Here is a 57114-nt window from a genome sequence, read left to right on the forward strand (position 1 = left end):
CGCACTCACCGCGACGCGTGCGCTCGAACTCTTCGACGCCCAGCTCGCCAGCCGCCACCTCGACCTCGTGGCGCGGCGGTTGCGCGCCGAGGGACGTGGCTTCTACACGATCGGTTCCGCCGGGCACGAGGGCAACGCGGCGGTCTCCGCCGCACTGAGGATCACGGATCCTGCTCTGCTGCACTACCGTTCGGGCGGATTCTTCGTCGAACGCGCGAACCGCGCGGCTGGCCGCGACCCGGTGCGCGACGTTCTTCTCGGCGTGGTCGCCGCCGCGCAGGACCCGGCGTCCGGCGGACGGCACAAGGTGTTCGGCAGGCACGACCTCGCGGTGATTCCGCAGACCTCCACCATCGCCTCGCACCTGCCCCGCGCGGTCGGGGTGGCCTTCGCGATCGAACGGGCCCGCCGGGTCGGCGCCCCGTCGGGCTGGCCGGACGACGCGGTCGTGGTGTGCAGCTTCGGGGACGCGTCGGCGAACCATTCGACAGCTGTCGGCGCGATCAACGCGGCAACGAACCTGGCCTACCGCCGGCTGCCGCTCCCGGTGCTGTTCGTGTGCGAGGACAACGGCATCGGCATCAGCGTCCCCACCGCCCCGGGCTGGATCGGCGCCGCCTACTCCGGCAGGGTGGGCCTGGAGTACTTCACCGCCGACGGATGCGATCTCGTCGACGCCCACGACACCGCAACGCGGGCAGTCGAGTTCGTGCGCAGGCAGCGGCGCCCCGCGTTCCTGCACCTGCGCACCGTCCGGCTGATGGGGCACGCCGGGTCGGACGTCGAGTCCGCGTACCGTTCACGCACCGACCTCGCCGCCGACCTGGAGCGGGACCCGCTCGTCGGGAGTGCCCGCTTGCTGGTGTCTGCGGGCGTCCTGACTCCCGACGACGTCCTCGCCCGGTACCGGGCGGTCGGTGCGCGGATCGACGACGAAGCCCGCGCCGTGCTCGCCGAGTTACCGCTGGCCACTCGAGCCGAGGTGATGCGTCCTCTGGCGGGGCCGTCCTCGGTCGTCGTCGCCGGGCACGTGCGGCACGTGGCCGAGAAGTACTCGCTCGCACACGATCCCGACGAACCACTGACGGTGGCGCGGGCCGTCAACGCCGCGCTCGCGGAGGCACTCGACACCGACCCGACGACCCTCGTGTTCGGTGAGGACGTCGGCCGCAAGGGCGGTGTGTACGGCGTGACTCGTGGCCTGGCCGATCGATTCGGCACGGCGCGGGTGTTCGACACCCTTCTCGACGAACAGGCGATCCTCGGTCTCGCCGCCGGCGCCGGACTCTCCGGGCTGCTGCCGATCCCGGAGATCCAGTACCTCGCCTACCTGCACAACGCGGAGGATCAGATTCGCGGCGAGGCAGCGACGTTGGGGTTCTTCTCCGCGGGCCAGTACCGGAACCCGATGGTGGTGCGGATCGCCGGGTACGGCTACCAGGAGGGGTTCGGTGGACACTTCCACAACGACGACGCCGTCGCCGTCCTCCGGGACGTCCCGGGGATCGTGGTCGCCTCCCCGGCGCTGCCCGACGACGCAGCCGCGATGCTGCGCACCTGCGTCGCCGCTGCCCGGACCTCGGGGACGGTGTGTGTTTTCCTCGAGCCGATCGCCCGCTACCACACGCGAGACCTGCACGAGCCCGGAGACGGACGGTGGCTTGCTCCGTATCCTGCTGCAGGCGAGCATGTTCCGATCGGCCGCGGACGGGTCCACCGTGACGGCCACGACCTGACGATCGTCACCTTCGGGAACGGCCTGTACCTGAGCCTGCGGGCGGCGAAGACACTGATGGAGAGAGGGATCCACGTCCGCGTCCTCGATCTGCGGTGGCTGGCCCCGCTCCCGGTCGACGACCTGCTGCGTGAGGCGAACGCCACCGGGCGGGTGCTGGTCGCAGACGAGACCCGCGCCTCGGGTGGGGTGTCCGAGGGAGTGCTCGCGGCGCTGGTCGACGCCGGCTTCACCGGCCCGATGGCCCGCGTCACCAGTGCCGACAGCTACGTCCCGCTCGGGGACGCGGCCAGACTCGTTCTCCTGTCCCAGAGAGAGATCGAGCACGCCGCTGTCGCCCTGGTCGGGCGGTGACCCGGGACGAACCGAATCACGGTGCGACGTTCGTCGAGTTGCCCGCACACGCGACAGGGTGGCGCATCAGCGATGCGCCACCCTGCGCGCTTCGCGGCGGGAACGCGCACGAGGAGAGCCCGTGAATCCTCCTGCTAGACGTGGAATGAGTGGAACTTGAGGTAGCTGCCGGCGTCGATGCGGTGCTGGGTGCCGGTGACGTAGCGAGATTCGTCGGAGGCGAGGTAGACGACGGCGTTGCTGATGTCGACCGGGTCGACCCACGGGATCGGCATCGCCTGCTGGGTGTGGAAGGCGTCGCGGGCGTCCTCGAGGGTGGGCTTCTCGAGATCGGGACGGAAGATCTGGTACATCGCATCGCTCTGGAGCATGGCGGTGTCGACGTTGGTCGGATGGATGACGTTGGCGCGGATCATGCGGGGCGCGAGGACACGGGCCAGTTCGTGCATGTACTGGGAGATCAGGATCTTGGCGACGGTGTAGCCGGCGCCGCCCGGATCGGCACCGGGGTTCTCGACCTGCTCGTTGGGCATCATCGCTGCTGCGGAGCCGGTGGCGATGATGGAGGCGCCGGCCTTCAGGTGCGGGATGGCGGCGTGGATCGCGTTCTGGGCGCCCATCAGGTTGACGCCGATGACGTCGAGCCAGCCCTGCATCTCGGAATCGCCGAGCATGGGGCAGATGCCTGCGTTGGCGACGACGATGTCGAGTCGACCGAACGCTTCGAGCCCCTGCGCGAGTGCGTCGTCGAGCTGCGGCTTCTCACGGACGTCCGCCTCGACGGCGACGATGCGCCTGCCGTGGGACTCGACGAGCCGCGCGGTCTCCTTGAGGTCCTCGGGTCGCGCGAGTGCATAGGTGTTCGAAGCGATGTCGCGACACAGGTCGACCGCGATGATGTCGGCGCCCTCCTCCGCGAGGCGCACCGCGTGGCTGCGTCCCTGGCCGCGGGCCGCGCCGGTGACGAATGCGACCTTGCCTTCAACTCTTCCCATGGTGGTTCCCTTCTCGGATTGCGTTGGTGCTCGGATTGTCTGGGTGTGCTACTGCTGTGCGGGGCGGGCGATGGTCTTCACTTCGAGTAGGTCTTCGAGGCCCTCGACGCCCCACTCGCGGCCGATGCCGCTCTGCTTGTAGCCGCCGAAGGGGGCGGTCTGGTGGTTCCACATCTGGTCGTTGATCTGAATCGAGCTGGCGCGCATGCCGTTGGCGACGCGGGTGGCGTGGTCGAGGTCGGCGCTCCAGACGCCGCCTGCGAGGCCGTAGATGGTGTTGTTGGAGATGGCGACGGCCTCGTCGTCGGTGTCGTACGGCAGGATGCTCAGGAGCGGGCCGAAGATCTCCTCTTGCGGGACGGGGGACAGGGAGTCGATGTCGGTGACAACGGTGGGCTCGACCCAGTAGCCCTTGTCGAAGCGGTCGCTCGCCTTTCCGCCGAGGACGACCCGGCCGTCGCGTGCGGCGATGTCGTAGTAGCGCAGAACAGAGTCGTACTGGCGCTTGTTCGCCAGGGGGCCCATGTAGTTGTTGATGTCGGTAGGGTCGCCCCACGGGATCTGGCCCATGGTGCCGACGGCGACGGCGACGGCCTCGTCCAGCCGGGTACGGGGGACGAGCAGGCGCGAGTAGATGCCGCAGCCCTGCCCGGCGTGGCTCATGGTGGTGCCCGCGATGAACGGGATCGCGGTGAGGAAGTCGGCGTCGTCGAGGAGGATCGCCGACGACTTGCCGCCGAGTTCGAGGGTGAGACGTTTGACGGTCGGTGCGGCGGCGGCCATGATGCGGCGCCCGGTGGCTGTCGATCCGGTGAAGGTCACCGCGTCGACGGCGGGATGCGTGGTGAGCAGGCCGGCCACGTCGTTGTCGTCGGTGGAGACGATGTTGACCACACCGGCGGGAATGTCGGTGTGTTCGAGGATGAGTCGGCCGACCTCGAGGGTGCTCCACGGGGTGTCGGGCGCCGGCTTGAGGACGACGGTGTTGCCTGCGGCGAGGGCGGGAGCGAGTTTGCCGAGCGCGAGGAAAAGGGGGTAGTTCCACGGGGTGATCGCGGCGACGACGCCGACCGCTTCGCGGCGGACGACGCGGTGCGCGCCTTCGTCTCCTGCGATCGGAGTGATGATCCGTTCGAACTCGTAGGTGTCGAGCAGGTTGATGAAGTGGCTCATCATCTCGATGCAGCCGTCGACGGCGACGTCGTGGGTCAGGGCCACCGGCATGCCGCCCTCGGCGACCACGATGGGACGCAGTTCCTCGGCGTGCTTTCGGAGGGCGGACTGCAGCTGGTCCAGGCACCTTCGGCGCAACTCGATGTCGGTGGACCACGCGGTTGTGTCGAACGCGCGGCGTGCGGCGAGGATCGCCCGTTCCGCGTCCGCCGCCCCGGCCCTCGGCGCCGTACCGATGACCTCCTCGTTCGCCGGGTTGACGTTGTCGTACACCTGCCCGTCCGCCGCGGCGACCAGATCACCGTCGATCAGCATGCGGTACTCGGAATTGCTCATGTGGACCACTCTCTTGTGATGCCGTTGCGGCGTTGTCGTTGCTGAGGGAGCATCGGCCGACGTCAGGCCGTCGAATCCCGGAGAAGGTAAGCGAGGACGGTACTTTCGAACTCGTCCTTGCGTTCGATCATCGCCCAGTGCCCGCAGTGGGGGAACACGTGCAGCTCGCACCTCGGGATCAGTCGCATGGGAAGGAGCGAACTGTCGAGGGGCGTGACCCGATCGTCACGCCCGAACGTCACGAGGGTGGGTGCCTGAATCTTCGTGAGCGTGGTGACCATGGTTGCCACCGTGGCGCCGTCGCGGTTGCGCATCGCCTCCAGCGTCCCGGCGTTGAACAGCTTCCGGACGTCTTCGAGTGCCGCGGGTTCGGATGCTGTCCGCCAACGGCTTTCGACGAACTCGTCGGTCAGGATCGCGGTGTCGTGCACCATCGACTCCATCCACGCCACGAGCCGGTCCCGCGTCGGATCCTCGACGAACTGGACGAGGAGCTTGATTCCCTCCGGCGGTGACGGGTTGTACAGGGACATCCCTATTCCGCCGATGGTGACCAGCCGGGAGACGCGATCGGGGTGGTGTGCGGCGAGGTTCGCAGCGACGTTGCCGCCCATGGAGTTTCCCACCACCGGCACCGAGCCGAGGCCCAGTCCGTCGAGGAAGTCGACCACCGCGGGCAGGGCGGCGAGCATCGGATTCTGCTCGCACGAGTAGCTCTTGCCGAAACCGGGGAAGTCCAGGACGAGAGTGCGGAAGTGCTGGGCGAAGACGGGCAGGTTGCCCTGGTAGTTGCTCCACCCGCTGACACCGGGCCCCGACCCGTGGAGGAGGAGAAGCGGCGGACCGTCGCCCGCCTCGTGGTAGTGGAGGTCGCCCTTCGGTGTGGTCAGGGACCGGCTGGTGCCGTCGTGGGTGAGGCTCTGCACCGTGGCGGTCACCGGGCGACCCCTTCCCTGGCGACCCAGCCGTGGTCGTGCCAATAGGTCTCCAGTTCGGTGACCGGCCTCGGCCACGTCTCGATGTACGTGACCCCCTCGTCGCCCGCCGTCATGGTGTACGCGGTGCCTGCGCGACTGACGAAGACCTGGCCGGCACCCACCGTCACGGTCTCCGGCTCGTCGCCGTCGTAGGTCTCGATGTGGTACTCGCCGGCGAGCACGAAGAGCATCTCGTCGACGTTGTGGTGATGACGTGGGACGGTGAATCCGGGAGTCACGCGGAGTGGGTTCCGGTTGAAGCGCGGCATGTCGATCGGCTTGGTCGTGACGAACATGTTGCCCTCGAAGGTCGCACGGAAGTCGACCGGCGCGTCCGCGAGCAGTCCACCGTCGACCCAGAAGTAGCTGGGACTGGACTGCTGATCGAGATTCATTGGCACCCAGTCGAAATCATCGAGCAGGTCCCCGAATATGAGCGTCATTGCGCCAGTGTAGGGACGCTTTTCGGGGTGTGTCGCACGCCGATTCCGGTCGGTGGGATGGGCGACGCTCGCGCCAGACCCCATCCCGTTGGGTGGAAACGGGACGAGGACGATCGTGCGCCGCCATCGCACAATCGAATGGTGGCAACCGAATTCATAGAGCTACTGTCCGAGGACGGCTGGCGGGACCTGACCGTCGACCAGTCGTTCCCCGCCTACCTGTGGGCCGAGGGCGGTCTCCTGGCCGACGCGCCGGTCGACATGGCGAAGACATTCGACGGGAACATGTGGGTTGCGGCGAAGGTCGACAGCGCGTTCAACCTGAACGGCTTGCGCTGTGCGCCCGGCTTCTCCGTGCCCCGGCATCACCACAACCTGGACGAGCTGATCGTCGTGTTCGCGGGTGAGTTCCACGTGTCGTGGGGCCCGAACGGCGAGGACGGCAGCCGGACGGTGGGTCCGGGCGAGTTCTGGATCAGCAAGGCGGGCACGCCGTATCTGATGACGGCAGGCCCCGACGGGGTCACGTACATCGAGACGTGGCCCGAGCCCATGGCGACGCTCGAAACGTACTGGCACGACGCCGGGTGGGTTCCGCGCTGACGGAGCCGCTCCGGTGCGGGCCGGGGCTGTCAGGCGTGGCCCGGGTGTTGCCGGGACGAGATCGCGTTGGTGATCGCGCTCGCCGTGGTCAGGACCGCGGTCGCCGCCGCGTCTCCGCGCATCCGGCCTGCGATCGCTGTCACCGACACCGCCGCGACCACGTTCTGCCCCTGGAGGATCGGGGCCGCCACGCACACCACGTCGGCGCGGTACTCGGATCGGTCGATCGCGATTCCGGACGAGCGGATCCTGTGGAGTTCGACGAGGAGTGTTCCTCGATCGGTGATGGTGTTGCCCGTCCTCCTGGGCATGGGTGCACTCAACACCGACTGTTCGAGGTGGTCGTCGGAGGCCGCCATCGCCTTTCCGAGGGCGGTGCAGTAGGCGGGGGTGCGTTCGCCACGCCGGACACCGTGGTGCAGCGGGCCGGCGGCGACTCGCTCGAGATGGACGACCTCGGCGCCGTCCGGCACCGAGAGCTGGACGTGCAGTCCGGTTCTCGTCGCGAGCGAGCGGAGATGAGGGCTCGCGGTGTCCTGGAGGGTGTCGGTGTCGAGGGCGAGACTTCCGAGTTCGAACATGCGCATGCCGATCCGGTATCCGCCGGGTGCGCGGCTGATCCAGCCGACCTGGCACAACTGGTCGGCGAGTCGGTGGAGCGTCGACTTGGGCAGCCCGGTGCACTCGCTGAGGTCACCGAGGCTCAGCACCTGCCGACTGCCGCTGAAGGCGTCCATGATGGAGGCGACGCGTCCGAGGACCGTGCGTTCGGATCCGGTACGCCGATCGGGTGAGGTGGCTGCCGACCCGTCGCACCCCTCGGCGAGGGTCATCGGTGGGGTGACGCACGCAACGGCTGTGTCGACGCTCATCTCAGGTTTCACCACCTCAGAATGGGTGCACTGTTTGTACGATCATCGCGGGAAACTACCAGGTGAAGCTTCCTGGTTCGCGAACTGAGTGCACTGATTTGTCTGAGTAGTGAGAATCACACCAGACGAGAGATGTGTCAAGGGGTGCCGGTCCGGAAGCTCACCAGCCGGTCCGGTCGCGGAGATGCTTCCTCATGCGAAACACGGCCAGGTCCTCGTCTCCGTCAATGACGGCATCGAGGATCGCGTCCAGCTGCTGCTGCGTGGCCGGATCGGGGGTGACGCACCGAGCGCCGGGACCAGGGTCGTCACCGTGTTCTTCCCAGAGCGCTGTCAGCAGGGAGCGCAGCAGGATCAGGACCGGGTCGTTGCCGAGCCGACCGATCCGATCGCGCAGGCACGTGCTGCAACGGCACTGCCTCCGGTTGCCGATCGGATTGTTCCCGGCGAAGTCCTCACGGCGAATTCGTGTGGAGCACATTGCCGCAGTGAGGCACCCCAGTTCGACGCCCTCCCGCACCACGCGGAGGTGGTCGGCAGTTACCCCGCGATAACCCATGTAGAGAGCGACCGTGTGAAGGCTGGACGCCGGGTCGGGGGCGAGCACGACGAGACCGCCCCGCGGGCCCCTCCGCATGTGGGCCACGTTGTAGTGCTCGAGGATGCGCACGGACTCACGGAAGATCGACCGGCTCACCCCGTAGCGGGCGACGAAGTCCGCTTCCGAGCCCAGGACCTCGCCGACCCGGCGACCCTCCGCGATGATGTCGTCGTGGATCCTCCCGGCCACGGACTCCGCCAGCTTCTTCTCGCGTGGCCGCTCGTCCGGATCCGGGTCCATCGGCCTCGTCACCGCGTGTCCACCCGGGAGGGGGTCGACGAGGCGGGTCAGCCGGTCCGCGATGCCCTCGATGTGCGTGGTCATCAGGGCCTGAGCCCGGCTCTCGTCGCCTGCCACCACGGCATCGGCGATCTGCACGTGCCGGGAGGCGGTCTCGCGACAGTCCTCGATGTCCCGTTCGGAGGCTCCGCGTGCCCGAGCCGAGTACGCGACCGTCGTACGCGTCAGGATGTCGACGTACAGCTCCAGCGCCGGGTTGCCGGACAGCCGGCCCAGGGTGACGTGGAAGTGTTCCGGGCGGCGATCCGCCTCGGCGGACGCGGTTGATCTGAGCTCTCGTATCCCGCTCTCGGTCAACGAGTCGGAGACCGCGGTGATCACCAACCTCTCGAAGATCGACCGGGCGCCCATCACCTGTGCGACGGTCGCTCCCACATACTCCAGGTAGATGACCAGTCCCCGTACCGCCGGTCTGGGGTCGGGGGTGCGGACGACGAGTCCGCCGCCGGGCCCCTGCCGCATCTGCGCCAGGCGGGAATGCTCCAGCAGGCGTACGGCTTCACGCAGCGTGGATCGGGAAACGCCGTACCGGGTGCGCAGATCCGTCTCGGAGCCGAGCACCTCACCCACGGGCCACCGCCGCGCGATGATCTCGCGTTCGAGGTGGCGGGCGACCTGGACGGCGAGCTTCTCGGATGCCACGGCTGTCGCGGCGGGGGAGTTCATGGTCGTCGAGCTCCTGCTTCTTCCGGTTCGAGCATGGGTGATCACGCATCGATGCACAACCCGGATCCCGAACGTACCCCGCCGCGTGGAAGCCCCGGAGCAGACTCTGCCCCCGACGGCACGGCCGTCGGGGGCAGAGCGCCGGTCACTGCGGCGGCGGACTGAAGCGGTGGCCCCAGAGGGCGCCCTCGGTGATCGCGTACGTGGGCACCTCGTCGGTGACCCGGAGTCCGTCCCAGCCGAACTCGAATGCATAGTTGTCCGGCGACCAGACGTAGAACGAGACCATCTGATCGTTGGTGTGCTTGCCGAGCGTGTGCATCATCGGCAGTTCCATCGCGTACGCACGATCGAGCGCGATCCCGACGTCGTCCAGCGTCTTCGCCTCGACCATGATGTGTACGGTGCGGCCCGGACCGGGCTTCGGCGCGATCCCGAAGCTGTGGTGTCGTGGGTTGCAGCCCATGAAGTAGGTCGGTCCCGCCGTGTTCCGCTCGACGAACCCGAGGATCCGGCTGTAGAAGTCGAAGGACTTCTCGACGTCCTCGGCCGTCACGATCACGTGGCCCAGACCCATGTCGCCGGTGACGAACTCGGACACCAGCGGGGTGTTGACGGGGACGTGATCGAGGATCGGACCGTAGAAGAGCTCGATCGGGTTCCCGCCCGGGTCGGCGAAGCGGACGAACCCGCTCACTCGTCTCTCGGCGCACTCGTCCGCGGATCCGGTGGCCACCTCGATGCCCTCCGCCGTGATCGCGTGGACGAGTTCGTCGAGGACCCGGCGGTTCATCACCTCGAATCCGATCGCAGTGCAGGAGGACTCGTCCGCAGGGGCGACCACCAGGCGTGCGGGGTGGTCGTCCATCCGGAAGTACAGGGAAGCGGGGTCCGCGCCGTCGACGCGCATGAAGCCGACGAACTCGTCGCCGAACCGCTTCCATGCGTCGATGTCGGACGTGGCCAGTCTGATGTAGCCGAGGGAATGCACCCCCATGGTCAACTCCAATCGGTACGGTCCGTGCGGCGCCGCGACCGGCTCGCTGCGCTGCCGCAACCCACGGTCAGTCGGTCCAGATGTAGCGGTCGGCGACCCGGTGGTGATTCCAGATCGTCATTTCCTGCTCTTCGCTCAGCCGGTGGCCGTCGAAGCTCGGCGAGTGCATGCCGACGGTGACTTCCTTCATGTTCGCGAAGTCCTGGGAGAAGACCTGCCCCATGTCCGCGTCGCGGTAGTCGTCGAAGTACTGCGGCTCGAACGCGCGCTTCTCGTCGTACTCGGCGATCGGAACCTGGTCGAGGCTGAACACCTCGAAGAGGGCCTTGTTCGGGTCGTTGTCGAGCGGGCGTGAGCGGTACCAGAACACTGACCCCTGTCCGGGCAGGATGATGCTGTTGGGGAAGACGTTCCACGCACTGCCGGCTTCGGTCCACTGTTCGGGGGAGATCACCGGCCAGTCGTAGCCCTCGGCGAGGGAGAGCTCACGGTAGAGCTGCAGGAAGTACTTCCCCGCGGTCATCCCGTCGGGAACCTCCGCGGTCTTCAGCGCCTCGGCGGCCCGCCAGCTGCGTTCGTTCTCCAGGCCGCGCATGTCCTCGTGGAGGTACTGCACGGCGTTCGCGACCGTCAGGCGTTCGTCCGACTTACCGTCGTTGCTTCGCTTCGACGGGTCCTTCCCGGCGGCCTTGTCGGCCGTCGACTTGGGTCCGAGCGCCGAGTAGTGGGCGTGCCGCTCGTAGACCGTCGTGGGGGCCCAGGGGCGCAGGTCGAGTTCGCGCAGCGACGCGATCTTGTCGTTGGTGCGATCGAGGCGGAACAGCTGCGGGTGGGTGCCCGCCACGTGGTACGCCTCCAGGAACGCGTCGAGCGCCGTCTTCCAGTTGCACGGAACGACGACTCCCTTGCCCCACCTGTACCGAAAGTTCTCGAGCTGGAAGGGTTCGAAGATGCGGGGGATCGGATCGAGGTACTCGAGAAGCGGTTTGGCCTCGGGGTCGAGGTTCACGAAGACGAAGCCGGCCCACTGCTCGACGCGCACACGGACGAGTCCGAGATCGTCATCAGAGCGGGGCACGAACTCCTCACGGTCGAGCACCAGCCGGATGGATCCGTCGAGATTCCAGCGCCACCCGTGGAAGGGACAGATGAGTGAGCCGACCCGCCCTCGGCCGCGGGCCAAGCGCGTGCCCCGATGCCTGCAGGCATTGTGGTAGGCCCGGATCTCGGTCTTGGACTCGCGCACCAACAGGATCGAGAACCGACCGATCTCGTACTCGACGAAGCAGCCGACGTCCCGCAGCTCCTCGACGCGGCACGCGATCTGCCACGTCTTCATGAACATCCGGTTCAGTTCCAGATCGAGGAACTCCGGATCCAGGAAGCGCGCCTTCGGAATGAAAGCGCGCTCCAGGCGGTACTTCTCGGGTACCTTCTCCGGCGGGACGTCGCCCTCGAACCAGATGGGCCGGTTCATCCGGAGCTCGTCCACTGCTGTCATCGCATCCACACTCCTGTATCCGGGGTTCGATCGTGCGCGTGCACTGAAGGTCAGTTCGCGTCCGGGCCGGCGATCGGGGCGCCGTCGGATCTCCGCGCGACGTGGATGCAGTTGCCCGGACATCCGTCCGCGGCGTCGATGACGTCGAGGCGGAGGCTCTCCGGGACGTTCGCGGAGGCACCCTCTTCGGTCAGCAACGGGCCGTCGGGATCGCTCTTGACGTGGGCGACCCCGGCGTCGTCGAACTCGAAGATGTCGGGTGCGTACTGGACGCACAGTCCGTCGCCGGTGCACAGGTGGTGCTCGATCCACACCCGGACTTCGTCACTCATGCGATAGGCCTTCCTCACGTCACTCGCCGCATCGAGCAGGCGCGTCGGTCGCGGCACCTCGCGACGGCGGCGAATCGACCATCCGGTCGTCGTGAAAACGACTCTCCGCCAGTGATTTCGCTATGTCCAACCGGCATTCCACCAAACGGAATCGCTGCTGCCGCCGGTCGCGGGCCGCGGCCTAGGGTGGGTTGCGGCGCCGACGACCGGCCGCGTGGACGGCTGCCCGGCGTTCTCGTTCGAAGTGTCCTTCCGGCGGTGCATCCAGCACGTCCGCCTCGTCGATTCACAACCCCAGGAGGTCGGCTCATGGCCGAGACAGTCACCACGGACATCCTCGTCGTCGGCGCGGGTCCCGTCGGGCTCTTCGGCGCGTACACGGCAGGTTTCCGTGGCCTGTCGACGGTCCTCGTCGATGCACTTCCGCAGTGCGGTGGACAGATCTCCGCGCTGTACCCGGAGAAGGAGATCCGGGACATCGCCGCGGTGCCCGGCGCGCTCGGCCGGGAGGTGGTCGCCGCTCTCAAGGCGCAGGCCGACGCGTTCGACCCCACGTACCTCCTGGGGCGAGAGGCCACGGACCTCGCCTACTCCGCGGACGGCCGTCCGGTCGTCACGCTCTCGGACGGCACTGTCGTGGTTGCGGGCGCGGTGGTTGTCACGGCGGGAATCGGAACCTTCACGCCGCGCACACTCCCGGCGGGGGAGGAGTTCCTCGACCGCGGCCTGAGCTACTTCGTGCCGGACCCCCAGGAACACGCCGGCCGTGACGTTCTCGTCGTCGGCGGCGGTGACAGTGCCGTCGACTGGGCGCTCACGCTGCGGACGATCGCCCGGTCGGTCACGGTCGTGCATCGGCGCAGTGCCTTTCGTGCCCACGCGGCGAGTGTGCGGGAGCTGCACGAGAGCGGCATCGAGATCATCACCGACGCGCAGGTCGAGACGTTGCACGGGAACGGAGTGGTGCAGGAGGCCCGGATCCGTGTCGACGGACGGGACGAGCCCCGGGTCCTGCCGGTCGACTCCGTGGTGGCGGCACTGGGCTTCATCAGCAATCTCGGTCCGTTGACGAAGTGGGGTATGGAGCTCGATCGCCGCACCATCGTCGTCGACAGCCGGATGCGGACGACGGCGGACCGGGTCTACGCGGCCGGTGACATCACCTCCTACCCCGGAAAGGTTCGTCTCATGTCGGTCGGCTTCGGCGAAGTGGCCACCGCCGTGAACAACGCGGCCGTCGCTCTGAATCCCGAACTCTCGCTCTTCCCAGGGCATTCCACCGACGCCGCCTGACCCCGGCAACACCGATGCCCCGAGGTCCTGTCCTCGGGGCATCGGTCGGCGGCCGCGCGAGTTGTCGCCCCACCGCGACCCTCGCGCGCCGCCGGCTCAGACCTCCTGGCCCGCCATGTCGAGTGCCGCGAGGTAGGAGAAGACCATCGACGACCCGACCGGTCCACCGGCACCGGGATAGATCCGACCGGTCATGGGCGCCATGGTGTTCCCCGACGCGTAGAGGCCGGGGATGACGGAGCCGTCCTCCCGTAGGACGCGGGAGTGGTCGTCGGTGCGGAGGCCGCCCTTCGTCCCGAGGTCGGACAGGACGATCTTGGCGGCGTAGAAGGGTGGCTTGCCGATCACGCCGAGGCACGGGTTGGGCCCGTCCTCGTGGGGGCCGCACATTCGGACGATCATCTGATCCCACGGGGCCTCGCCGCGACCGAAGTCCTCGTCCTTGCCGGCCAGCGCGTACTCGTTGAACTGCGCGACGCTGGCGGTCAGGGTCTCGGCCGGAACCCCGATCAGGTCGGCCAGGTCCTCGAGGGTGTCCGCCTTGTGCAGCGCGCCCGCCGCGAGGAACCGGTCGACGTCGAACCAACCCGGTGCCTGCGGGGCCACCGGCGGTGAGGTGAACGCGCGTTCGTTGTCGAACTGTCGCTGATCGAACACCCAGTGGACGGGGATGTGGGAGACGGTCGAGCTCCGATGTGCGCGAAGGATCTCGTGGCCGGACCTGTCGTACGGCAGGCGTTCGTTCATGAAGCGTTCCCCGGCGTCGTTCACCCAGATCCCGCTCCACACGGAGGTGTAGAACACCGGCCGCTCGTCCGGGATCACCAGTGCCGGCGCGAACCACGCCTCGTCGAGGAGGTCCGTCGCGGCACCGATCTCCATTCCCGCGACCAGGGCGTCGCCGGTGTTGCCGGGTGCGCCCTGGGACCATTCGTCGGTCACCTCCGGCTGATACCGCCCGCGCAGTTCTGCGTTGCGCTCGTAGCCGCCCGCCGCGAGCAGGACGCCGGCGCGGGCGCGGAGAGTGACGGTCTCACTGCCGGTTTCGGCCTCCACGCCGACGACCCGGTCACCGTCGACGACGAGGCGCGTCAGCCCGGTGTCCGTGCGGATCTCGCCGTTCCCGGTGTCGAGGAACGCCAGGAGCAGGCGAGCGATCAACGCCTGACCGCCGGTCATGACGTCGCCGGGATGCGCACCGGACCGTTCGGCCCACTGCGGCCGCCGGACCATCGGTTCGAGATCGCCGAGCGCCGAACGGTCGAGCGGTTCCGGGAAGACTGTGCGCCCGCCCGCGAGACTGCCGGGGGCGTTCTCGAAGTAGTCGGGCACGCCCTGCCAGAAGAACTGCCCGAGCCACGAATGGCTCTCGAGTTCGTCGATCATCGGCGCGCCTGCCTCGAGGAAGCGCTCACGCAGGGCCGCCGGTGCGTCGTCGCCGATGACCGCGTCGAGGTACGGCCGCGCCTGATCCGGCCCGGCATCGACGCCGGCGCGTCGCTCGGCAGCGTTGCCGGGCAGCCACAGTCCCGAGCCCGAGTACGCGGTCGTACCACCGATGAACTCGGTCTTCTCGATGACGAGAGTGCGGAGCCCTCGTGCCGCCGCGGCCAGCGCGCCGACCAGTCCGGCGCCCGACCCGACCACGATCACGTCGTACGTGTCGTCGGCCTCGTTCTTGTCCACATTCATCCCTTTCGTCGGTCACGGGGCCTCCGGCGACGATCAGTCGATCGCGTCGGAGGCGGCTTCCAGGTTCGAGAACATGCGTTCGGAGCCCTCGTCGAGTTCCATCACCTCCACGAAGTGCCCGAGCTCGGCGGACAGGTCGAGGTAGCCGAATCGCATACCTCCGCTGGCGCCGTACTGCGCCCAGGTGCGACCGCTGCGCTGGACCAGCGCGTCCACCTCGTCGAAGTCGCCCACCCGGAACCCCAGGTGGTGGAACGTGGCCGGGACGTCCGGGCGCAGCCGACTGCGGTAGAGCTCCACCGATCCGCTCACCGGACGGATGATCTCGATGTTGGTGGGGCCGGCGTTGACGAGTGCCACGTCGATCACCCACTCCGCTGCGAGCGAACCGTCGACGACGACATGCGACCCGTCGAGTCGCGGGCCGCCGGCGAGCGGGTCTGCGACGCCGGGCCCGGTTGTCGGGCGACCGAGGGACGACCGATAGTGCTTGACGCACTGGACGGTTCCGAGTGTCGACTCCAGGAAGTCCACGGCTGCGTCGAGATCCTCTGTCACATATCCCAGTTGCATGAAGTTGCGCATCAGGTCGCTCAACGACTTCACGATGAATCCTCGTCCTCTGCGGTGGGTACGACGGTGGACGGCGCAGCGACACTCGGTCGCCGGCTCCACGACGGTCCCACTGTCGTCCCGCCGAACCCGTCGGGTCCAACGCTCATGCCACCTGGCGGAATGGGATTCGGATCCGAGCGTCCCGAGTGTTGACCGGCGCGGTGGTTCCGTTCACGATGGGGGAGTGAACGCCCTGAACGCGGTACCGCGCGGGAAGCCCGATGCGGTGTCGGCCGCGACCGCCTCGGGGATCGTGCTCTCCGACCTCGCCGCGCGGTCGAGCCGGGAGGCGTTCAGTCGCTCCGACACCGAGCGTGTGGTCCACGTCCTGACCACGATGCGGCGCGCGCTGCTCCAGCTGGAGGGGATCGTTCCGGTGGACGCCGAACTCCTGGAACGGAATTCGACCGCGGGTCTGGTGATCGAGCGGGTGCTCGCGAACCTGATGGACATGGTGTTCGACGTCAACTGCCACGTGAGCGGGCGGGGAAGGACGTCGGGGAGCTTCGAGAAGTCGTGCGACGCCGCGATCGCGGCGGGCCTGATCGACCGGGAGTTGGCGGACGCGCTGCTGCCGTCCGAGGGGCCGCATCACGTGGTGATGCAACTGTCCCTGGACACCGAACCAGAACTGGTCGAAATCGTCGTTGCGCGTGCGCTGGTCGCGTTCCAGGAGTACGAGCGCCGGGCCGCCGGGTGGGTGGCACGGCCGATCGAACCGTAACCCGTTCGCCGAACCCACGGCTCGGGGTCGCGCAGCCCGGGCCCCCGATGCACTCGAAGGCCCGGACCCGCTGTCAGTCGAGGATGTCGCGAACCTGGGTCGTCTCGTGGCCGGCCAGCGTCATCGCCCGGGCCGTCTCCATGTGCTTGTGCCAGTGGGCGTAGGCGCCGTCGCCGTCGCGTTCGCGGAGCAGTTTGATCAGTTTGCGCAGCGATCGGACGAACAGGCGGTAGCGGTCCTTCGCGGCGGTGGCGTCCTTGGCGACGCGGCCTCGCGCCACGTTCGTCGTGTGCTGTTCGAAGATCTCGTGCAGCATGCCGGCGATCAGGGCCAGGGTCGCGTTCCCGGACAGCTGGACCATCCGCAGGTGGAACTGAGCGGCCGCGGGCCCGAAATCGCCCGCTGCGTAGGCGGCGGGGACCTCCTCGTCCAGCAGCCGTTCCAGTTCGTCGAAGTCCTCCTCGGTGCCGGACTCCGCGAGGATGCGAGCGGCGGCGGGCTCGATGGCCTCCCGGGCGACGAAGACGTCGGCGACGGTGGCGCCCGAGAGTTCCAGCAGGAGCGATGCGGGTCGTGCCACCACCTCGGGTCCGGGCACGCACACTCGGGCGCCGGAGCGGGAGCCACGGCGGACCTCGACGAGCCGTTCGGCCTCGAGCACACGAACGGCTTCCCGCAGCGTCGGCCGGCTGACGGCGAAGTGCTCCATGAGCTCGGCCTCGTGGGGGAGGTGATCGCCGTCCTTCAGGTCGCCGTCGACGATCATCCGGCGGAGCTTGAGAGCGACAAGTTCGGCCGTCTTCGGGGTGCGGATCGCCCGCCCCGAGAGTGGGCGCTGCTCGAAGACGGGCCTGACAGTGGCGTCCTCGGTCATGTGTCCGTACACCTTCGCTTTCAAGTGTGACTTCGAGTACTCAGTAAAGCACCCGACGGCTGTTGTTGCCTCGCTGTCCGTGAGGGCGTGTCCGGACGTCTGCAACGCGTGGGGTGCGCAGCAGGTGGTCGGAGTGCGTCACGGACGGTTCCGGGTCTCAGGATAGCGCTTCATCTACGTAGTAAACTATGTTAGCTTCGTTGGACTCATAATCCGGTCGACCGTCGGCGCGTCCCGTCTGGACGCATCCAGGAGCAGCACATGTTGAAGACACGCTTCACCGAGGAGTTCGGAGTCGAACACCCGATCGTGCAGGGCGGAATGATGTGGGTCGGACGGGCAGAGCTTGCGGCCGCGGTGTCGAACGCCGGCGGCCTCGGCATCATCACGGCACTGACCCAGCCGACCCCCGATGCTCTCGCTCGGGAGATCGAGCGGTGCCGTGAACTCACTGACAAGCCGTTCGGGGTGAACCTGACGCTGACCCTGTCCATCGACCCGCCGCCCTACGCCGAGTACCGACAGGTGATCATCGAGTCCGGGGTCACCATCGTCGAGACCGCGGGATCGGATCCCACCGTGCACGTCGAGCACCTGAAAGAGCACGGCATCAAGGTCATTCACAAGTGCACGAGTGTCCGTCACGCACTCAAGGCCGAGCGGATCGGCGTCGACGCCGTCAGCATCGACGGATTCGAATGTGCCGGGCACCCCGGGGAGGACGACGTACCGGGCCTCGTTCTCATTCCGGCCGCCGCGGACGCGCTCACCATTCCGTTCGTCGCGTCCGGGGGATTCGCGGACGGCCGTGGACTCGCGGCGGCCCTCGCGCTCGGTGCGGACGGGATCAACATGGGCACGAGGTTCATGTGTACGCAGGAGAGCCCGATCCACGAGAACATCAAGAAGCAGATCGTCGGGGCCTCGGAGCTGGACACCCAGCTGATCTTCCGTCAGCTCCGGAACACGATGCGTGCCTCCCGCAACGCCGTCAGCGAGGAGGTCGTCGACATCCTGAACAAGGGCGGCCGGTTCAAGGACGTCAAGGATCTCGTCGCCGGTAGCCGGGGACGCAAGGTGTACGAGGAGGGTGACCCCGAGTTCGGCATCTGGACGGTCGGCGTCGTCCAGGGTCTGATCCGGGACATTCCCACCGCAGGAGAGGTCGTTCGGCGCACCGCGGCCGAGGCAGAGGAGCGGCTGCGCGGTCTCGGCCCCGAGGCTGTCGACGTACCTGCGCCCGCCTCCGTGGTCTGAGGGCGGACGATGACCGAGACGGCTGTCGACGCCACTCCGGACGACCAGGACCGGCCGCCGTTGCTCGTGGAGCGCGACGGGTTCGTCACGATTCTCACCCTCAACCGCCCCGACCGGCGCAACGCGATCAACCGGGCGATGCGCAAGGCGATCAAGAAGGAACTGTGGCGAGCGGACGCCGACGACGGCGTCCGCGTCGTGGTCGTCACCGGCGCAGGGACGTCCTTCTCCGCGGGAGTCGATCTGCCGGAGGCTCTTTCGGGACCGTCGCCTCGGACCGAGGGCCCGACGCCCACCCAGGTAGTGCGGGGCATCACCAAACCGGTGATCGCCGCCGTGAACGGGCCGTGCTACACCGGCGGCTACGAGTTCGCCGTGAACTGTTCGTTCGTCATCGCCTCGGAACGCGCCGAATTCGCCGACACACACGCGCAACTCGGACTGTTGAACGGCTGGGGTGGCAGCGCGATGCTGCCGCGGATGGTCGGGCTGCCCGCCGCGATCCAGTTCGTCCTCAGCGGCGAACCGATCGACGGCGAGACCGCGGCGCGCATCGGGCTGGCCAACGAGGTCGTTCCGCACGAAGCCCTGATGGCTCGCACCCTCGAGATCGCCCGCCGGATCGCGGACGGTCATCCCGCGGCGATCCAGCGGATGCTCCGGCTGCTCAAGGAAGGCGCGGGGGCGTCACTCTCACACGCCCTGAGCCTGGAGGCCGAGGCCGCGGTGACGTTCCGGTCGAACGGTGGCGACGTCGGCGCGCGTTTCGGCGACCGGCGCGGCCCGAAGAACTGACACTGGAGTTCGTCTCCGTACCGAACCGACCCAGGAGGTGGCGTGTGGACGAGTCGTCCACGGCCGTGCTCGACGCCCGCACTCGGGACTGGCGGTCCCGGCTGTCCACGTTGCTCGACGACCATCGCGCGCGCCCTCGGCCCGCCACGTCGAAGGATCGCGCCGCCGCGGCCGTCGCCTGGCAGTCCGAGCTGGTCGATGCGGGTCTGGCGGCGCCGGGGTGGCCGGCGGCGGCCGGTGGCATGGAACTTTCGCTCGAGGACCAGCTCGACTACTACCGAATGGTGTCGGAGGCGGGTGCGCCGAAGCATCCGTGCAGCATGTCCTTCATCGTGGCTCCGACGATCGTCGTGCACGGCACCCAGGAGCAGAGGGACCGGTTCCTCGAGCCGCTCCTCCGGGCCGACGAGTTCTGGTGCCAGGGGTTCTCCGAGCCGGGAGCCGGCAGCGACCTCGCATCGCTGTCGACTCGCGCGGTGCGGGACGGTGACGTCTACCGGGTGTCGGGCCAGAAGATCTGGACGACCCGAGCTGACCGCGCCGACTGGATGTTCGCGTTGGTCCGGACGGGACCGGCCGGTCGGGGGACCGCGGGGATCACGTACCTGCTGATCCCGATGGACACTCCGGGCATCGAGGTCCGGCCCCTGCGCGACGCGGCGGGTGGTCACCATTTCGCGGAGGTCTTCTTCGACGACGTCGAGGTGCCGGTGGCGAATCGCCTCGGCGAGGAGGGCGAGGGCTGGTCCATCATGCGGACGTCCCTCGGGCACGAGCGTGCGACCGCCTTCCTCGCCGACGAGTTCCGCTACCGCGGGACCCTGGACAAGGTCGTGCGGCTCGCAGTCGAGCGCGGATACGCGCGTGACCCACTGATCGGCCAGGAGATCGCACGGCTCGAGACGTCGGTGCGGTGCATCACGGCGAACAGTGCCCGCGCGCTCGACGCCGTCCTGCGCGGCGAGGATCCCGGTGGGGTGGCCTCGGTCAACCGCCTCGTCAAGTCCGAGTTCGAACAGAACCTGCACAGGCTCGCCCTCCGGTTGACCGGGAACGCCGCGGTTCTGGGCGCTCGGACCGAGGGTGTCGTCGACTGTGGCCGCTGGACGTACGGCTACCTGATGTCGCGGGCCACCACCATCGGTGCGGGCACCGCCGAGATCCAGCGGAACACGATCGCCGAGACTGTGCTCGGACTCCCCTCGCATCGAGGTGAGGGCAGGCGCGCTCCGGCCGTGGTCCCGGGTCGGCCGCTCGCACCACCCGAGGCGGACGAAGCGGCGGTGCGCGAGGTGGTCGGATCGGCGGTGTCCTCGTACGTCGACACCGCGAAGCTTCTCGCCCGGGCGGGCGAAGCGGACGGTTACGACGTCGGTCTCTGGGAGGAACTGGTCAGGTTCGGGTTGCCCGGACTGGCTGCGCCCGAACGGCTCGGGGGTGGAGGCGCGCCCCTGCGGCTGCTCTGCGCGGCAGTCGAGGAGGCCGCTTTCCACCTCGCGCCCGTTCCGCTGGTGCCCACCGCGATCGCACTCGAGATCCTCGTCGCGGCCGGTGCCGTGTCGGCGGCCGAAGCCGTGATCGACGGCGCCACTGCGGTATTCGTCGTACCTGTCGACGACCGCGGGTGGGACCGCGACGCGGTGCTGCCCACGTACCGGTCGGGCACGGTGACCGGTGTCGTCGAGCGGGTCGCGGGCGCGCCCGTCGCGGATGTCCTGGTGGTGCTCGGCACCGACGCCGGAACCGGTGATCCGGTGCTGGCGACCGTGACCCCGGAGGACGTCTCGATCACCGCGCAGGAGTCGATCGACATCACAGCGACAGTGGGAATCGTCCACCTGGACGCGGCACCGGCGACGGTGATCGCGTCGGGTGCCGCGGTCCGGGAGGTTCTCGAATCGTCCCGGCCGGTGGCACAGTTGCTCGTCGCCGCCGATTCCGTGGGTGTCGCCAACCGGGCGCTCGCCCTCGCCGTCGAATGGGCGGGCGAACGCGAGCAGTTCGGGCACGTGATCGGGTCCTACCAGGCGATTTCCCACAAGTGCGCGGACCTGCTCGTCGGTGCGGAGGGGGCTCGGGGCCAGGTGCTCGCGGCGGCGGATCGCGATGCCGCGGATCCGGATGTGCTCGTCTCGGCGGATCTGGCGGCCGCCGAGGCGCTGGCCACGGCCGTGCGGGCGAGTGAGGCGTGCATTCAGGTGCACGGCGGTATCGGCTTCACCTGGGAGCATCCGGCCCATCTGCTGCTGCGCAGAGCCGTGGCCAACGAGGCGTGGCTCGGTCGGCCTGATGCCATGCGGGCCCGCGCGGTGACCGCGATGCTCGAACACATCGGGTGAACCGCGGTGGCACCGTAGGACCTGTGTCGACGTGCCGTCAGCGGAACCTCAGCAGTCCTTCCTGCGCGGTGCTGGCGACCAGGGTTCCGTCCCGGTCGTAGAGGTGACCTCGGCTGATGCCGCGGCCGCCGCCCATCCAGTACCCGTGCTGCTCGTACAGATGCCACTCGTCCGCGCGAAACGTGCGGTGCAGCCACACCGTGTGGTCCAGACTGGCCAGCTTCAGCCCGGGGGTGTCGATGTGCCGCCCGTGTGGCGGCAGCGCGGCCGAGAGCAGGAACAGGTCGGAGCAGTACGTGAATCCCGCTGCATGGACGAGTGATTCGTCTCCGAGTCGGTCGGGTGTGCGGATCCAGGCGCGCTGCCGGGGAGGCAGTTTCGTCCCCCGGCGGCCGGCCAGGCGGGGGTACTCCTCGGGGAACCGGAACTCGACTCCGACATTGGACAGCAGCAGTCGCCGCCACTCGTGGTCGCTCGCATCGGCAGCGACGCTGTCCTCGAAGCGGGGGAGCGCCTCGGGCGGCGGGCAGGGCGTCGGCGCCATGTCCTGATGGGTCAATCCGTCCTCGTCACGCTGGAACGACACGGTGGCGAGGAGGACCGTGCGTTCTCGTTGGATCGCACGGACGTGGCGCGTGGTGAAGCTGCCGCCGTCCCGGACCCGATCCACGACGTAGTCGACGGGCAGGTCGGAGCGGCCGGGGTGGACGAAATGCCCGTGCAGCGAATGGGGACGGTGTGCGCGCTCGACCGTCAGACCTGCCGCGACGAGCGCCTGCCCGAGCGTCTGCCCGCCGTAGGTCCTGCGTGCCCGCGTGTGCGACAGGCCGCGGAACACGTCCGCGTCGACCTGCTCCAGGGTGAGGATCGCTGCCACCGGAGGCCGCGCGAGCGATGCCAGTGGATCGGCTCCGAGGGGAAGGGCGGTCACGGGAGGGCGATCGCGATCAGCGCGGGGCGAACCGCTGCCCGGCGTCGAGGCGCAGCGCCTGCCCGTTGAGCATCGCGTTGTCGACGATCGCGAGCGCGAGCTTGGCGAACTCCTCCGGACGGCCCATGCGCTTCGGGAAGGCGGCGTCCTCGACGAGCGGCGCCACCTGCTCGTCGGTGAACTTGGCGGTGGCGCCGGTCGCGAACAGGCTCGGGGCGATTGCCAGCACGCGAATTCCCAACGGGCCGAGGTCGCGAGCCATGACCAGAGCCATGGCGGCGATACCTGCCTTGGCGGCGCTGTAGGCGACCTGGCCGATCTGGCCCTCGAACGCCGCGATCGATGACGTGTTGACGATGACGCCACGCTCGTCGTCCTCGGGTTCGTTGTGTGACATGTGCAGGGCCTGCAGACGATTCAGATTGAAGGTCGAAACCAGGTTGAGGTCGACGACCTTCTGGAAGCTCTCGAGGTCGTGGGGGCCGCTGCGTCCGAGGGTCTTCTTCACGGTTCCGCCGCCCGCGGTGTTGACCGCGACGTGCAGACCGCCGAGGTCGCCGACTGCTGCGGCGAGAACCTGCTCTGCGCCTTCGTGATCGGTGATGTCGAGAGGGTGGAAGATCGCGCCGATCTCGGTCGCGACGTCCTTGCCCGCGCTGCCCTCGCGGTCGAGGATCGCGACGTGGGCGCCTCCCGCGGCGAGAGCCTCGGCGGTGGCGCGGCCCATGCCCGAGGCGCCGCCGACGACGACGGCCTTCTTGCCGGTGAGGTTCATGTCCGTCCTTCGGTCGTCGAGATTCCGTGCAGCTCACTTATAGTACTATCTTAACTAAGTCATGAACGCTACCCTCGGGATCGAAAGCGTCGGCGCGGCCCATTCCGCTGAAGGGAATGCGACGTTGACGAGGCGCCGGGGCACGCAGTGCTCTGTACCGAGACGGGTCGGAGGCCGGCCCGTGATCGGCGGCGCCGTTCCTGCGACGGAGGCGGCCGGGTGCCGCCGGCCTCGAACGGAACGTTCTCGGTCCCGGACGACGAGTGGAGTGTGGATGAACATCTCGATGCTGCTGGACATGGCGTCCGACGGATTCGGCGACCGCGTGGTCATCGGCACCCGTGAATCGGGCATCACCGCGCGCCGGCTGAAGGAACTCGCCGTCGCCGGTGCGGAGGCGGTCCGCGACGCAGGTGCGGATGCGGTCGTGTACCTGGCGGTGAACGGGCCGGCCTTCCCGGTCGCGATGTTCGCGGCGGCCCGTGCCGGTGTGCCCCTGGTGCCGGTCAACTACCGGTTGGGCCGTGAGCAACTCGACGCGCTCCTCGCACACCATCCCCGGGCTCTCGCTCTCGCGGACCCGGGTCAGGCGGAGGTGCTCGAGCACGCAGGCCTGGAGTCGACCACACCCGGCCGGTGGCTCGACACGCTGTCGAATTCCGTTGTCACGGAGGCGAGTGCGGACACCGTCCTCGACGACGAGGGCGCCGCCGTCGTGATCTACACGTCCGGTACGACGTCCGCACCGAAGGGGGTCCTGCTCCGGCACGAGAACCTGACGTCCTACGTCCTCGGCTCCGTGGAGTTCGCCGCCGCAGGCGAGGAGGATGCCGCCCTGGTCAGCGTTCCGCCGTACCACATCGCCGCGGTGGCCAATGTGATCACCAACCTCTACGCGGGACGACGCACCATGGTCCTCGAACAGTTCACTCCCGAGCAGTGGCTCGACACGGTCCGCGACCAGGGCGTCACGAACGCCCTCGTCGTTCCGACCATGCTCGCGCGGATCATCGACTCGCCCGCGGACAAGTCGACGCCGACACTGCGCGCTCTCGCCTACGGCGGCGCGCCCATGCCCGGTCGAGTCGTGGAGCGGGCGCTGCACCTGTGGCCGGAGGTCGGATTCGTCAACGCCTACGGACTGACGGAGACGAGTTCGACCGTCGCGGTACTCGGTCCCGACGAACACCGGGCCGCGATCGCCTCGGACGACGCCCGGGTACGTGCGCGCCTCGGCTCCGTCGGGATCCCCGTGCCCGGGGTGCAGATCGAGATCCGGGACGAGAACGACTCCGTGCTCGGGCCGGGTGAGGTCGGCCGCATCTGTGTCGCAGGCCCGCAGGTCTCGGCGGAGTACGCAGGCGTCGGACGCGTGGTCGACGACCATGGCTTCTTCGACACTCGTGACAAGGGATTTCTCGACGAGGAGGGCTATCTCTTCGTCGGAGGCCGGGTGGACGACACGATCATCCGCGGTGCGGAGAACATCGCGCCGGCGGAGATCGAGGACGTGATCCTCCGTCATCCGGCGGTGTCGGACGTGGCCGTCGTCGGCCTGCCGGACGAGGAGTGGGGTCAGCGGATCGAGGCGGCGGTCGTGCTGCGTCCGGGGGAACGGGTGGAGGCCGAGGAGTTGCGATCCTTCGTTCGCAGCGCCTTGCGCAGCAGCAAGACACCCGAACGCATCCTCTACTGGGACGACCTGCCGCGCACCGAGACGGGCAAGCTGGTGCGCCGCCACGTCGTCGACCGGATCATCGAGGACGCCGCCGCGGTCTGACCGGCCGACCGCACGGACACAACGACATTCGACCCGATCGGGAGGCGGGTGTCGGAACCCCGACCCCCAACCGATTCTCGACCCCGGAGGCAACCATGACGAGCACGGCGGAGAAGGACCAGTCCGACACCGAGATCTACGAGTTCCTCGAGACCGACATCCAGCGGGCGCGGGACATCGTCGGCATCTATCACGGGGTCACCCAGCGCGAGCAGTTCAGCCGCGCGACACCGGACTTCATCCGGAACTTCGCCCGCTCCTACGGCGACGACAACCCGCTGTTCGTCGACGAGGACTACGCCCAGGACACGCGCTGGGGCGGGCAGATCGTCCCGCCGATGTTCAACATCGCGTTGCGCCAAGAACTGTTGACCGACCCCATGCCGCGTGAGCACCGCCGGCCGGCGTTCCGCGGCATCCATGTCTTCGTCTCCGGCAGCACGACCGACTGGTACCGACCGGTGTTCGACGGAGACACCGTGTACGCCTTCCACGGGTTCGAGAAGGTCGAACTGAAGGAGTCCGAGTTCGCGGGCCGCTCGTTGTTCGTCACCCGCGTCCACGTCCAGTTCAACCAGCGCGCCGAAGTGGTGCAGGCACAGCGTGTGCTCACCATCCACACCGAGCGACACGAGTCGAAGAAGCGCAAGAAGTACGACGCGATCGAGGCGGCCACCTACACGCCCGAGGACATCGCGGCGATCGACGAGCTCTACGCGGCGGAGAAGCCGCGCGGTGCGGAGACCCGACTCTGGGAGGACGTCGAGGTCGGGGACTCGCTCGGGAACATGGTCAAGGGTCCGCTCACCGCGACCGACATGATGGTGTTCCATTCCGGCGGTTACGGTTTCGCCCCGTACACTCCCTGCGCCGGGCGGCTGGCGCACAAGAACCGCGAGCGCATCGCCGCGTTCTACATTCCCAACGAGCAGGGTGTGCCGGACGTCGCGCAGCGCATCCACTGGGACAGCGGGTACGCGCGCTCGATCGGGCTGCCCGCCGCGTACGACTACGGAATGATGCGCGACTGTTGGCTCACGCACTACCTGACCGACTGGATCGGCGACGAGGGCTGGATCGAGACCATGTCCAGCCAGATGCGGAAGTTCAACTACCTCGGTGACACCCACTACTTCACCGGTGCGGTCACCGGCAAGAGGGTGGAGGGTGACCGGTACCTCGTCGACCTGGAGTTCCGGGGCACCAGCCAACGCGGCGAGGTGACCTGCCCGGCCACCGCGACGGTGTCGCTGCCCAGCCGCGCCTCGGGCCTTGCGGCCCTGCCGACGGCTCCCGACGAGTGGGAGCGCATCGCCGCGCGGTTGCTCAAGAGGCACGGCGAACTCCGCGCCGAGAAGCGCCGATCCGGTCGATCCTGACGGGGTCGACGAATGACACCGCCATCGGTATCGGGTACGCGCGAGCACGTTCCAGGAGGAGCAGTGGACCTCAGCAACTTGACCACGGTGATCGCAGAAGTGGACGACCACGTCCTGACCGTCACGCTGAACCGCCCCGACCGCATGAACTCGTTCACGAACGAGATGCGGCGCGAGTTCCGGGCGCTGTGGGACTTCGCCGCCGAGACGGACGACGTGCACGTCGTGGTCCTGCGGGCGAGCGGTGACCGTGCGTTCAGCACCGGGATGGACGTCAAGGAGGGGACGTACGTCGCCGAGAACGTCTTCAGCAGGCGTGACCCGGGAGCGGACCTGTCGCCCAAGCAGAACGGGTGCTGGAAGCCGCTCGTCTGCGCGGTGCACGGGATGGTCGCGGGCGGCGCGCTGTACTGGATCAACGAGGCGGACATCATCGTGGCGAGCGACGACGCGCAGTTCTTCGACCCGCACGTCTCCTACGGTCTGGTGGCGGCGCTCGAGCCGATCGGGCTCGCGCACCGGATTCCGATCGGCGAGGTCCTGCGGATGGTCCTGCTCGGTCTCGACGAACGGATGTCGGCGCAGCGGGCACACGAGATCGGTCTGGTCAGCGAGATCGTGCCGCGAGAGCGTCTGTGGGCGCGGGCGCAGGAACTGGCGGCCCGGATCGCCTGCAAGCCGCCGGCCGCGATCCAGGGCAGTATCCGTGCGATCTGGGAGTCCAGGGACGCGACACGATCCCAGGCGCTCGCGACGGGGATGTCCTACACCTCGCTGGGCAATCCGATCGGGAAGGCGCAGGTCGTTCGTTCCGAGGTGCCCACCCGGAAGTACGAGGTCCGATGAGTGCCGGCACCGTGGCGTCGAGGAGCCGAGACGGCCGGGACGAGGGGGTCTGAGGTGGACTACGGGATGACCGCCGAACTCGAGGAGTTCCGCGCCGAGGTCCGCGCGTTCGTGGCGGCGAACGCTCCCGACGTCCCACCGAAGGCGGGCGTGCGCAGCGCGGAGAACCTCGAGGAGCTCGCGCTCCTCAAGGCATGGACCGGAAAACTGTTCGCGGCCGGGTACATCGGTGGTTCCTGGCCCGCGCGGTTCGGTGGCCGAGGTGAGGCGCACTCCGCCGAGCGGGACGTCGTCGTGGGTGAGGAACTCGCCCGCGCACGGACACCGGCCGCGGTCCAGGGCGCGGCGAACCTTGTCGCGCACGCGCTGATCGACTACGGAACGGAGGACCAGCAGGTGAGGTACCTGCCGGGAATCCGGTCGGGGGAGCTGATCTTCTGCCAGCTGTTCAGTGAACCGAGCTCGGGAAGTGACCTCGCTTCGCTCCGGACGCGGGCGACGCGGACCGAGGACGGCGGATTCCGGGTGACGGGGCAGAAGGTGTGGACCACGAACGGGCAGTGGTCCGACTACGGATACCTGCTGGCCCGCACCGATCCGGACGCACCGAAGCATCGAGGAATCAGCGCCTTCGTCGTCGACATGACGCTGCCCGGTGTGGACGTCAGACCGCTCCGGGAGATGACGGGGACGTCGGATTTCAACGAGGTGTTCCTCGACGACGTCGCGCTCGGATCGGATGCCCTGATCGGTGAGCTCAACCAGGGCTGGTCGATCGCGAACTCCAGTCTCGGGCACGAAAGAAGCGGCGTCGCCACGAGTGCGGTGCGGTTGCGCCGTAACGTGGCCGCGCTCGTCGAACTCGCCGGGCGGGTGACGAGGAACGGCCGGCCCGCGATCGAGGACGGCGCGGTCCAGGAACGGCTCGGTGAGCTGTCCGCGTCGGTCGAGGCTCTCTCGGCGCTCGTCTACGCGAACATCAGTCGCTGGTCGCGGAAGTCGGAGCGCGTCCACGACGGTCCGATGGCCAAGCTGTTCTTCAGCGAGCTGGGCGTCGACATCGCGCGCTACGGTCTCGAACTCTGCGGCGAGGCGGGCATTCTCGTCGAGGGCGACACGGGTGTCGTCGATCGAGGACGCTGGCAGGACGAGTTCCTGTACGCCCGCGCCTACACGATCGCGGGCGGTAGCTCGGAGATCATGCGGAACATCATCGCGGAACGCGGGCTGCACCTGCCGCGTTGACCTAGTTAACTATGTGCTCTATCTTCGAATATGCGTGGACGGCGCGCCGACGGCGTCGGTCTGTGCCACGTCGAACAGCGGATCAAGTTGCCTCACAGTGGGAACCGGAGGGGCCAGTGGCGGGAATCAGAGACGGATTGGGCGCGCTGTGGTCGGCGCCGGACGCAGCGAACATGGTCCAGTTCGAGGGCCGATGGTTCGGTTGGGGCGACATTCGCCTGCTCGCCGAGCGGATCGACGACGTGCTCGACCGGGCCGGGTGCGGCGAGGGCTCGAGAATCGGGGTGGTGCTGGGCAACCGGGTGGAGTCCGTCGCGGCGCTCGTGGCGATTCTCGGAAGGGGGCGCACCCTCGTCACCCTCAATCCGATGCAACCTGCCGGACGCGTGGCGAGCGATCTGGTGAACGCGATGCCGCAGGTCGTCATCGCCCCCGACTCGTTGTGGCAGGATGGCGAATTCGATTCGGCCGCACGAGGAGCGGGTGTCCCGGGATTCGCGGTGGACGGGGTGGTCGTCGATCAGCGGTGTGGCGGCACGACGACGAGCGGGGCACCGGTCGACGAGCAGAACCCCGTCGCCGTCGAGATGTTCACATCGGGCACCACGGGCCCGCCGAAGCGGGTGCCGTTGACCTGGCGTCAACTGGACTTGGCGATGTCCGCGGTGCACAGCCACACCGGCGCAGCCGGACCGGAGCGGAAACCGCTCACCGGGCGGGTCTCGCTGGTGGTCCTGGCGATGGTGCACATCGGTGGCCTCTGGGCCGTGCTCCAGGCGCTCACGGAGGCTCGTCCGTTCGTCCTGCTACCGCGTTTCACGGTCGACGGCTGGGTCCGCGCCGTGTCCGAACACGAACCACGGATCGCCAGCCTGCCCCCGGCGGCCATGCGGTCCGTGCTCTCCGCGGACGTGCCCGCGGAGAAGCTGACGAGCCTGCGTGCCGTCACGGCCGGAACGGCCTTCGTCAGCCCCGACCTCGCGGACGAGTTCACCGCGAAGTACGGGATCCCCGTGCTGATCGTGTACGGCGCCACCGAGTTCTCCGGAGCCGTGGCGGGCTGGACCAAGCCGCTGCACCTCGAATGGTGGACGCGCAAGCGTGGCAGCGTCGGACGACCCTTTCCCGGTGTGCACCTCCGCACCGTCGACGACGCCGGACGGGAGCTCGCGGTCGGCGAAACCGGCCGCCTGGAGGTGCGCGCCGGACAGACCGGTGCAGGCGCCGACGAGTGGCTGCGGACGAGCGATCTCGCCCACCTCGACGAGGACGGCTTCCTGTACATCGACGGCCGAGCGGACGACGCGATCATCCGGGGCGGCTTCAAGGTTCATCCCGAGGTCGTGTCGGATGTGCTGCGAGCACATGTCTCCGTGCTCGACGCGTGTGTCTTCGGTCGGACCGACGACCGCCTCGGGCAGGTGCCGGTCGCCGTGATCGAACTCGCGGACGGCGCGCAGGAGGTGACCGAGAGTGACCTCAAGGCGTTCGCCCGCGAAAGGCTCACCGGCTACGAGTTGCCGGTGACGATCCACGTGGTGGACGAACTTCCCCGCGGTGCGTCGCTCAAGGTCGACCGCCGCCGCCTGCTCGACCTGGTCGCAGAGCTCGAAGCCGAGCGGGTCTGACCTCCTTCCAACCAATGCCCACTCCGGGACGACTCGGAACAGCAAGGAGCACGAGATGACCGCAGTCATCGTGGAAGCAGTCCGCACCCCCGTCGGCAAGCGCAACGGCGGCCTGGCGACGGTGCATCCCGCCGACCTGTCCGCCGTGGTGCTGAACGCCGTCGTGCAGCGAACCGGGATCGACCCGTCGATCGTGGAGGACGTCGTCTGGGGGTGCGTCCAGCAGGTCGGCGATCAGGCCAACGACATCGCGCGCAACTCCGTGCTGGCTGCGGGCTGGCCCGAGTCCGTTCCCGGTGTCACCGTCGACAGGCAGTGTGGATCGTCGCAGCAGGCGCTCAACTTCGCGGTGGCGAGCGTGGCGGCCGGGCACTACGACGTCGTCGTCGCCGGCGGTGTCGAATCGATGTCGCGGGTTCCGATGGGGTCCGCCGGAACCTTCGAGGGATCGCCCTACAGCCCGGCTTTCATGGAGCGGTACAACGGCATTCGACCGAACCAGGGGATCGGTGCCGAGATGATCGCGGAGAAGTGGGGACTGAGCAGAGTCGAACTCGACACGTTCGCGGTGCGCTCACACGAGCGGGCCGCCGCCGCCCAGGATGCGGGGCTGTTCGACGCCCAGATCGTCCCGGTCACCACACCGGACGGCACGGTGATCTCCCGGGACGAGGGCATCCGCCGTGGAACGTCGCTGGAATCGCTCGGCAAGCTCAAGACGGTGTTCAAGGAGGACGGGGTCATCCACGCCGGCAACGCCTCCCAGATATCGGACGGAGCGTCGGCGCTCCTGATCATGAGCGAGGACGTGGCGGCGAGCCACGGACTGACACCGATCGCCCGGATCCACACGGTTGCCGTCGTCGGTGACGACCCCGTCGCGATGCTGACGGCCCCGATCCCCGCCACGGAGAAGGTTCTCGCCAAGTCCGGACTCGCCCTCGACGACATCGGTGTCTTCGAGGTCAACGAGGCCTTCGCGAGTGTCCCGCTCGCATGGTTGAAGGATGTCGGCGCCGATCCGGCGAAGCTCAATCCGAACGGTGGCGCAATCGCTCTCGGCCATCCGCTCGGAGGTTCGGGTGGCCGGATCCTCACCGACATGATCCATCACATGCGCGTCGGCAACCTTCGGTACGGACTCCAGACGATGTGCGAGGGCGGCGGACAGGCGAACGCCACCATCGTCGAGGCGCTCGTGACGAGCTGAGGTCGCCTGCGGGCCCGTCGGGCAGGGGGCGACGGGCCCGCAGGCGCGGTGCGTCCTCGAATGTGAGGCTTTTTCGGTGCGGTTCTCGCGCTCAGGCGCCGATCGATCGGCGACGGTGGTAGCTCACCGAACCGTCGAGGAGTTCGTCGAGCTTGATGCGGCGGATCAGGAGGTGAACGTCGTGTTCCCACGTGAACCCGATGCCGCCGTGGACCTGGAGCGCGGTCTGTGCGGTCGTGCTCGCGCCCTCCCCGGCGAACGCGGCCGCGGCGGACACCGCTCGTGTGCGTTCACGAGAGTCGTTGCCGTCCAGTGCCACCGCAGCGGCCCAGAGTGCCGCGCGAGACGCCTCGACCGAGAGCGCCATGTTCGCGCAATGGTGTTTGACGGCCTGGAAGCTCCCGATCTCACGGCCGAACTGTGTGCGCTGACCCGCGTACTCCACGGTGAGGTCGAGCAGGCGAGACGCGGCGCCGAGCGCGTCCACGGCGCGGTACGTGGCGAGCTCGTCGCGGACACGTGCGAGGGTGCCCGCCGGGACCGGAGTCCAGGCGCCCGCACCGAGCGTGACGTCGATGTCGGCCACCGCCCACGACCGGGTGACGTCGAGGGTGTCGAGGGTGCGAATCGTGACGTCCTCGACGGCGACGGGTGCGACGACTTCCGTGCCATCCGTGGCGGATACGACGACGAGGATTCGGGCGGCGTCGAGCAGGCCGGTGACGGGGGCCGTCGTGCCGTGCAGGTGCAGGTCCGATCCGGCGATGCAGGCGTGCAGTGCAGGCGATTCGACGGACCCGACGGCAGGCAGGGTCGGGAGTTCTCCCGTCGCGGCGGCCTCGAGCAGGGGATGCGCGATCTGTTCGAGCAGGCGGCACGCGATCGCCAGCTCGGCCAGGGGGACGGCACTGCCGGCGCGACCGTGCTCTTCGCACAGCACGAGCAGGTCCGCGTGGGTGCCGCCCGCCTCGGAGGTCAGGAGTCCGACGAGTCCGGACCCGGCGACGTGATCGAGCGCCGGTCCGGGGACCGTCGCGGGGCCGTCGTCGATCGTCGGCCTGCGGGTGAGCAGCGGGTCGTGCTTGGTCAGCCAGGCCCGCTCGGTCTCGGCCAGGGCCACCTGTTCGTCACTGAGCGCGAAGTCCATGCCACTCCTCGGTATCGTGCATGTTGACGTAGTTAACCATGTGCACTAGCTTTCGGCCAAGATTCGGGCGGCAGCGGTGCCGACCCCTGGAGAGGGGAGCAACAGCGATGGAATTCCTCCGTGTCGAGCGTAGCGGCGGGGTCGTCACGGTCGTGATGTCTCGGCCGGAAAAGAAGAACGCCGTGAATCTGGCGATGTGGCGGGAACTCGCGGGGGCGTTCACTGCAATCGAGCGACTGCACACGGACCGGGTCATGGTTCTCACCGGCGACGGCGGCGACTTCTGTTCGGGAGCCGATCTGTCGAGCCTGAACGACGGGGACACGCTGGATTTCATGTCCGATGCCAGTGAGGCGGCGCGGGCCCTCCACGCCCTGACGATTCCGACGATCGCGAAGGTCGACGGCGTGGCGGTCGGTGCGGGATGGAATCTGGCGTTGGGTTGCGACCTGGTGGTCGCGACCGATCGTGCCCGTTTCTCTCAGATCTTCGTGCGCCGCGCACTGTCCCTCGACATGGGCGGCTCCTGGCTGCTGCCCAGGCTGGTCGGCCTGCAGAAGGCGAAGGAGATCGCCTTCTTCGGCGACATGTACTCCGCGCGGGAGGCCGCGGGGCTCGGACTGGTGACGCGAGTCGTCGCACCGGACGACATCGACGCGGCCGTGGGGGAGCTGGCCGGACGCCTCGCCGCCGGGCCGGCCAGGGCATTGGCGCTGACCAAGCAGCTCCTCGACAGCGCCGTGGAGGGTGGAAGTCTGGAGCAGGCGCTGCGGATGGAATCGCAGGCGCAGGTCAACAACATCGGCGGTGCGGACGCCGCCGAGGCCAAGGCCGCGTTCCTCGAGAAGCGCACCCCGGTGTTCGGCGCGCCGGCGGCGATCTCGGGTGTGCCCGCCTGACTTCCTCGACGCGAACCGTTCTCAAAGTTCTCTTGTCTATACATGTTACTAGTTATACGCTCTCAGGTGTGACCTGCCTCTCGCGGCACTCGTGCCGGAGCGGAAGTCGGAAAGGACCTGCGGGCGCGGTCGAACGGCACATCGTCTGCCCGCACAGCTGTCAAACCCCGAACGGCCAGCACCAGCCCGAGAACGACTCATTCCCTCGAGGAGACACACGATGAAGGTTCACGTCGACGACAAGGTCTGCCAGGGACACACCCTCTGCGCGATGGTCGCTCCCGACGTCTTTGCACTCCGGGACGAGGACGGGCACGGGTACGCGATCGACGGCGACGTCCCCGCCGATCTCGAGGACTCGGCGACCGAGGCGGTGCGTTCGTGCCCCGAACGCGCCATCGAGGAGATCCTCCAGCGCACCGCGCGCTGAACCTGAACCGCACAACCCACCTGCGCTGCGTAGGAGCGCGTCGAACGCATCGGAGTACAGCATGGCAACGGACAACCCCGGCACGGCAGACGAACTCAAGAAGTGCCCGATCGACTACGAACGGCACAGTCCCGACTTTCGCGTCGAATTCGTGGAGCGCACGCACGAACTCCACGCGAAGTGCCCGATCGCCTGGACGCAGTCGTACGAGGACCACTGGGTGGCCAGTGGGATGGAGGAGGTCTTCGCGATCGCACGACGTCCCGAGGTCACCAACTTCCGGGACGCCGACGGCAGTGTGAACGGGTACAAGGGCATCTCGATCCCCGCGTACGACTACGGGCCGTACGACACGCCGTCGTTCCTCGAACTGGATCCGCCGGAGCAGACCGACTACCGGAAGACCCTCAATCCCTACCTGTCGCCGGCGGCTGTCGCGCGGTGGATTCCCCTGATCGACGACCTCGTGCACGCGTGCATCGACGACAAGATCGAGAGTGGCAGCATCGATTTCGTCCACGACGTCGCGAACGTCGTCCCTGCGGTCGTGACGATGGGACTGCTCGGACTGCCGCTCACCGAGTGGGTCGTCCACAACGAGCCCGCGCACGCGCTGATGTACACCCCGCCCGGGGCACCGGACCACGACCGGGTCACGCAGATGGCCATGGAGAGCCGGGCCGCCCTCACCGCCGCGGTACCCGAGGTGCGTGCCAACCCTCGGCCGGGTCTGATCGACGCCCTCGTCAAGGCGACCGTCGCGGGGAAGCCGCTGACCGATCAGCAGATCACCGGCACCGCAATGCTGCTCGTCGGTGGCGGCTTCGACACCACGACGGCATTGACCGGACAGGTGATCCTGTGGCTGTCACAGCACCCCGAGGAGCGGGCCCGACTCGTCGCGGAGATCGACACGCTCCTCGATCCGGCGACCGAGGAGTTCCTCCGCTACTTCACCCCGACCGTGGGTGACGCCCGCACCTTCAGTGCAGACGTCGAGATCAACGGGGTCCAGTTCAAGGAGGGCGAGCGGGTCTGGCTCTCCTGGGCGATGGCCAATCGGTCGCCCGACGTCTTCCCGAACCCGGACGTGGTCGACTTCGACCGGCGCGCCAACCGCCACGCGGCATTCGGGCTCGGCATCCACCGCTGCATCGGCTCGAACGTCGCCCGCGTCCTCTTCAAGCGGATGATCACGGCGGTGCTCGAGCGGATGCCCGACTTCGTCATCGACCCGGACAAGGTGGTGCACTACGCGACCGTCGGTCAGATCAACGGACTGGTGAACATGCCCGGCACGTTCACGCCGGGCGAGCGCCGCGGTCCGGGCCTGGAGGCCACGATCGAGCGGGTGCAGCAGATCGTGGTCGAGAACCGTCTCGCCGAGCCGATCGCCACCAGGCGCGATGTCGCGCCGGTGAGCGGCTGACGGAACGCACCGAACGAGGGGAGATGCTCGAATCGAGCATCTCCCCTCGTCGTGTCGCAACCGGTGCCCGCCCCGGCCGGGGGCTACACGGGAGCCATACGGATGGCCCCGTCGATGCGGATCGTCTCCCCGTTGATCATCGCGTTGTCGACGATCGCCAGAGCCAGCTTGGCGTACTCGGCGGGATCGCCGAGACGGGTGGGGTGCGGTACCTGGGACGCGAGCGAGTCGCGCACCTTCTCGGAGAGCCCACCGAGGATCGGTGTCTCGAACGTGCCGGGGGCGATCGTCACCACGCGAACGAGCTTCCGGGCGAGATCGCGCGCCGCGACGATGGTCAGGCCGGCCACGCCCGCTTTCGCGGAAGAGTATGCGGCCTGGCCGATCTGGCCTTCGAACGCGGCGACGGACGCGGTCATGATGATGACCCCGCGCTCGCCGCCGACCGGTTCGTTCCTGACCATCCGGGCGGCGGCGACACTGGCGACGGTGAAGGTGCCGACCAGATTGGTGTCGACGACCTGCTTGAAGAGTTCGAGATCGCCCGGGGTGCCGTCCTTGTCGACCAGTCGCACCTTGCCGCCGCGACCGGCACAATGCACGACGGCCCGCAGTGGCGCCTGCGCCTCGGCCGCCGCGAGGGCCGCATCGACGGCATCGGGATCGCGGACGTCCGCCGGCATGAACGTGACGAGGTCTCCGAGTTCGGCGGCGACTTCCGCGCCGTTCGATGTGGGAAGGTCGACGATGACCGTGGGGACACCGCGGGCCACGAAGGCTTCGGCGGTCGCCCTGCCGAGCCCGGATGCTCCGCCCGTGACTGCGGCCGACGCGTTGTCGAGATCCATGGAAGTGCCTTTCGCTGGGAAGGTGACGGGAGGAGACGGCCGACCGTTCGAGGAACGGCCTCGGTGCCGTGCCCGCGTGCGGTGCGGCGTGATTCGTGAGGTGGTCAGCGCCCCTGCCATCGCGGCGCGCGGCGCTCCGAGAACGCCGCCGCACCCTCGGCCGCGTCCGCCGAGGCGAACACCGGATCGGTGTACTCCGCCTGCCGCGCGAACGACTCCTCGTCCGTCCAGGTCCGGGCGTCCAGGGCGAGTGCCTTGCTGGCGCGCACCGCGAGGGGCGCGTTCGCCGCGATGGACAGTGCGACGGCGCGCGCGACGTCGAGCGCGGTGCCGTCCTCGACCACCCGGTTGACCAGACCGTGCCCCTGCGCGGCCTGTGCCGTGATCGGTTCTCCGGTCAGGAGCATCTCCAGTGCCACCGCTCGGGGCAGCACGCGCGGTGCTCGGAAGATTCCTCCGGCGCGCGCGGCGAGTCCGCGTGTGACCTCCGGCAGACCGAACTTCGCTCCGGCCCCCGCGACGACGAGATCGCAGGCGAGAACCATCTCGAATCCGCCGCCGAGTGCCCAGCCCTCGACCGCGGCGATCAGCGGCTTCGCGGGCGGTGCCTCGACGAGGCCGGCGAACCCCCGCCCCTCGACGACGGGCCGTTCCCCGAGCTGGAACCGCTTCAGATCCATGCCGGCGCAGAATGTTCCGCCGCCTCCGGTGAGGATCGCGACGGACAGGCCGGGGTCCTCGTCGAGTCTCGCCAGTGCCTCGGCGATGACGGTGGCCACGGCGAGTGTCATGGCGTTGCGCTGCTCGGGTCGGTTGACCGTGATGATGAGGATCCCGGCGTCGGCCTCGACGAGGACCTCACCGCTCGCTGTCGTCGTGGTCATCGCGGAGGCATCCTGATCGCGCCGTCCAGACGGATGGTCTCACCGTTCGCGTAGCCGTTCTCCAACAGTGTCAGGGCCATGCCTGCGTAGTCCTCCGGGCGGCCGAGTCTCTTCGGGAAGGGGACGCCCGCCGCGAGGCCGTCGCGGATGTCCGAACGCAGGCGCGCGAGCATCGGAGTGTCGAAGGTGCCGGGTGCGATCGTGTTGACGCGGATCCCGACGCTCGCGAGGTCGCGTGCGGCGACGAGCGTGATGCCGTGCACCGCGGCTTTCGACGCCGTGTAGGCGGTCTGGCCGATCTGGCCGTCGAAGGCCGCGACGGACGCGGTGAGCACGATGCTGCCCCGCTCGCCGTCGACGGGTTCGTTGCGTGCCATCCGCGCCGCCGCGGTGCGAAGCACGTTGTACGTGCCGATGAGGTTGACCTCCAAGATGTTACGGAAACTGTCCAGGTCTCCGGGGTTGCCTTCCTTGTCGAGGATGCGGAGCCGGTCGCCGCCGCGGCCGGCGCAGTGCACGACGCCGCGCAGCGGACCGAGCGACTCCGCTGCATCGAGCGCGGGGGCGAACGAGTCCTCGTCGGTGATGTCGACCGGAGCGAACGTGGCGTTCTCTCCGAGCCGTTCCGCGGTCGCCTTCCCGTCGGAGGAACCGAGGTCGGCGACGACCACCCGGGCACCCGCGGCGACCAGCGCCGCCGAGGTCGCCTCGCCGAGCCCGGACGCACCGCCGGTGACCAGGAATGTGTTGTCCTTCAGTTGCATGGGTGGGCCTTCTCGTGGAGGGAGTGGGAGCAGTTGGTGGATCGATCCGTGGTCAGGCGGGATATCGCGCCGCGAGGTCGCGGCCGATGATCTCCTTCATGATCTCGGTCGTTCCGCCGACGAGCGTCTGCACGCGAGCATCGGCGTAGGCACGGGAGATCGGGTACTCGTCCATGTATCCGTATCCGCCGTGCAGTTGAAGACAGCCGGCCACGACCCGATTCTGGAGTTCGGTGGCCCACCACTTCGCCTTGGCGCCCTGCGTGACGTCGAAGGTGCCGTCGTTGTACGCGAGGATCGACTGCTCGAGGAACGTGCGGGTGACGTCGATCTCGGTCGACATCTCGGCCAGACGGAAACGGGTGTTCTGGAAGTCGATGATCCGTTCGCCGAACGCCTTTCGCTGGCTGGTGTAGCGCACGGTCCAGTCCAGTGCGGCTTCCGCGGCGCACAGCGCACGCCAGGCGATCGAGAGCCGTTCGAGTGGAAGCTGCGCGGTCAGATGGTGGAATCCGCGGCCCTCCTCGCCGACCAGATTCGAGACCGGCACCTGGACGTCGTCGAACGCGATCTCGGCGGTGTCCTGCGAGTGCAATCCCAGCTTGCGGAGCTTGCGTCCGCGCGAGAAGCCGTCGGTGGTGGTCGGGACGAGGATGAGGGACAGGCGCGGGCGCCCCTCGTGCTCACCGGTGCGGGCCGCGGCGAGCACGACGTCCGAGGAGAATCCGCTGGTGATGAAGGTCTTGGAGCCGTTGATCACCCAGTCGTCTCCGTCACGGACCGCCGTCGTCCTCATCGCCCGGAGGTCGCTTCCCGCGGTCGGCTCCGACATCGCGATCGAGGCGACGATCGTTCCCTCCGCCATGCCGGGAAGCCACTCGCGTTGCTGCTCCGCGGTTCCGAAGGTCGTCAGGTACGACGCGACGATGTCCTCGTTGATCGAGAAGCCCGACGCGAGGGACGCCGCGCCGACCGCGGCGAGTTCCTCCTGGACGACACAGCGGAAGCGGTAGTCCGCCATGCCGCCCCCGCCCAGTTCCTCGGCGATCCGGATGCCGAGCACGCCGTGGGCGCCCGCGGACTTCCACACCTCACGCCCGGTGGCCCGATCCTCCTCCCACCGGTCCAGATTCGGCGCGACGTCCCGCTTGACGAACTCCCGGACGACGTCGCGGTACCGCTCGTGGTCGTCGTCGTAAAACGTCTGAGGCACTCGGATTCTCCTGGTTCGGCATGACGGCAGGATCGGTGTTCGACAACTTGTACAACTAGGTGAACCTGCGCTTCAATCTACCTACTGGCCAACCTGATTCCAAGGGATGTGAACCGTGAAAGATGCCGCACCGCTCGCCGGTCTGAGAGTCGTCGAGTTTCTCGGACTGGGGCCCGCGCCGTTCGGGTGCATGCTGCTCGCCGATCTCGGGGCGGACGTGGTGACGTTCCGGCGTCCCGGATCGGCGCTGCCCGCGTCGGTGCGCAACCGGTCCACCATGGAGGTCGACCTCAAGGACGAGGGTGCGCGTCGGCTGGTCAGGGACGCGGTCGCGGCCGCCGACGTCCTGGTCGAGGGATTCCGGCCGGGGGTGATGGAGCGGCTCGGGTTCGGACCGGCCGAGACGACTGCGGTCAACGAGCGACTGGTGTACGCCCGGATGACCGGATGGGGGCAGTCCGGCCCGCTGGCCTCCACCGCAGGCCACGACATCAACTACATCGCGCTGTCCGGTGCGCTGCACTCCGCGACCCGCCGCGGCGGCACACCGACACCGCCCGCCAACCTCCTCGGCGATTTCGGCGGGGGCGCCATGTATCTCGTCACCGCGGTGCTCGCCGCCGTGTACGAGCGGGACCGCACCGGTCGCGGGACGGTCCTCGACGTCGGCATCCTCGACGGCACGACGTACCTGACGTCGATGCTCCACGAGTACCGCGCCACCGGACGGTGGTCCGACGAGGCGGGCACGAACCGGCTGGACACCGGTGCGCCCTACTACGACGTGTACCCGTGTGCCGACGGGAAGTTCGTGGCCGTCGGCGCGCTGGAGGATCCGTTCTTCGACGTTCTGCTGACCGTCCTCGGGCTCGGGCCGGAGCTGGCGGCGGGACGGCACGACCCGGCCTCGTGGCCCGCGCTCCGGGACCGCATCGCCGCAGCCGTGCGGACACGCACCCGTGACGAGTGGGCCGAACTGGCGGCGCCCACCGACGCCTGCCTGACCCCGGTTCTCGACCTGGCGGAGGCAGGGGAGAACCCACAGGTTCGTGAGCGGAACGTGCTGGTGTCCGAGGGCCGAGGGGCATGGACGCCGCGTCTGCCGATCGGGTTCCGGGACACGGCGATTCCGGCGCAGGACCTGCTCGACTCGTGGCGGCCGACGCTGCACGGCGAGGATCCGGCGCCGGCCCGCCCCGGCTACTCCGCGAGCTCGTAGATCGTCGCGTTGGCGGTTCCGCCGCCCTCGCAGATGGTCTGGAGTCCGTACCTGATTCCCTTGTCCCGCATGTGGTACACCAGCCTGGTGGTGAGGATCGCGCCGGATGCGCCGAGCGGGTGACCGACGGCGATGGCGCCACCGAGCGGGTTGACGCGGTCGGGGTCCGCGCCGAGTTCGATCTGCCAGGCCAGCGGAACCGGCGCGAACGCCTCGTTGATCTCGATCGCGCCGATGTCGCCGATGGTGAGTCCGGCGCGGCCCAGCACCTTCTGCGTCGCCGGGATCGGAGCGGTCAGCATCATCACCGGATCCGCACCCACCACGGAACCCGCGAGCAACCGCACGATGGGAGTCAGCCCCAGTTCGGCGGCCTTCTCGGGCGTCGTGATCATCACCGCGGCCGCCCCGTCCGAGATCTGTGACGCGTTGCCCGCGTGGATGACACCGTCCGCACGGAACGACGGCTTCAGCTTCGACAGCGTCTCGGGCGTCGTGCCACGCCGCAGCCCTTCGTCGACCGTGAGCTGCGCCTCGCCGCGCGCGACGGGAACCAACTGGGTGTCGAACGCACCTCCGTCGATCGCGTCCGCCGCGAGCTGGTGGGACCGGGACGCGTACTCGTCCAGCATCAGCCGGGACAGTCCCCACTTCTCGGCGATCAGTTCCGCGCCGGTGCCCTGGTCGAGGCGGTCCGTCGCGTAGCGGTCGAGAACGGTCTGCCCGTACGGGAATCCGGACGCCCGCGCAGCCCCGAGGGGCACCCGGGACATCGTCTCCACCCCACCGGCCACGGCGATGTCGTAGGCCCCGGACATCACGGCGTGGGCCGCCGACTCGATGGCCTGCTGACCGGAGCCGCAGGCGCGGTTCACGGTGACCGCGGGAACACTCTCCGGCCAGCCGGCGGCGAGGGTGGCGAACCGGGCGACATTGCTCGACTGGTCGCCGAGCTGGGTGACGCACCCCCACATCACGTCGTCGACGGCCGCCGGGTCCACTCCCGTCCTCGCGATCAGCTCGTTCAGCACCAGCGCCGACAGGTCGACCGGATGGACGCTGCTCAGGGCGCCGTTGCGTTTGCCGATCGGGGTGCGGACCGCTTCGACGACGACTGCTTCTCTGACTCGCATGGTGTTGCTCCTGTACTGCCGGCGGGACGGGCGGGGTCGGCTCGGAGGGTCAGGTGACCGCGCCTGCGATCTTGAGGCCGATGAGTTGCTCCTCGCCCAGCCCTATCTCCCGCAGGATGTCGTCGGTGTGCTCGGCGAACTGCGGTGCCCGCGACATCCGGACCGGACCGTTGTCGAACTTGACCGGATTGGCCACGAGCTTCTGTGGCTCCCCGTCCGCGTCGACGAGATCGACGATACGTCCGTTCGCGATCAGCGCCTCGTCGTGGCCGAGTTCCCAACTGTTCTGGACCGGGGCCCACGGCCCGCTGAGCTTCGCCAGGATCCCGGTCCACTCGTCGTACGGGCGCGCCGCGATCGCCTCGGCGAACCAGGAGCCGATCAGGTCGCTGTGCTCGGTGATCCCCTCCAACGTCGTGAAGCGGGGGTCGTCGACCAGGTGGTCGAGTCCGAGGAGGGTGACGAACTCGTTCCAGAACCGGGTCGGCTGCAACATCGAGAACTGCAGCCACCGGTCGTCCGCGGTGCGGTAGGAGCCGGTCAGCGGATTGCCCACCGCGGCCGTCTTCTTCCGGACCTTGGGGAGCGGCCCGCCCGTGAACAGCGCGAGGTTGACGGTGAACTGGGTGGCCCAGGCGGCGACACCGAGCAGGGACACGTCGACGACCGACGGCTCGCCGGTCCGTTCACGACCCGCGACGGCTGCGGCGATCCCGCCTGCGATCGTCATGCCGCCGATGTTGTCGCCGTACGCGCCTGCCGGCATGAACGCCATGCTCTCGGCCTCCGGAGGCATGACACCCTCGGCGCTGCCGCCGCGGGCCCAGAAGCCGGTGGCGTCGAACGCGCCGCTGTTCGCGTCGGGACCCTCGCTGCCGAAACCGCTGCCCGTGACGTAGATGATGTCCGGATTGATCGCACGCACCGCCTCGAGCGTCAGCCCCAGCTTCTCGCGCGGACCGGGAAGGTAGTTGGTCAGGAAGACGTCGCTGCGCCGGATCAGCTCCTCGAGCACCGGCCGGGCCTCCGGCTTCGCCAGGTCGATGCCGATGCTCCGCTTGCTGCGGTTCGGTCCCTCCATGATCGGCGCGAACGAGGAACCGGGCCGGCTGCTGTCGTGACCGAGCACCCGGATGAGCCCACGTTGTGCGTCGCCCGTCACGGCGTGCTCGACCTTGACGATGTCGGCACCCCAGTCGGCGAGGACCGCTCCGGCGGCCGGGACGAAGGTGAACTGGGCGACCTCGAGAACGCGGATGCCCTCCAACGGACGTTGCATGTGTACTCCTGATCGTGGGTTCGTTTGTCAGTCGGCGCGCAAAAGGATCGCCCCCGACGGGACGCCGCCACCGGAGGTGACGACGGCGACGTGGGGATCGGCGACCTGCAGTCCGGGTGCCTGACCCCGGAGTTGCAGGACCGCCTCACGGAAGAAGCCGTACCCGTGGGTGCGGCCGGCGGAGAGCTGGCCGCCGTGCGGATTGAGGGGGAGCGGACCGTCGATCGCGATCCCGCGGCCGCCGTCGACGAAGTCGCTCGCACCGCCGAACTCGCAGAACCCGAGGCCCTCGAGCCACGACAGCGCGTTGAACGTGAACCCGTCGTAGAGCAGGGCCACGTCGACGTCGGCCGGGCGGAGGTCGGTGCGGCTCCACAGGTGCGCACTCGGGCCGAGAGTCTGTGGCAGGTGGGACAGCGTGCCCTGGTCCCACGAGAGGTTCTCGGTCATCTGGGTACCGACGGCCTCGACGAACACGGGTTGGTGCGGGAGGTCCGCGGCGGTGTCGACGGCCGAGACGACGACCGCGACGGCGCCGTCGACCGGTACGTCGCAGTCGTAGAGTCCGAACGGAGTGGAGACCGGCCTCGCGGAGAGGTAGTCGTCCATGGTGATCGGGTCGCGGTACACGGCCTCCGGGTTGGCCGCCGCGTTGCTGCGCGCGTTGACCGCGATCGCACCGAGCGTCGTCTTCGCGTCGCCGTAGTGGTGGAAGTAGTTCGACGCCTGGCAGGCGATCCAGTTGGCCGCGGACATCGCGCCGAACGGGTGTCGGAACTCGAACATGTCCGTGGCGCGGGTGGTTCCGGTGGCCCAGCGACCGGAGCGGACGAGTTCGGAGTACGAGGACTCCCACACGGTCCGGAAACACAACACTTGGCGGCACAGCCCGGATGCGACGGCAAGCATCGCGGCCACGATCGACCCGTTCTGTCCGGGCAGCTCGCCGCCCGCGTCGACCCAGGTCGGCCGGACCCGGAGGGCCTGTTCGACGGGCATGATCCCGCCCTCGGACATACCGCCTCCGGCCCGGCCCGGGTAGGTCGACAACCCGTCGATGTCGGCGACGGTGAGGCCGGCGTCGGCGACGGCCGCGAGGCACGCGTCCACCGTGAGGGACAACGGGTCCACCATCAGACGCCTGCCGATCCGGGACTGCCCCACACCGCTGACCACGACCCGGTCCTCGAATCGTTCGGAGCTCACCGGCGGCCGCACCCGGTGTCGAGGGTTCTCCGGTTCCGGTACCGGACCGGGTTCGTCGCCGGCCTCGGGATCGATCTCGAACAGCGGCAGCCAGATGTCGTCGTCGACCTGCTCGAACACGACCCGGACCCGGGTCCCGACCGATGCCTCGCCGGAGTCGACCCCGACGATGTTCGTCGTCAGCCGGATGTCCTGGTCCTCGACCAGCGCGACGATCGCGACCACGTACGGCGGCGGGAAGTGCGGAAGCCACTGCTGCGCATTGGTTGTCAGGCCGACGACGACCGCCCTGCCCGACACCGGCTCCAGCGGCAGCCGACGTCCACCACAGGCGGGGCACAGCACCGACTGGGGATGCGACCGCTTCCCGCAGTCCACGCAGCGGGCGATTCTGAGGACCTCGTCGGCGCCGGAGGCCCAGAAATCGGCGCTCGCCGGTGTCGGCTGCGGCAGGGGCCGGGCGGTGTCCACGGCGGAACTCACGGATGGCCTCACAGGACGTTCGGGGTGCGATGCCGGTCCCGGACCGCGATCATCGCGGCGAGCCGCCGTTCCCGGTCGGCGCGGCTGAGCAGTGAGTCGGGCACCTCGGGTTCGGCGAGTCGTGCCTGCTCCGCAGCGATCTCGCGGTCGAGGAGGTCGCCGGCGAGATCTCGGGTGAGCAGGTCCTGGTCGACCCAGTCGTCCTCGGGATGCTGTTCGATCGGTTCGTCCATGACGGTCCTGACTGGCGCGTTCGGATTCTCAGCTGCGGGGGAAGTCGAGGAGGCCGCGGGCGTTGGTCTCGACCATCCGCTCGACCTCGTCGTCGGGGACGTCGATCATGGCGTCCTGAACCTTCTTGCGGCTGTTGGGCCAGTTGGAGTCCGAGTGCGGGTAGTCGCCTTCCCAGGTGATGTTGTCGATCCCGACGGCGTACCGGTTCGCGATGCCGAAGTCGTCCTCGATGAAGCACCCGAAGAGGTGTTTGGCGAACAGCTCGGACGGACGGACGGACTGGTTGATGTTCTGGTAGAAGCGGTGTTTCGCCCACACGGCGTCCATCCGTTCGAGCATGTAGGGAACCCAGCCGATGCCGCCCTCGGAGAGCATCACCTTCAGCGTGGGGTGGCGGTGGAACACCGGCGAGAACAACAGGTCGGCGGTCGCGTACATCGAGTTGCAGCCGAACAGCGCGGTCATCACGGCCATCGGGGCCTCGGGTGCGGTCAGCGGAGGCTTGCCGGAGGTGCCGAAGTGGACGGTCAGCGGAACCCCGACCTCTTCGACGGCCGAGAAGAACGGGTCCCAGTGGTCGGTGTGGAACGACGGCAGTCCGAGCGGCACCGGGTTCTCCGGGAACGAGATCGCCTTGGCGCCCTTCGCTGCGGTCCGGTGAACCTCCTTGACGCACTCCTCCACCGACCACAGCGGCATGATGACGAGGGGGATCAGCCGGTCGGGGGCCGTGGCGCACCACTCGTCGATGTGGAAGTCGTTCCAGGCCTTGACTGACAGCAGGGCGAGCTCCCGGTCGTCACCCTCGAGGAAGACCGTGCCCGCGAACCGGGGGAACGACGGAAACGACAGGCCGGCCTGCACGCCGTCGATGTCCATGTCCAGCACCCGGGCCTTCGGGTCGAAGCATCCCGGGATCATGTCCTCGTAGCGGGTCGGCTCCGCGCCGTACTCCTCGGGCTTCTTGCCCGCCACCGCGTTCAGGCCGATGTACGGGTAGATCCGACCCTCGTAGGTCCACACCTCCGCGATCTTGGTGCCTGCCTTGCCGTGGGCGTTGTCGCCGGCGTGGATCGAGCGGGGCATCTCCTTCTCGATGATCCGGGGCCCGGTCTCGAGGAACTTCTTCGGCAGCCGATCCGACCAGAGCCGTGGATGCTCGATCAGGTGATCGTCGGTGGAAATCAGATGCATGTGGTTCTGGAGCGGCATTCGTCCTCCTGGGATACCCGCGACCCATCCGGCAAAACGGTTACTTGTTTAACCATGTGGAGCCTAGCAGCGAAAGTCGTCAGGGTCACTGCTGCGTTCCATTCAGTGGTTTCGCCGACGGTCGCGGCAATCCGGATGGCGCAGACGATTGTCGCCTGGGAACCCACATGCTATGACTAGTAAACTTAGTTATTTTTGTACGAGTGCGGAGTCGATCGGGCGAGGGCTCGGAGTCGTGGAACCGCCGAGCAGGAGGAGGAAGCGATGTCGGAGCCCGAGATCGGGTTCATCGGCGCCGGGCAGATCGGCGAACCGATGGTCGAGCAGTTGCTCGCCGCGGGGCGTCGCGTCGTGGTGTACGCCCGCCGCGAGGAGGTTCGGACGCGCCTCGCCGAGCGCGGTGTGATCGTCGTCGGCACGCCGGAGGAGCTCGCCGCCGCGAGGGTCGTGATCACCTGCCTGTTCACCGACGACCAGGTTCTGGAGTACTGCACGCCGATCGTCGAGAAGATGAGTGCCGGTGCTGTTTTCGTCTCCCACACGACCGGAAGTCCGGTCACGATCCGCCGACTCGCCGACACCGGGTCCGCGGTCGGGGTCTCGGTCGTGGAGGCTCCGTTCAGTGGCACCCCCGAAGCGGTTCGCGCCGGCCGGCTGACGGTTCTGCTCGCCGGCGCGGACGCTGCGGTCGACATCGCGGCGGATGCGGTGTCCGCCTACTCGGCGAACCCGCAGCGGACCGGCGGTCCGGGGACGGCGCTGGCGGCAAAACTGTTGAACAACACATTGTTTGCGGCGCACACTCAGCTCGCGCTGGCCGCGCTGGAGGCAGGCGCCTCCCTCGGGATCTCGGAGCACACCCTCCTCGATGTCCTCGGGGTCAGCAGCGGGGGCAGTGCCGCGGCCGACTACATCGCGGGTTCGGGCCAGGAGGCGCGCACGTACGCCGACCAACTCCTCCGGTACCTGCAGAAGGACCTGGCGTCGGTCCGGGCCGTCGCGGCGGATCTGGACGTCGACATCGCGAGTCTGATGGCCGCGGCGGAGCGGGGACCGATGGCGCTGACCGACCCGTCGCACGGAACGGTCAATTAGTTGACTGATTAAAGGTGGTGTGTGACATCGCGGTAGGGTGGTCGGTGTGGTGCGGCGCGCCCACGGCGGCGTATCGCCGATGACGGCCGAGGCAGCCGCCGATCGCCCACGAACGAGTGTGGTGGCCGAAGGCCGGAAGGGATCTGCGACGGTGCATCCGAAGTTCGGCGGCGGGGCCGCGACGGTACGTGCCCCGAAGGTGTCCGAACAAATAGCGGACAGCCTGCGCAGCAGGATCGTTCGGGGGGACATCCCCGCGGGCGAGATGCTCCCACCCGAGAAGCAGATGGTCGAGGATCTCGGGGTCTCACGACCGACCCTCCGGGAGGCCTTCCGGATTCTCGAGAGCGAGGGACTGATCACGGTCCTGACCGGCGCCCGTGGCGGACCTCGGGTCCGACTGCCCGATCTCGGTGTCGCCGCACGGCACATCGGCCTCTACCTCCAGACACAGGGCACGACACTTGCGGACCTGCTCGAGGCGCGTGCCGAGTTCGGCGCGGTGTGCGTCCGATTCCTCGCGGAGCGCTGCACCGAGGAGGGCCTCGCCGCCCTGGGCGACTGTGTACGGGCCCAACGTGAGATCTGGGAGGCCGGAGTCGAGTCGGGCGCGGACTTCGCCCGCTGGGTCGCGTTGACCGGCGAGTTCCACAATCTCGTTGCGCTGCACTGCGGCAACAAGACCCTCGAGACGCAGGCCAAGGCGTTGTCCGAGGTGCTCGGCGCGTCGCGTGCCGTCAGCCTTCGTCGCAAGGGTGACCCGGGTGCCTTCACCGACACGTCGTACATCCCCGGCACCATCGACGACTACGAGGAACTGGTCCGGCTGGTCGCGGCCCGCGACGCCGACGGTGCGGAGAAGCACTGGCGGGCGCACCTGCGGAGCGCATCCGAGATCGTGTTCCGCAACAGAGAACCGGATTCGGTCATCCGCCTCTACGAGTGAGCGCGGCGAACCGGCGACAGCGATTGGGGTGCAACAGTATTCACGTGGACGATGTCCCGGTCGACTTCCGCGCCCGGAAGACCGTCATCGGATTCCACACACCCTTCCTGGATCGTGTCAGTGGATAGCAGGCGAATCCGATCAGCGCAGCACTGAAATGCCCGACATCGGTGAACGTCTGGTTCGTCAGCACGGGGATCAGGAAGAACACCACCACCCCGGCCGCGTAGACGTACCGCCACGGTCGCGCGATCCGGTACGTCAGGACGGCGACGACCCCGGCCAGGGCGTAGCTGACGCCCACATCGAGTGTGAACGTCGCGGCGGCGGGTGCGTCATCGTGCTCGATCGCCCAGTAGAGGACGCCCTCGCTGAGGTAGGTGGCGCCGACGTGCGCGAGCACGCACACCGTCACCCAACGCAGCGTCCCGAGCCAGCGTTCGGCCGGTACGTGGAAGATGTTGTACAGGAGCGCGTAGGTGATCCACGGGCCGCCTGCGAGCCAGAACGCGCTGCTCACCAGGACCCGGATCGGGTCCTCGCGGAGGTGGTGCAGGTTCGTCGACCTGTTGCCGAGTACGAACTGCAGCTCGTGGGGGGACAGGTGCCGGGCGATGATCGTCGTCACCAGTAGGATCGCCAACCAGATGAACGTTCCCGGTGCGCACCGAACGTACGTCCACACCGCGGACGCCCACAGGTGAAACCGGTCCCGGACACCCATGAACACCAGTGTGGCCCCGAACCGGTCGTCCGTCATCCTCGTCGTTGTCTCGCCGACCCGGGGGTACTCGCCGCTATCGTGGACGGACGCCGGAACCGGGAAAGGACAGCGGATGGAAGGCACCCTCGTGCGCTGGTACGTGCGGCGCGATCGGCGCTGCGATGTCGTGGGTGCCTGGCTCGGGGTCGCCCGCGAGCACCTTCCCGACGCCGTACCGCACACCTACGGCACGACCGAACCTCTGCGTGAACGTTTTGTCGCAGGCGGAGAGCAGACGCTGCGGTCGGCGCACGCCACCGCAGCCGACTTCCTCTTCCTCTCCGGTGGACCGTCGGTTCCGGATGCCGCGCTCGCCGCGCCAGTGCGGGGGTTGTCCGGCCGGGTCGGCGCGCACGTCCTGCACACGTCGCGCTCACCGGGCGACCCCGCGGTGCGTGCCTTCGCGCTCGAGTTCGCGTGCCGCGTGCCCACGATCTACGTCTCGGCGTCGGCCGAGTCGGCCCACACGTCGGACACGGCCGAAGTGTTCCCCGAGCGCACTGCCGAGCCGGAGCCGTACCTCGCGCCGCTGGGCCGGTGGCTGGGATTGCCTCCCGCACCGCCGGTCTGGTGCTGGTTCGGCAGTGCCTACGCGTCGTCGCTGCGCCGGAGCTCCCTGGTGACACGCCCGTACGGGCCGGGGCTGTGCTGGGACGGTGATCTCGCGGGTCCGTGGGTTCCCGAGCGACTGCGCGCCCGCCTCGACGAGCTCGAGCCTCGGCGACGTCGGGCACGGCGCGTCCCGTGCGGAGTGCGGTGATGTGGTGTGCACCTGCGGACATCTGTCCACGCAGTGTGCGAGTCCGGTTGGCTTCGCCGACGGCCGCTGGGACCCCGAAGACTCGAAAACCTCAGCGTCGTACACCCAGGTGTGGAGAGACCTTCCTGGTCTGACCGACATGCGGATCGGACAGATGCCGGCCCTGCGTTCGGTTCATCGTGTGAATCCCAGCCGGAAGGTGTCCAGCTTCTGGGTGCCCTGTGGGGCCGCCGCCATCATTTCCAGGTCGGTGGGGGACGCTACGCCGAACTTCCGCAATGCCGCTGTGGTCTCCGCGGCGATCCGGCGGCCCGATTCCATTACGGGTGGGTACGACCGCTCGAACGGCTCAGCTCCCGGCAGATGAATTTCCAGACCCGCACCTTCGTCGGCGAACCAACCCCGAATGAAGGTTTCGGGCTCCTCGGGCACCCGAAATCCCCACACAACCGCGGTCGCATACGGAGCGAGAAACGGCAGGTCATGAGCGAGCGACGGGAACAATTTAGCGATGTAGTCGTCGAGCATCGCCCACGTCTCCGCGCGCCGTTCCGGGACCCACCAATCCCGGGTCCCGAAGCGAACCCCGTCGGCGCCAGTGGTCACCCGCCAACTCTCCTCCGGGTTCCAGTCGTCACCCCACTTCCACTCCCAGTACTCCAAACCCTCGACGGCTTCGGTCGGTGTTGCGGTGAAGCTCAGCCCATTGCCGGAGTTCGACAGCGTGTAGGTGACGTTCGCACCACGCCAGATCGCCTCCGCGCCAGGACCTCCGACGACAGGCGGTGGACCGAGCAACTCGACGCACAACCGGAGTGCGGCAGCGTAGGCCTCCGGCCTGACTCGCCACCACAGCGACTGGCGCAGAGTCAGTCGCCAGTACTTTCCGAAACCCCACCGGTCGGGATCCATGTAGTCCTCGGTCTGACTGGCATGCAACGAGGCCCGCACCGCGTCCCCATTCAGTTCGGCTACCAGATCCTCTCGGAACAGGCGTCTTTCACTAATGTCGATCGGCCACCCAACCGCCTCGAACAACGGATCCAGATCGGATCGGGACCACGACCCCACGTGCGCGTTCACGATGTGCGGTAGCACGGCGAGGAACGGCGCAAAATCAGTGCGCTGCTCATCCCGTTCCTGCCATGCCCGAAGTGCTGTTTCACTCGACCTGTGCGCATCAGGGCTGATCAGGCGGAAGTGCACGCGGTCCGTGTCACGGTGCAGTTCGACAACCACCTGCGGCAACACCCAGACAAGAACTCCCTCGACGATGCTGGGGTCAGGCTCGCCCCAAGCCTCGATCAGCTCCGTACGAAGTGCAGCGGACCCCGTCCGCAACGCGTCGCGCTCCGCATCGTCGACCGAGTGGAGGGGGATACGTGCGATATCAACCATCACGACAGCGATTTTGTTGCTCGTCTCGGAGTACAACTCCGAGCCATGCCACTTCGAACCACGCAACTCGATCGGGGCGAGCAGGCTCTGCAACTGCTCGACATCGCCGGCCGACCACGACCATTCGAATCGCTCCACCTCCCGCGCTACTCGCATCGCTTCAGCAACATCAAATACCGGCGATTCGCTCACGCGGCGGGACGTTACCATCGGCCGCCGACACCCTGACCATGCATGGAAGGACCCCCGCACACTCACCGCATCAGCTGGTGGCACTCTCCTCGTCGGCCGCCCGTCCCGCGCGGTCGGGGTAGGTGTTGGTGAAGTGAATCATCCACGCGATCAGACAGATCGGGACCGCCCAGTTGAGAACGAAGTCGATCAGGTAGGGACTGTCGGTGTCCGTGGCGTTGGCGTCGATGGCGGTCACGAGCACCGCGGCGGCGCCCATCACCGCGATGGCCACACCCCACGCCGCGGACAGCACCAGGTTGATGCGCCGGAACAGAGGTGAGTCCCAGTACTCGCGCGGTGTGGTCTTCTTCGCGTACTCCGCGGTGAAGGGCCGGGTGGACGCCGTGGCGAGAAGGATCGCGCCGAGCAGCACGCCGACCAGCGGTCGGCCCCACTCGTACAACCACTGGTCGATCCGGTGGTCGCCGGCGAAGCCGACCACTGCGATGACGCCGAAGATGATCAGCGAGTAGACGTCCAACTGGGTCGGCAGGTCCTTGTTCCGTCCCCGGACGAGGAAGACAAGGCTGAGGGCAGCCGCGAACAGTGCGCTCCAGGCGACTCCGTCGGCGGACAGGCGTTGGGCGACGAACGTGAACGCGATCCAGGGGAGGAAGCCGGCGAAGATCGACAGCGGATTCAGATTCTTGGGCGGGGAGTCGGCCATGACGGAAAGACCTTTCGGGTGAGAGAGTTGTGGCGGGATGGGACGATTCGCGTCACCGCGGCAGGACGGTGCCGAGCCAGCCGAACATGCGGGCGTCGGTCAGTTGTCGAGCCATGGGCTGGCAGTGGAAGTTGGCGCCCTCGGCGGCGGTGAAGCGGGACAGTTCCGTGGGGCCACTCACGCCGGCCGCCAATTCCTCGGACTGACCGGGCCAGAACTGCTCGTCCTCCGGATCGGCGAGGAACAACGGCGTGGTGATCCGGGTGGCCTCGTCGTCGGTGAGGGTGTACCGGTGCACCTCGGTGAGGGTGTCGAAGTAGCTGTCCTTCGCGTAGGGGCGGGCACGGAACTTCCACGTCCGTGCAGTGGCGCGGGAGAACTTCATGCCCAGCGCCATGTCCCGGTCGAAGGCGTCCTTCTTGCCCTCACGGAACAGCTTCAGCAGGCTCGACGGGAGGTTCTTGTTCCACGACGCCGCCACATCGACCACACCCGGATCTGCTATCGCTGCGGCGAACCGGTGCTCGTACGCCAGCGCCCGCGCGATCCAGTAGCCGCCCTGGCTGATTCCGTACAGCGCGAGCCGGTCACCGTCGACGTCGGCGCGCTGCAGCAGGAAGTCGACGACCGGGGTGAGCACCGCTTCCCAGTCCGGGCGGAAGCCGATACCGCGCTCGAACAGCAACGACTGCTGCCCCGGACCGTCGAAGATCAGCACGTTGTACCCGCGGGCGAGGGCGCCGGCGGCGCCGGTGTTCCACAGTCCGCTGGTCGCGCCGTCGCTGCCGTTGACCATGACGAGGGTACGGCGAGTCGCCGATTCCGGCGACGGCCGGAAGAACCAGCCCGGCATCGTGTCCCCTTCGTACGGGATCTCGACCCGTTCCACCACCCGATCGGTGGTGTCGACGAATCCCTCCCAGCTCGACCGCTGCAGCCGGAAGGTCGGGACCAGCAGGTCGTCCGATTCCAGTCCGCTCACTGCGTTCACCGCGACACCGAAGTACGTCGAGGCCCTCAGGTAGGCGGCCGATGCGCTCACCGAATCTCCGGCCTTCGCCGCGTCGTCGGCGAGTGCGCGGACGCGGCTGCCGGTGTCGTGCCAGGCCTGGAACCAGTGTTCGTGGTCTCCCTCGGCGACACCGTCGATGGTCGCCAGCACCTCACCGGCGTCGGTGTTCCCGTGCGACGCGGCGCCGAGCAGTCCGCGCACCTCGTAGTCGAAGTCGTCGCTCTTGTAGAAACCCTTGCTGAACGCCCGGTGCGGGCGCGGCGAGAAGAACTCGGTCATGATCGGATCCCTTCGCGGATGGTGGTCGCTGGTCGTCAGGGCACCGGGGTGGGTGCCAGGTCGTTGCCCGGACCCACGACCCCGCAGTTCGAGGTGGGCGTGGCACCGGCGAACCGGTCGGTGAAGAACTGCGCCGCCTGCGCCTGGAAAGGCAGGAACGCCTCGCTGTGCGACATGCGGTCGTACTGCGCATATGTGACCGCAACGCCGCGCTCGCAGTACTCGTGTGCGAGACCTTCGACGTCGGCGGTGACCATCACCGAGTCACCGGTGCCGTCGACGTCACCGACGGCCAGCAGCATCGGAACCCGCGGCGTGCCCGCGGTGCCCATGATGTTGTCGTTGATCGACTCCACAACCGACGGCACGTCAAGTAGGGAGGTGTACGGCGCGCGGACCATCTCCCCGTCGGTCAGACCCGGGTACTTGGACGCGAAGGCGTTGATGCACTGCGAACTGACGGTGTCGACGATCTGCTGCCCGTACTCGGACAAGAACGCGCTCGTGTCGAGGTCGTAGGCGCGCTGGTAGGAGACGATCAACGCCGGGATCACACCGGCCCAGTGGGTGCTGCCACTGACGTAGGGCAGGTTGTGCGCCAGGTTCACCGGCAACCCACCGGCCGCCGCACCGACGACGTTCAGCTCCGGCGCGTAGGACGGCGCGACCTCCGCGCCCCACTGGGTGGGCACCGAACCGCCCGAGTAGCCGGCGAGACCGACCGGCGTCGACGCGGGCAGCCCCAGGACGGTTTCTGCTGCCCGGACGCCGTCCAGGGCCGCATACGCTGACTGCCGCCCGATCGTCCACTCCAGATCGGGTCCCTCGTAATCCGGAACCACGACCGTGAATCCGGCCGCCAGATACCCCGTGATCACGCCCTGCTCGAACGTGCCCGCCTGGCTGTAGGCACCGTTCCCGGTGAGGGTGTACGACGGATCGCATTCGGATCCGAGCGCGTCGTACGCCATGTGATACGAGATCAGCTTCGCCGGACCGGGCACCAGCGGACGCAGGATCGTCGCGACCGTCGTTGTCGGACGGTCGAACTGGTCGGTGGTCCGGTACAGCACCTGAGTGCTGGTGATCGGGGTTGCGAGCTGGTGGAACCCGTACGGCATCGTCCGGGTGTCGAGCACCGCCCCCGGAGCGTGCCCCTCCAGAGATCCGTCATACGTGTAGAACGGGTCGACCGACGGTAGCGGAACCACCGGCGGTGCGGCCGACTGCGCGCTCGCGGTGCCCGCAGCGGACACCGCCGCTGTGGTGGCGAGGAGGGCGGTGGCACACACCGCGATGGCGCGGATCGATCTGGCGGAGAGGGGGACTGGGATCATCGCTGGAAACCTCACTCGGGTTGTGCCGACAGGTCAGTGAATGATGTTGTGCGGAACGAGATCACCGATGTTCAGGGGCGGTAGTAGGCGGACACCGATCATGACGGCGTCGCAGACCGGTGCGGTGGGTGCTCCGGTCGTGCACACGTAGTTGCCGAGCTTGTCCCAGCTCTCGCAGTATCCCTCGAAACAGTAGGTCAACCCGTCGTGCGACACGCTCCACGGAGGTCCGCTCGGCTTCGGCTTGTCGACGTGGTCGGCGGATGCCGTACCCGCGGCACCGAGCACCGCAGCGGCGGCGACACCGGTCACGGTGAGCGCTCGAAGTGTGTTCTTCTTCATGTGGATTCCCTTCTCGGATGGATCGGATCGGTTCGAACGGGTGGAGCGGGGAGGTTGCGGTGTCTCATGTCGAGGACCGGCCGGCCCGGTTGGTGGCGTGCTCGGTGTAGCGGCAGGCGATCAGGACCGACACGACGGGAAGAAGCCAGGCGAGGGAGAGCGTCAGGTATTGCCCCGACTCGTCGGCCGGGCCGCGCGTGACGGCGGTCGCGGCCGTCACACCCGCCGCCGCCACTGCTGTGCAGCCGGACCACACGAGGCTGAGCCGTCGGTTGATCGTGTGCAGGTGGGGCGACCGCCAGTAACTCTCCGGCAACGACCGGCGGGCATGCCGCTCGGTGAACGGCACCGTGACCAGCGACGCCACCATCACCGCAGTGAGCGCCCACAGCGTCACAGCGGGGGCGTACACCCGGAACCAGTCCTGCATCGAGGTGGTGCCGACGACAGCGGCGAGGGTGAGGACGGTGAACGTCGGTATCGCAGCGGCCTCGAGCACCGTCGCGCACGAGCGGGATCGTGCCCACAGTGTCAGGGCGACTGCGACCACGGTCGCGATGGTTCCCGCGTACGCGAACGCCCCGTCGCCCGGGAGGCGGGGCATCGCCAGGAAAAGCGCCCACGGGGCGAAGCCCATGGCCAGTCCGGGCATGCGCACGATGAGCTCCTCTCCGAGGGTGTCGCTGCGTCGCTCGCCTCCGATCCTGCGGGTCCGGGTGGTGGCGAACATCAGCGCCAACACGTAGCTATTGCTGCCATCGACGTCTCGTCCCGCTGCGGTCCGTGCAACCGTCAACTACTCTTCGCTGCATGCACTCGCCGCTCCTCGGGGCCCGACGAGCGGCGATCGACGACATCGCGGCGGCGCTGAAGCTCGCCGCCGACGGGGTCGGGCCCAGCACCCTGGTCCTGACCGCGGGCCCAGGCAGCGGAAAGACCCACACCCTGCGTGAACTCGTCACCACCGTCAACCTCGCCACTCGTTGGGCCACCGCGGACGAGCTGTCCTGGCGTCAGCCGTATGCGGTGGCGTCGACGCTGCTGGGCGTAGAGCTCCCTGCGACGGTGCCCGCCCGGTACGGGGACAGGCTGGACGAAGCACTCGACTCGCTGTCCGCACGGGAGCCGCACGTCCTGGTGATCGACGATGCGCACAACGCCGACGCGGGGAGTCTGGAGTTCCTCGGTCGGCTCGCCGCCGCCGCAACAGACCTGCCGGTGGTGGTCCTCGTCGCCCGCCGGCACCTTCCTGCTCGAGAGCTGTTGGCGCGCTTGGTCTCCCGTCGGTCCTCTCGGGAGTGGCAGCTCCCGCCCATGGATCCCGCCGACCTGGAGGTGCTCGCACACGACCTGCTCGGGGCGTGGCCCGACGACCGGCTGTCCGGCCTGCTCGCCGGCTGCGGAGGCAACCCGATGCACGCCCGTGCGCTGATCGACGATCTGCGCTCGCAAGGGGACATTGTCGTCACGGGCGACAGGGCCACCACCAGAGGTGTCGACACGTCGGCGCCGACGGCTTCGCTTCACGCCGTCATCCGGGACCAGCTCGCGCTGCTCGACGACACTTCGCGCGCGCTGGTGCAGAAGCTCGCGGTGTGGGGTGGGGCCGCGACGTTGAACGACCTCGCCGCCCTCGACGACGTTCCGCCGTCGGCGCTCGTCGGCGCCGCACAGACCGCCATCGACAGCGGCGTTCTCACCTCCTCGGATGACGGCGCCATGGTCTTCACGCACGACGTGTACGCCGATGTCGCCTACGGCGGACTCGATCCGGCGCTGCGCAGCGTCCTGCACGCGGCGATCGCACGCAGCCACGAGGCGGCAGGCAACCATCAGTTGGTCGCTCACCACCTGATGGAGGCAGGCGTGGGTGACAGCGTCGCCGCGGTCACCCGGGCACAGGAGGAGTTGGAGCACGTTCCGGCGGTCGTCGTCGACCTTCTCGACACCGCAGCGAGGAAGGCATCGACCACAGGATCGTCCGTGCGGACACTCGAACTCGATCTCGCCACGGCTCTCGCCCGCTCGGGTCAGCTCGCCCGCGCAGCCGACGTCGCGAAGCAGGGACTGACGAACGCGGCGGATCTGGACACCGTCGCCCGGCTGCACCGCATCCTGCTGTTCACGTTGATCGCGCAGGGCCGATCCGCGGAGGTGCTCGAACTGACGGACGCGACGCTGCAGCTGCCCGTCGACCCCCTGACCAGGGTGGCGTTGCTCGATGTCCGGCGCTACGTCGCGATCCTCGGAGGATCCGCGCCGATCTCCCGTGAACCGTTCGCCCTCTCGGAGGCGGCCACCCCGAGCGAGCTGGTGACCGAGTCGCTACGTAGGTTCCTCGCCGGGGACGGGGCCGGTGGTCTGGAACTCGCACTGGAGGCCTCACGTCGTGAAGGCGAGGCAGGAGACGGCCCGGTGCTCAGCACCTCCGCCGATGTCTGGCCGCCGTTCATCGAGCATTACGTTCACGGCCCCGTGGCCGCGGAGGCGCTGCTGGACAGGGCGACCCGACTACGTACCGATCGCGGGGCCGCGTGGATGACGGCGTATCACGACTTCGTCCGCGGCGGTGTGGCGATGTCGCAGGGTCGGCTCGACGATGCCACAGCGTCGTTCGATTCAGGTCTCGAGCG

General features: G+C 68.4%; 52 protein-coding genes (1 of these 52 only partly in view). 21 read left to right on the forward strand and 31 right to left on the reverse strand.

Annotated elements, in window-relative coordinates:
- Window positions 1-2089, forward strand: a 2089-nt coding sequence (locus ACFSJG_RS10240) for a thiamine pyrophosphate-dependent enzyme (RefSeq protein WP_378485092.1), incomplete at its 5' end; no start/stop codon positions are given.
- 134 nt (window positions 2090-2223) lie between these two features.
- On the opposite strand, the gene ACFSJG_RS10245 is transcribed toward ACFSJG_RS10240, so the two are convergent.
- From ACFSJG_RS10245 to ACFSJG_RS10260, 4 genes are all read right to left on the reverse strand, one after another.
- On the reverse strand, window positions 2224-3084 hold the full coding sequence (locus ACFSJG_RS10245; protein ID WP_378485093.1) for a mycofactocin-coupled SDR family oxidoreductase: 861 nt from the start codon (window positions 3082-3084) through the stop codon (window positions 2224-2226).
- Between the two features lie 48 nt (window positions 3085-3132).
- Entirely contained in the window at window positions 3133-4593 is a 1461-nt protein-coding gene (locus ACFSJG_RS10250; RefSeq protein ID WP_378485094.1) for an aldehyde dehydrogenase family protein, read from the reverse strand.
- A gap of 62 nt (window positions 4594-4655) precedes the next feature.
- Window positions 4656-5531 (reverse strand): alpha/beta fold hydrolase, encoded by an 876-nt coding sequence (locus ACFSJG_RS10255; RefSeq protein WP_378485095.1) that lies wholly within the window; start codon window positions 5529-5531, stop codon window positions 4656-4658.
- Window positions 5528-6013, reverse strand: a complete 486-nt coding sequence (locus tag ACFSJG_RS10260) for a cupin domain-containing protein (RefSeq protein ID WP_378485096.1) — start codon at window positions 6011-6013, stop codon at window positions 5528-5530. Before ACFSJG_RS10260 ends, ACFSJG_RS10255 begins: the two co-directional genes overlap by 4 nt.
- A gap of 138 nt (window positions 6014-6151) precedes the next feature.
- Between ACFSJG_RS10260 and ACFSJG_RS10265 the strand changes: the two genes are divergently transcribed.
- The gene (locus ACFSJG_RS10265; RefSeq protein WP_378485097.1) at window positions 6152-6616 is read left to right on the forward strand and encodes a cupin domain-containing protein; all 465 of its coding nucleotides are present in this window, start codon (window positions 6152-6154) and stop codon (window positions 6614-6616) included.
- 29 nt (window positions 6617-6645) lie between these two features.
- Here the strand turns inward: ACFSJG_RS10265 and ACFSJG_RS10270 are convergent, their stop codons facing one another.
- The 5 genes from ACFSJG_RS10270 to ACFSJG_RS10290 all read right to left on the reverse strand — a co-directional run bounded on the left by ACFSJG_RS10270 (window position 6646) and on the right by ACFSJG_RS10290 (window position 11885).
- Window positions 6646-7488 (reverse strand): IclR family transcriptional regulator, encoded by an 843-nt coding sequence (locus ACFSJG_RS10270; RefSeq protein WP_378485098.1) that lies wholly within the window; start codon window positions 7486-7488, stop codon window positions 6646-6648.
- Window positions 7489-7648: 160 nt separating this feature from the next.
- On the reverse strand, window positions 7649-9055 hold the full coding sequence (locus ACFSJG_RS10275) for a FadR/GntR family transcriptional regulator (RefSeq protein WP_378485099.1): 1407 nt from the start codon (window positions 9053-9055) through the stop codon (window positions 7649-7651).
- 145 nt (window positions 9056-9200) lie between these two features.
- Window positions 9201-10052: a VOC family protein gene (locus ACFSJG_RS10280; RefSeq protein WP_378485100.1), complete on the reverse strand. Its 852-nt coding sequence runs from the start codon at window positions 10050-10052 to the stop codon at window positions 9201-9203.
- A 67-nt stretch (window positions 10053-10119) separates the two neighbouring features.
- Window positions 10120-11553: an aromatic ring-hydroxylating oxygenase subunit alpha gene (locus tag ACFSJG_RS10285; protein ID WP_378485101.1), complete on the reverse strand. Its 1434-nt coding sequence runs from the start codon at window positions 11551-11553 to the stop codon at window positions 10120-10122.
- Window positions 11554-11603: 50 nt separating this feature from the next.
- Entirely contained in the window at window positions 11604-11885 is a 282-nt protein-coding gene (locus ACFSJG_RS10290; protein ID WP_378485102.1) for a ferredoxin, read from the reverse strand.
- Window positions 11886-12194: 309 nt separating this feature from the next.
- Here ACFSJG_RS10290 and ACFSJG_RS10295 point away from each other — a divergent pair, with 309 nt between their 5' ends.
- On the forward strand, window positions 12195-13178 hold the full coding sequence (locus tag ACFSJG_RS10295; protein ID WP_378485103.1) for an NAD(P)/FAD-dependent oxidoreductase: 984 nt from the start codon (window positions 12195-12197) through the stop codon (window positions 13176-13178).
- A gap of 96 nt (window positions 13179-13274) precedes the next feature.
- Here ACFSJG_RS10295 and ACFSJG_RS10300 read toward each other — a convergent pair whose 3' ends face one another.
- Window positions 13275-14864: an FAD-dependent oxidoreductase gene (locus ACFSJG_RS10300; RefSeq protein ID WP_378485104.1), complete on the reverse strand. Its 1590-nt coding sequence runs from the start codon at window positions 14862-14864 to the stop codon at window positions 13275-13277.
- 39 nt (window positions 14865-14903) lie between these two features.
- Window positions 14904-15476: a VOC family protein gene (locus tag ACFSJG_RS10305; protein WP_378485105.1), complete on the reverse strand. Its 573-nt coding sequence runs from the start codon at window positions 15474-15476 to the stop codon at window positions 14904-14906.
- A 193-nt stretch (window positions 15477-15669) separates the two neighbouring features.
- Here ACFSJG_RS10305 and ACFSJG_RS10310 point away from each other — a divergent pair, with 193 nt between their 5' ends.
- Entirely contained in the window at window positions 15670-16209 is a 540-nt protein-coding gene (locus tag ACFSJG_RS10310) for a hypothetical protein (protein WP_378485106.1), read from the forward strand.
- 73 nt (window positions 16210-16282) lie between these two features.
- Here ACFSJG_RS10310 and ACFSJG_RS10315 read toward each other — a convergent pair whose 3' ends face one another.
- The gene (locus ACFSJG_RS10315; protein ID WP_378485107.1) at window positions 16283-17083 is read right to left on the reverse strand and encodes a FadR/GntR family transcriptional regulator; all 801 of its coding nucleotides are present in this window, start codon (window positions 17081-17083) and stop codon (window positions 16283-16285) included.
- A 261-nt stretch (window positions 17084-17344) separates the two neighbouring features.
- On the opposite strand from ACFSJG_RS10315, the gene ACFSJG_RS10320 reads away from it, so the two are divergent.
- The 3 genes from ACFSJG_RS10320 to ACFSJG_RS10330 are packed head-to-tail and all read left to right on the forward strand — an operon-like array spanning window position 17345 to window position 21474.
- Complete coding sequence (locus tag ACFSJG_RS10320) at window positions 17345-18340, forward strand: NAD(P)H-dependent flavin oxidoreductase (protein ID WP_378485108.1); 996 nt, start codon at window positions 17345-17347, stop codon at window positions 18338-18340.
- Window positions 18341-18349: 9 nt separating this feature from the next.
- Window positions 18350-19135, forward strand: a complete 786-nt coding sequence (locus ACFSJG_RS10325) for an enoyl-CoA hydratase-related protein (RefSeq protein WP_378485109.1) — start codon at window positions 18350-18352, stop codon at window positions 19133-19135.
- Window positions 19136-19179: 44 nt separating this feature from the next.
- The gene (locus tag ACFSJG_RS10330) at window positions 19180-21474 is read left to right on the forward strand and encodes an acyl-CoA dehydrogenase family protein (RefSeq protein ID WP_378485110.1); all 2295 of its coding nucleotides are present in this window, start codon (window positions 19180-19182) and stop codon (window positions 21472-21474) included.
- A 37-nt stretch (window positions 21475-21511) separates the two neighbouring features.
- On the opposite strand, the gene ACFSJG_RS10335 is transcribed toward ACFSJG_RS10330, so the two are convergent.
- Window positions 21512-22405 carry an acyl-CoA thioesterase gene (locus tag ACFSJG_RS10335; protein WP_378485111.1) on the reverse strand — a complete coding sequence of 298 codons (894 nt, stop codon included), beginning with the start codon at window positions 22403-22405 and terminating at the stop codon, window positions 21512-21514.
- Between the two features lie 16 nt (window positions 22406-22421).
- Window positions 22422-23180, reverse strand: coding sequence for an SDR family NAD(P)-dependent oxidoreductase (locus ACFSJG_RS10340; RefSeq protein WP_378485112.1), 759 nt, complete (start codon window positions 23178-23180; stop codon window positions 22422-22424).
- A 274-nt stretch (window positions 23181-23454) separates the two neighbouring features.
- On the opposite strand from ACFSJG_RS10340, the gene ACFSJG_RS10345 reads away from it, so the two are divergent.
- From ACFSJG_RS10345 to ACFSJG_RS10370, 6 genes are all read left to right on the forward strand, one after another.
- Window positions 23455-24960, forward strand: coding sequence for a class I adenylate-forming enzyme family protein (locus tag ACFSJG_RS10345; protein WP_378485113.1), 1506 nt, complete (start codon window positions 23455-23457; stop codon window positions 24958-24960).
- A 95-nt stretch (window positions 24961-25055) separates the two neighbouring features.
- Entirely contained in the window at window positions 25056-26339 is a 1284-nt protein-coding gene (locus tag ACFSJG_RS10350; RefSeq protein WP_378485114.1) for an FAS1-like dehydratase domain-containing protein, read from the forward strand.
- A 63-nt stretch (window positions 26340-26402) separates the two neighbouring features.
- Window positions 26403-27185: an enoyl-CoA hydratase/isomerase family protein gene (locus ACFSJG_RS10355; protein ID WP_378485115.1), complete on the forward strand. Its 783-nt coding sequence runs from the start codon at window positions 26403-26405 to the stop codon at window positions 27183-27185.
- Between the two features lie 54 nt (window positions 27186-27239).
- Window positions 27240-28430: an acyl-CoA dehydrogenase family protein gene (locus tag ACFSJG_RS10360; protein ID WP_378485116.1), complete on the forward strand. Its 1191-nt coding sequence runs from the start codon at window positions 27240-27242 to the stop codon at window positions 28428-28430.
- 116 nt (window positions 28431-28546) lie between these two features.
- Window positions 28547-30058, forward strand: a complete 1512-nt coding sequence (locus tag ACFSJG_RS10365; RefSeq protein WP_378485117.1) for a class I adenylate-forming enzyme family protein — start codon at window positions 28547-28549, stop codon at window positions 30056-30058.
- A 55-nt stretch (window positions 30059-30113) separates the two neighbouring features.
- Entirely contained in the window at window positions 30114-31268 is a 1155-nt protein-coding gene (locus ACFSJG_RS10370; protein ID WP_378485118.1) for a thiolase family protein, read from the forward strand.
- Window positions 31269-31359: 91 nt separating this feature from the next.
- On the opposite strand, the gene ACFSJG_RS10375 is transcribed toward ACFSJG_RS10370, so the two are convergent.
- A complete protein-coding gene (locus ACFSJG_RS10375; RefSeq protein WP_378485119.1) occupies window positions 31360-32415 on the reverse strand; it encodes an acyl-CoA dehydrogenase family protein in 1056 nt (351 codons plus the stop codon).
- 107 nt (window positions 32416-32522) lie between these two features.
- Between ACFSJG_RS10375 and ACFSJG_RS10380 the strand changes: the two genes are divergently transcribed.
- From ACFSJG_RS10380 to ACFSJG_RS10390, 3 genes are all read left to right on the forward strand, one after another.
- The gene (locus ACFSJG_RS10380) at window positions 32523-33314 is read left to right on the forward strand and encodes an enoyl-CoA hydratase/isomerase family protein (protein ID WP_378485120.1); all 792 of its coding nucleotides are present in this window, start codon (window positions 32523-32525) and stop codon (window positions 33312-33314) included.
- Window positions 33315-33534: 220 nt separating this feature from the next.
- On the forward strand, window positions 33535-33744 hold the full coding sequence (locus ACFSJG_RS10385) for a ferredoxin (RefSeq protein ID WP_378485121.1): 210 nt from the start codon (window positions 33535-33537) through the stop codon (window positions 33742-33744).
- Between the two features lie 61 nt (window positions 33745-33805).
- Window positions 33806-35173, forward strand: a complete 1368-nt coding sequence (locus ACFSJG_RS10390) for a cytochrome P450 (RefSeq protein WP_378485122.1) — start codon at window positions 33806-33808, stop codon at window positions 35171-35173.
- Between the two features lie 83 nt (window positions 35174-35256).
- Here the strand turns inward: ACFSJG_RS10390 and ACFSJG_RS10395 are convergent, their stop codons facing one another.
- The 4 genes from ACFSJG_RS10395 to ACFSJG_RS10410 all read right to left on the reverse strand — a co-directional run bounded on the left by ACFSJG_RS10395 (window position 35257) and on the right by ACFSJG_RS10410 (window position 38882).
- On the reverse strand, window positions 35257-36021 hold the full coding sequence (locus ACFSJG_RS10395) for an SDR family NAD(P)-dependent oxidoreductase (RefSeq protein WP_378485123.1): 765 nt from the start codon (window positions 36019-36021) through the stop codon (window positions 35257-35259).
- Between the two features lie 104 nt (window positions 36022-36125).
- Window positions 36126-36905: a crotonase/enoyl-CoA hydratase family protein gene (locus ACFSJG_RS10400; RefSeq protein WP_378485124.1), complete on the reverse strand. Its 780-nt coding sequence runs from the start codon at window positions 36903-36905 to the stop codon at window positions 36126-36128.
- The gene (locus ACFSJG_RS10405; protein ID WP_378485125.1) at window positions 36902-37669 is read right to left on the reverse strand and encodes an SDR family NAD(P)-dependent oxidoreductase; all 768 of its coding nucleotides are present in this window, start codon (window positions 37667-37669) and stop codon (window positions 36902-36904) included. Before ACFSJG_RS10405 ends, ACFSJG_RS10400 begins: the two co-directional genes overlap by 4 nt.
- A gap of 52 nt (window positions 37670-37721) precedes the next feature.
- Window positions 37722-38882: an acyl-CoA dehydrogenase family protein gene (locus ACFSJG_RS10410; protein ID WP_378485126.1), complete on the reverse strand. Its 1161-nt coding sequence runs from the start codon at window positions 38880-38882 to the stop codon at window positions 37722-37724.
- Window positions 38883-38997: 115 nt separating this feature from the next.
- On the opposite strand from ACFSJG_RS10410, the gene ACFSJG_RS10415 reads away from it, so the two are divergent.
- Complete coding sequence (locus tag ACFSJG_RS10415; RefSeq protein WP_378485127.1) at window positions 38998-40101, forward strand: CaiB/BaiF CoA transferase family protein; 1104 nt, start codon at window positions 38998-39000, stop codon at window positions 40099-40101.
- On the opposite strand, the gene ACFSJG_RS10420 is transcribed toward ACFSJG_RS10415, so the two are convergent.
- The 5 genes from ACFSJG_RS10420 to ACFSJG_RS10440 are packed head-to-tail and all read right to left on the reverse strand — an operon-like array spanning window position 40083 to window position 45648.
- Window positions 40083-41234 carry a thiolase family protein gene (locus tag ACFSJG_RS10420; RefSeq protein WP_378485128.1) on the reverse strand — a complete coding sequence of 384 codons (1152 nt, stop codon included), beginning with the start codon at window positions 41232-41234 and terminating at the stop codon, window positions 40083-40085. The genes ACFSJG_RS10415 and ACFSJG_RS10420 overlap by 19 nt on opposite strands.
- A 49-nt stretch (window positions 41235-41283) precedes the next feature.
- Entirely contained in the window at window positions 41284-42513 is a 1230-nt protein-coding gene (locus ACFSJG_RS10425; RefSeq protein ID WP_378485129.1) for a CaiB/BaiF CoA transferase family protein, read from the reverse strand.
- A gap of 27 nt (window positions 42514-42540) precedes the next feature.
- On the reverse strand, window positions 42541-44202 hold the full coding sequence (locus ACFSJG_RS10430) for a thiolase C-terminal domain-containing protein (protein WP_378485130.1): 1662 nt from the start codon (window positions 44200-44202) through the stop codon (window positions 42541-42543).
- An 8-nt stretch (window positions 44203-44210) separates the two neighbouring features.
- Window positions 44211-44435 carry a hypothetical protein gene (locus ACFSJG_RS10435; protein WP_378485131.1) on the reverse strand — a complete coding sequence of 75 codons (225 nt, stop codon included), beginning with the start codon at window positions 44433-44435 and terminating at the stop codon, window positions 44211-44213.
- Between the two features lie 28 nt (window positions 44436-44463).
- A complete protein-coding gene (locus tag ACFSJG_RS10440) occupies window positions 44464-45648 on the reverse strand; it encodes an amidohydrolase family protein (RefSeq protein WP_378485132.1) in 1185 nt (394 codons plus the stop codon).
- 195 nt (window positions 45649-45843) lie between these two features.
- Between ACFSJG_RS10440 and ACFSJG_RS10445 the strand changes: the two genes are divergently transcribed.
- The gene (locus ACFSJG_RS10445; protein ID WP_378485133.1) at window positions 45844-46743 is read left to right on the forward strand and encodes an NAD(P)-dependent oxidoreductase; all 900 of its coding nucleotides are present in this window, start codon (window positions 45844-45846) and stop codon (window positions 46741-46743) included.
- 151 nt (window positions 46744-46894) lie between these two features.
- On the forward strand, window positions 46895-47689 hold the full coding sequence (locus ACFSJG_RS10450; protein ID WP_378485134.1) for a FadR/GntR family transcriptional regulator: 795 nt from the start codon (window positions 46895-46897) through the stop codon (window positions 47687-47689).
- Between the two features lie 40 nt (window positions 47690-47729).
- Here ACFSJG_RS10450 and ACFSJG_RS10455 read toward each other — a convergent pair whose 3' ends face one another.
- Window positions 47730-48413 carry a rhomboid-like protein gene (locus ACFSJG_RS10455; protein WP_378485270.1) on the reverse strand — a complete coding sequence of 228 codons (684 nt, stop codon included), beginning with the start codon at window positions 48411-48413 and terminating at the stop codon, window positions 47730-47732.
- Between the two features lie 112 nt (window positions 48414-48525).
- On the opposite strand from ACFSJG_RS10455, the gene ACFSJG_RS10460 reads away from it, so the two are divergent.
- Window positions 48526-49212 (forward strand): hypothetical protein, encoded by a 687-nt coding sequence (locus tag ACFSJG_RS10460; RefSeq protein WP_378485135.1) that lies wholly within the window; start codon window positions 48526-48528, stop codon window positions 49210-49212.
- A 174-nt stretch (window positions 49213-49386) separates the two neighbouring features.
- On the opposite strand, the gene ACFSJG_RS10465 is transcribed toward ACFSJG_RS10460, so the two are convergent.
- The 6 genes from ACFSJG_RS10465 to ACFSJG_RS10490 form a co-directional block, all read right to left on the reverse strand.
- On the reverse strand, window positions 49387-50802 hold the full coding sequence (locus tag ACFSJG_RS10465; RefSeq protein ID WP_378485136.1) for a DUF6301 family protein: 1416 nt from the start codon (window positions 50800-50802) through the stop codon (window positions 49387-49389).
- Window positions 50803-50872: 70 nt separating this feature from the next.
- Window positions 50873-51511: a DUF3159 domain-containing protein gene (locus ACFSJG_RS10470; RefSeq protein ID WP_378485137.1), complete on the reverse strand. Its 639-nt coding sequence runs from the start codon at window positions 51509-51511 to the stop codon at window positions 50873-50875.
- Between the two features lie 52 nt (window positions 51512-51563).
- Entirely contained in the window at window positions 51564-52802 is a 1239-nt protein-coding gene (locus ACFSJG_RS10475) for an alpha/beta hydrolase family protein (protein ID WP_378485138.1), read from the reverse strand.
- Window positions 52803-52837: 35 nt separating this feature from the next.
- Window positions 52838-54139: a lipase family protein gene (locus tag ACFSJG_RS10480; RefSeq protein WP_378485139.1), complete on the reverse strand. Its 1302-nt coding sequence runs from the start codon at window positions 54137-54139 to the stop codon at window positions 52838-52840.
- A 33-nt stretch (window positions 54140-54172) separates the two neighbouring features.
- Window positions 54173-54481 (reverse strand): hypothetical protein, encoded by a 309-nt coding sequence (locus ACFSJG_RS10485; RefSeq protein ID WP_378485140.1) that lies wholly within the window; start codon window positions 54479-54481, stop codon window positions 54173-54175.
- A 64-nt stretch (window positions 54482-54545) separates the two neighbouring features.
- Window positions 54546-55223: a hypothetical protein gene (locus ACFSJG_RS10490; protein WP_378485141.1), complete on the reverse strand. Its 678-nt coding sequence runs from the start codon at window positions 55221-55223 to the stop codon at window positions 54546-54548.
- A 68-nt stretch (window positions 55224-55291) separates the two neighbouring features.
- Here ACFSJG_RS10490 and ACFSJG_RS10495 point away from each other — a divergent pair, with 68 nt between their 5' ends.
- On the forward strand, window positions 55292-57114 hold the 5' portion of the coding sequence (locus ACFSJG_RS10495) for a LuxR C-terminal-related transcriptional regulator (protein ID WP_378485142.1). 892 nt of this gene lie beyond the right edge of the window; only the first 1823 of its 2715 coding nucleotides appear in the window; its start codon is at window positions 55292-55294; its stop codon lies beyond the right edge, outside the window.

Origin of the sequence: Rhodococcus gannanensis (genome assembly GCF_042681175.1) — a bacterium.
Taxonomy (GTDB): domain Bacteria; phylum Actinomycetota; class Actinomycetes; order Mycobacteriales; family Mycobacteriaceae; genus Rhodococcus_G; species Rhodococcus_G gannanensis.

What these genes read in the sequence shown, in the direction of transcription:
- ACFSJG_RS10245 (WP_378485093.1), bottom strand. Translation starts at nt 3,084, where the DNA reads ATGGGAAGAGTTGAAGGCAAGGTCGCATTCGTCACCGGCGCGGCCCGC.
- ACFSJG_RS10250 (WP_378485094.1), bottom strand. Translation starts at nt 4,593, where the DNA reads ATGAGCAATTCCGAGTACCGCATGCTGATCGACGGTGATCTGGTCGCC.
- ACFSJG_RS10260 (WP_378485096.1), bottom strand. Translation starts at nt 6,013, where the DNA reads ATGACGCTCATATTCGGGGACCTGCTCGATGATTTCGACTGGGTGCCA.
- ACFSJG_RS10265 (WP_378485097.1), top strand. Translation starts at nt 6,152, where the DNA reads ATGGTGGCAACCGAATTCATAGAGCTACTGTCCGAGGACGGCTGGCGG.
- ACFSJG_RS10270 (WP_378485098.1), bottom strand. Translation starts at nt 7,488, where the DNA reads ATGAGCGTCGACACAGCCGTTGCGTGCGTCACCCCACCGATGACCCTC.
- ACFSJG_RS10275 (WP_378485099.1), bottom strand. Translation starts at nt 9,055, where the DNA reads ATGAACTCCCCCGCCGCGACAGCCGTGGCATCCGAGAAGCTCGCCGTC.
- ACFSJG_RS10280 (WP_378485100.1), bottom strand. Translation starts at nt 10,052, where the DNA reads ATGGGGGTGCATTCCCTCGGCTACATCAGACTGGCCACGTCCGACATC.
- ACFSJG_RS10285 (WP_378485101.1), bottom strand. Translation starts at nt 11,553, where the DNA reads ATGACAGCAGTGGACGAGCTCCGGATGAACCGGCCCATCTGGTTCGAG.
- ACFSJG_RS10290 (WP_378485102.1), bottom strand. Translation starts at nt 11,885, where the DNA reads ATGAGTGACGAAGTCCGGGTGTGGATCGAGCACCACCTGTGCACCGGC.
- ACFSJG_RS10295 (WP_378485103.1), top strand. Translation starts at nt 12,195, where the DNA reads ATGGCCGAGACAGTCACCACGGACATCCTCGTCGTCGGCGCGGGTCCC.
- ACFSJG_RS10315 (WP_378485107.1), bottom strand. Translation starts at nt 17,083, where the DNA reads ATGACCGAGGACGCCACTGTCAGGCCCGTCTTCGAGCAGCGCCCACTC.
- ACFSJG_RS10320 (WP_378485108.1), top strand. Translation starts at nt 17,345, where the DNA reads ATGTTGAAGACACGCTTCACCGAGGAGTTCGGAGTCGAACACCCGATC.
- ACFSJG_RS10325 (WP_378485109.1), top strand. Translation starts at nt 18,350, where the DNA reads ATGACCGAGACGGCTGTCGACGCCACTCCGGACGACCAGGACCGGCCG.
- ACFSJG_RS10340 (WP_378485112.1), bottom strand. Translation starts at nt 23,180, where the DNA reads ATGAACCTCACCGGCAAGAAGGCCGTCGTCGTCGGCGGCGCCTCGGGC.
- ACFSJG_RS10345 (WP_378485113.1), top strand. Translation starts at nt 23,455, where the DNA reads ATGAACATCTCGATGCTGCTGGACATGGCGTCCGACGGATTCGGCGAC.
- ACFSJG_RS10350 (WP_378485114.1), top strand. Translation starts at nt 25,056, where the DNA reads ATGACGAGCACGGCGGAGAAGGACCAGTCCGACACCGAGATCTACGAG.
- ACFSJG_RS10370 (WP_378485118.1), top strand. Translation starts at nt 30,114, where the DNA reads ATGACCGCAGTCATCGTGGAAGCAGTCCGCACCCCCGTCGGCAAGCGC.
- ACFSJG_RS10375 (WP_378485119.1), bottom strand. Translation starts at nt 32,415, where the DNA reads ATGGACTTCGCGCTCAGTGACGAACAGGTGGCCCTGGCCGAGACCGAG.
- ACFSJG_RS10380 (WP_378485120.1), top strand. Translation starts at nt 32,523, where the DNA reads ATGGAATTCCTCCGTGTCGAGCGTAGCGGCGGGGTCGTCACGGTCGTG.
- ACFSJG_RS10385 (WP_378485121.1), top strand. Translation starts at nt 33,535, where the DNA reads ATGAAGGTTCACGTCGACGACAAGGTCTGCCAGGGACACACCCTCTGC.
- ACFSJG_RS10390 (WP_378485122.1), top strand. Translation starts at nt 33,806, where the DNA reads ATGGCAACGGACAACCCCGGCACGGCAGACGAACTCAAGAAGTGCCCG.
- ACFSJG_RS10395 (WP_378485123.1), bottom strand. Translation starts at nt 36,021, where the DNA reads ATGGATCTCGACAACGCGTCGGCCGCAGTCACGGGCGGAGCATCCGGG.
- ACFSJG_RS10400 (WP_378485124.1), bottom strand. Translation starts at nt 36,905, where the DNA reads ATGACCACGACGACAGCGAGCGGTGAGGTCCTCGTCGAGGCCGACGCC.
- ACFSJG_RS10405 (WP_378485125.1), bottom strand. Translation starts at nt 37,669, where the DNA reads ATGCAACTGAAGGACAACACATTCCTGGTCACCGGCGGTGCGTCCGGG.
- ACFSJG_RS10420 (WP_378485128.1), bottom strand. Translation starts at nt 41,234, where the DNA reads ATGCGAGTCAGAGAAGCAGTCGTCGTCGAAGCGGTCCGCACCCCGATC.
- ACFSJG_RS10425 (WP_378485129.1), bottom strand. Translation starts at nt 42,513, where the DNA reads ATGCAACGTCCGTTGGAGGGCATCCGCGTTCTCGAGGTCGCCCAGTTC.
- ACFSJG_RS10435 (WP_378485131.1), bottom strand. Translation starts at nt 44,435, where the DNA reads ATGGACGAACCGATCGAACAGCATCCCGAGGACGACTGGGTCGACCAG.
- ACFSJG_RS10440 (WP_378485132.1), bottom strand. Translation starts at nt 45,648, where the DNA reads ATGCCGCTCCAGAACCACATGCATCTGATTTCCACCGACGATCACCTG.
- ACFSJG_RS10455 (WP_378485270.1), bottom strand. Translation starts at nt 48,413, where the DNA reads ATGGGTGTCCGGGACCGGTTTCACCTGTGGGCGTCCGCGGTGTGGACG.
- ACFSJG_RS10460 (WP_378485135.1), top strand. Translation starts at nt 48,526, where the DNA reads ATGGAAGGCACCCTCGTGCGCTGGTACGTGCGGCGCGATCGGCGCTGC.
- ACFSJG_RS10470 (WP_378485137.1), bottom strand. Translation starts at nt 51,511, where the DNA reads ATGGCCGACTCCCCGCCCAAGAATCTGAATCCGCTGTCGATCTTCGCC.
- ACFSJG_RS10475 (WP_378485138.1), bottom strand. Translation starts at nt 52,802, where the DNA reads ATGACCGAGTTCTTCTCGCCGCGCCCGCACCGGGCGTTCAGCAAGGGT.
- ACFSJG_RS10480 (WP_378485139.1), bottom strand. Translation starts at nt 54,139, where the DNA reads ATGATCCCAGTCCCCCTCTCCGCCAGATCGATCCGCGCCATCGCGGTG.
- ACFSJG_RS10485 (WP_378485140.1), bottom strand. Translation starts at nt 54,481, where the DNA reads ATGAAGAAGAACACACTTCGAGCGCTCACCGTGACCGGTGTCGCCGCC.